This is a genomic window from Pseudomonas frigoris (assembly GCF_047758635.1).
GTDB classification, from domain to species: Bacteria; Pseudomonadota; Gammaproteobacteria; order Pseudomonadales; family Pseudomonadaceae; genus Aquipseudomonas; species Aquipseudomonas frigoris.
Genome location: NZ_CP180479.1, coordinates 6,416,927 through 6,474,597, shown reverse-complemented (window position 1 = coordinate 6,474,597; position 57,671 = coordinate 6,416,927). Strand labels below are relative to the sequence as shown.

The window sequence follows — 57,671 nt, the reverse complement described above, 5'->3', positions numbered from 1 at the left end:
GTGTGGCAGTGGGGCAGGATTACTCGCGCTGGAACGACGTTTTACTGACCCTGCGAGGCGAATACGGCGCTCGTTCCAGCCGCAGCGATCCGGACGATCCGAACTCCTCGGTGATGCACGTCGGCGCGCCGATCCGCGACAACGGCCAGATCATCGGCGTGGTTACCGTGGCCAAACCCAATAGCTCGTTGCAGCCTTACGTTGATCGCACCGAACGGCGATTGCTCGCCTGGGGTGCCGGGTTGATCGTCCTCGGTTTGCTATTCGGCGCGTTGTTGTCCTGGTGGCTGAGCGCGGCGCTGCGGCGGCTGACTGCTTACGCTCAGGCAGTCAGTGAAGGCCGGCGGGTCGAGGTTCCGCACTACCGTGGCGGCGAGCTGGAACAACTGGCGACGGCAGTGGAGCAGATGCGCACGCAGCTCGAAGGCAAAGCCTATGTCGAGCGTTACGTGCACACCTTGACCCACGAACTGAAAAGCCCGCTGGCGGCGATTCGCGGTGCGGCGGAGTTGCTGCAAGGCGAGATGCCGCTGGCTCAGCAGCAGCGTTTTGTCAGCAACATCGACAGCGAAAGCGCGCGGATGCAGCAGTTGATCGAACGCCTGTTGAATCTGGCCCTGGTCGAGCAACGCCAAGGGCTGGAGGAGCAGGTGGCGGTGCCGCTGGCGAAGTTGGTAAATGAATTGCTGAGCGCTCAGGCGGCGCGCATTGAAGGCAAGCAGTTGCGCGTGGAACAAAGCATTGCAGCGGACCTGGTGCTGACCGGTGAACCGTTCCTGTTGCGTCAGGCGTTGGGCAATCTGCTGGAGAACGCTATGGATTTCACCCCGGCTCAGGGTTTGTTGCGATTCAGCGCAGAGCGCATTGGGGAGCAGATCGAGTTCAGGTTGTTCAACCAGGCTGAGGCTATTCCCGACTATGCCTTGCCGCGACTGAGCGAGCGTTTCTATTCACTGCCGCGACCGGACAGCGGGCGCAAGAGTACGGGGTTGGGGCTCAACTTCGTTGAGGAAGTGATGAAGCTGCATGGCGGGGTGATGAGTATTGGTAACTTCGACGACGGCGTTGAAGTGACTTTGCGCCTGCCTTAAAACCGAGTCGCTTCCATCGCGAGCAAGCTCGCTCCCACATTGGGCTTCGGTTGTGAATTACATCTGTGAACTCACCCAGATCCCTGTGGGAGCGAGCTTGCTCGCGAAGGGGCCGGCCCAGTCTCCACACACTCTCCACATTCCTCCCATAAATCCCCCACACACCCCTCCCAGACTCGCCCCATCCAAACAGGGAGAGTCCCATGAACCGCAGCCTGACCCTAAAACTCGGGGCAATTGCCCTTCTGATTCTGTTGTTGCTGATCCCGCTCCTGATGATTAACGGCGTGATCCAGGACCGCCAGCAGCTGCGCGACGGTGTCCTCGAAGACATCGCCCGCAGTTCCAGTTACAGCCAGCAACTGAGCGGGCCGCTGATGGTGGTGCCCTATCGCAAAGTGGTGCGCACCTGGAAGCTCAACGAAAAAACCAACCAGCGTTACCAGGAAGTGGGTGAAGAACGCGGCCGTTTGTATTTCCTCCCGGAGCGCTTCGAACTCGACGGCAAGGTCCAGACGGAACTGCGTTCCCGGGGCATTTATGAGGCGCGACTGTTTCATGCGGACAACCGCATCAGCGGGCACTTTTCGGTCCCGGCTCAATTGGGTATCAAGGAGGATTTCGCCGATTACCAGTTCGATCAGCCATTTTTGGCGGTCGGGATCAGCGACATTCGCGGCATCGAGAATGCCCTGAAACTCGAGCTCAATGGCCAGACACTCGACTTCGTTCCCGGCAGTCAGGTGGGTTGGTTGGGGGAAGGCGTGCATGTCACCCTGCCGGCGCTCAACGCGAAGCAAGCCACGGAACTGGCCTTCGGTTTTGACCTGCGTTTGCAAGGCACTGGTCAGTTACAGATCCTCCCGGTAGGCAAGACCAGCAAAGTATCGCTGGCCGCCAATTGGCCGCATCCGAGTTTCATCGGCAACTACCTGCCGGCCCAACGTGAAGTCAGCGATCAGGGCTTCACCGCCCATTGGCAGACCTCGTTTTTCTCGACCAACCTGCAAGAGGCCTTGAGCAGCTGCGTGTCCGGCGGCGGTTGCGAAGCCTATACCGGCCGCAGTTTCGGGGTGAGCTTCATCGACCCGGTGGATCAGTACCTGAAGAGCGATCGGGCCATCAAATATGCATTGCTGTTTATCGTCCTGACCTTCGCCGGTTTCTTCCTCTTCGAAGTGCTGAAAAGCCTGGCGGTACACCCGGTGCAATACGCGCTGGTGGGCGTGGCCCTGGCGTTTTTCTACCTGCTGTTGCTGTCGCTGTCCGAGCACATCGGCTTTGCCCTGGCGTACCTGTTGTCGGCGGGCGGCTGTGTGTTGTTGATCGGTTTTTATGTCTGCCATGTGCTGCGCAGCGTGCGTCACGGCTTGAGTTTTTCGGCGGGATTGGCGGTGTTGTACGGCTTGCTCTACGGCTTGCTGAGTGCAGAGGATTACGCGTTGTTGATGGGTTCGCTGCTGTTGTTCGGGTTGTTGGGCGTATTTATGGTGCTGACCCGCAAGCTGGACTGGTATGGGGTTGGGCAGAAGTCGGCCAAGCCGCTGGCGTTTGATATCGGAGCGGTGGAATGAGCCGGTCGTTGGGGTTGCGCGAGGATCAGCGAGAAGGGGAATTACTGGCGACGCTGATATTCGGGTTATTTCCAGTCGATTCGGTGTGGTGCATTCGTCGGAACGCCGCCCGGAGCAAGCCCGTTCCCACAAGGGACCTCCAGTGAACACAAAATTCGTGCACACAACCGATCAACTGTGGGAGCGGGCTTGCTCGCGAAGAGGCCCGGACAACCAGTGAAAATCTAAACCTTGGGCATCGTCGCCACCATCGACGCCCGCTGACTCACCTCAAAGTACCAGTTCGCCAGCTTCGGATTCGTCGTGCGCCATTCCATATCCGGATGGCGCAAATCCAGGTAGCCCAACGCACAGGCAACACTGATCGCCGCCACATCGAAATGACTGGTCAGCTCGGCAATCGCGTCCACTTCCAGCAATGCCAGGCCGCGACGAATCTTCTCGCGCTGGCCATCGAGCCACGCGTCCCAGTGTTTTTCCGGGGCACGCAGGGCGACTTCATAACGAATCAGCACCGCAGCGTCCATGATCCCGTCGGCCAGGGAGGCCAGGGTCAGGCGCCGCCAGCGGGCCGAGCCGTCACGCGGTATCAGCGGGTTGCCGACGTGCTGGTGGTCGAGGTAATCGAGGATCACCCGGCTGTCATGGATGACGTTGCCATCGGCCAGGCGCAAGGCCGGAATTTTACCCAGCGGATTGTCTTCGTTGAGTATCAGGTCCGGGCTGACCGGTGTGAGCACGCAGTCTTGCAGCGCCACGCGGTCCTGTTGACCGGTTTCGTGCAGGAGCACCATGACTTTGCGAACGAAGGGCGACAACGGGTTGTGGAACAGGGTCATGCTGGGGGCGGACATGGCAGCGTCTCGGAGTGGGACAGTGCTGGGCAGCATAGCGCGTTGGTCCGATAGCTCAAGATCGAAGTAAATGCCTAACCCCTGTGGGAGCGGCGGTGCGGCGATCCGACTTGCTCGCGAAGGCGGTGTATCAGTCAACATTGATGCTGGCTGACACACCGCCTTCGCGAGCAAGCCCGCTCCCACAGGTTTTTAGCGGCGTTGCAGTAGGCCGCGCAGGGCGAGGATTGCGGGAACGCCCAGGCCAAGCCAGCTCAGGGCGTCCCACACGCCATCCCCCAGTAACGCAGCAAACAAACCCGCCGCGCTGAGGAGGGCGATGACTGTAGGGGTGGAGAAGACCTTCCAGAAATTCGACTGCCGCGGCCTCATGCTGGGCTCTCCGCGTTCTCGAACACAGGTTTGGCAGCCTTGCGCCGCACCACCCACAGATAAACCCCGCTACCGAGGACGATGATGGTCAGCCCATCCAGCGTCGCCCAGAGGATCTTCATCGGCAGGCCGCCGTAATCACCGAAGTGCAACGGTTGAGACATGCCCATGGCGTCCATGTACCACGGGCGCTCGGCCACGGCGGTGACTTGCAGGGTGCTGGCGTCGATCAGAACCGGTGTCAGCAGGTGCGAGGTCAGGTGAGTGCTGCCTTTCATGAACACCGCGTAATGGTGTTCGCTGGAAAATCGTGTGCCGGGGAAGGCGATGAAGTCCGGCTGCATACCCGGTGCGACTTCCTTGGCGATGTCGAGCAAGCGGGTCGCGGGTGCCAGTTGTGTCAGTGGCGGTGCGTCGCGGTACGGCGCGACCATCGCGCTCAGGCTGTCGTTGCGCCACGCGGCGATCAGCAGGTCGGCGCAGGCGCTGATGACGCCGGTGACACCGACCACCAAGGCCCAGGTCAGGGTTACCACGCCGATCAGGTTATGCAGATCGAGCCAGCGCAGACGGGTGGATTTGTCCTGGCGCACGGTGGCAAATGTCAAACGCCGCATGAACGGCAGGTACAGCACCGTCCCGGACACAATCGCCACCACGAACAGAAGGCCCATGAACGCCAGCAGCAACTTGCCCGGCAGACCGGCGAACATGTCCACATGCAGGCGCAACATGATCATCATGAAGCCGCCATTGGCCGACGGCATCTCCAGCGCTTCACCGGTGCGGGCGTCGAGCATGAAGGTGTGAGACGAGTTCGGTTCAGTGCCGGCGGTGGCTGCCATGATCGCAATCGCGGCGTTGGGCTCTTCTTCGTCAAAGCCGAAATACTGCATGACCTCGCCGGGACGATGCTTTTCAGCTGCCTGCACCAACTGCTGCAAATTCAGCAGCGGGGTGTCCGCCGGCATTGCCTTCAATTCAGCGGCATCGCCCAGCAAGTGGTCGATCTCGTGATGGAAGATCAATGGCAGGCCGGTCAGCGCGAGCATCAGCAGGAACACGGTGCAGATCAGGCTGGTCCAGGTATGGACGAAGGACCAGCGGCGGATTGTTTTGCTTTTCATTTCATAGCCTTCAGAAATACCAAAGCCGTCCATGTCGGACGGCTCGGGTCTTGGGCGTGTCAGGTCAGGCCATTACCACTTGTAAGTGGCACTGGCGACGACGCTGCGTTGGTCGCCGTAGTAGCAGTAGAAGCTGTCGCACGTGGAGATGTAGTCCTTGTCGAACAGGTTGGTGGCATTCAGTGCCAGGGAGGCGCCTTTCAGGCTGTTGTCCAGACGGCCCAGGTCGTAATGAACCGCGGCGTCGAACACGGTGTAGGCGTCAGCCTTGCCGAGCGAGGTATTGCCCTGGTCGCCGTAGGTATTGCCGGTGTAGCGAGCGCCGGCGCCGATGCCGAAACCGTCCAGCAAACCGTTGTGCCAGGTGTAATCGGCCCACAGCGAAGCCTGTTGGTTGGGCATCAGTTGCAGGCGATTGCCTTTGAAATCGCCTTTCTGCACTTCGGATTTGGCCAGGGTGTATGCGGCGATGACCTTGAGGTTCTCGGTCACGTCGGAGACGGCTTCCAGTTCCAGGCCTTTGACTTTTACTTCACCGGTCTGGCTGGTGATCGACACGCCGTTCGAGTTGGTCGTGGTGACGGAGACGTTTTTCTGGGTCAGGTCGTAGACCGCAGCAGTCAGCAGGGTGCTGCTGCCAGGCGGTTGGTACTTGATGCCCAGTTCCCACTGCTTGCCTTCAGTCGGTTTGAACGAATCGGTCGGCGATGCCGTGGCGTTGCTGTTCGGCTGGAACGACTCGGCGTAGGACAAGTAGGGGACGAAGCCCGAGTCGAAGACGTAGCTGATCGCCGCGTTGCCGCTGAAGTTCTTGTTCCGTTCGGTGTTGGTGGCATCGCCCTTGTTGAAGAACTTGGTGCTGGTGTGAACCCAGTCTTCACGACCACCCAGCGTCAGGCGCCATTGGTCGAGGGCCATTTGGTCCTGAACGTACAGGCCGGTCTGGTAGGTCTTCTGGTTGTAGTCGTAAAACGCCGCCGAACGCGGCGGACGAACGATGGGCTGGCCATAGATCGGATTGTTGACGTTGGTGGTCAGACCGTCGCCGAAGATCGAGGTGTAGTTGGTGTTGGTGCGCTGGTGATCGAGGCCGATCAACAGGGTGTGACGGATGTCGCCGGTCGCGAAGTCGCCCTGGAAATTGTTGTCCACGGCGAACTGGCTGATGTCCTCGTCGACACTGGTGCTCGAGCGGCCAACGTTGCCTTCGGCATCGACCTGGGTGAACGGGTAGGCGCCGGGGGTGAGGGCCTGGAAGGACAGGTCCGATTTGGTGTAGCGCAGGTTCTGCTTGAACTGCCAGACATCATTCAAGCGATGTTCAAAGGCGTAGCCCAGTGCGTAATAGGTGCGGTCGTAGAATTCCCAGTCCGGGTCGCCCAGGTTTTTGTGATGGGAAATCTTGCCGAGCGGTGAATGGATCCTGGTGCCCTGCACCGGCAGGAACTGGCTGGTGATGCCGGTATCGTCACGAGTGAACAGGGTGAGCAAGGTGAACTTGGTGTCTTCGTCGATGTTCCAGGTCAGGCTCGGCGCGATGTTGTAGCGCTTGTTGTCGACGTGGTCGATCTGCGTGCCGCTGTCGCGTACCACACCGCTCAAACCGTAGAGGAACTGGCCTTCGTCATCGATCTTGCCGGTGCTGGCGAAGTTGATCTGGCGATGGTTGTCACTGCCGTATTGCACCTGGATTTCATTGCTCGACTCGGCGCTGGGGCGACGGCTGACCATGTCCAGCAAGCCGCCTGGCGGGGTCTGGCCGTAAACCGACGAGGCCGGGCCGCGCAGCAGGGCGAGGCGGTCGAGGTTCCAGGTTTCCTGTTTCGGGTTGGCGTACACACCTTTTGGCAGTGGCAGGCCATCGAGGAATTGAGTCGGTTCGAAACCGCGCACACGCAACCAATCGGTTCGGGTGTCGCTGCCATAGCTGCTGGCGGTGATGCCCGGCATGTAGCGCACCGCGTCATCGAGGCTGTGCACATTGCGGTCGTCCATTTGCTCGCGGGTGGCGATCGAAATCGAGCGCGGTGCTTCGACCAGTGCGGTATCGGTTTTGGTGCCGGCGGCGGTGCGGGTCGCCAGGTAACCTTGCACCGGTCCCCAGGCACTTTCGGTGTTTTCCACGCCAATGACGGCGGTTTCCGGCAGGGCCATTACGCCTTCGGGCACGGCCACCAGGCTATAAGTGCCAGCGCTGCTTTGTTCCAGTTGCAAACCGGTGCCGCGCAAGGCTTCGCGCAGGGCGCCGGCTGCGTCGAACTGGCCTTTGACCGGCGCCGAGGTCTTGCCCGCTGCCAGTGAAGGATTCAACGACAGCGCCAGGCCGGCCTGGCTAGCGATCTGGTTCAGGGTGCTGGCCAATGGCGCGGCCGGCAGGTTGTAGGCGCGAACGCTGGATGCCTGTTCAGCGGCGATCAGCTGACTGCTGGCCAGAGGGGCGCAAAGGGCAATGGCAATCGCCAGCAAACTGGGGCGCAACAAGGTGTCTAGCGAACGGGACATACAGCGGCTCCTGAATGGAAATATTTCTCAATTGCCTAGGTGCCGAACGAGAATTCAAAAGTGATAGGGCTAATTGGAAATAATTTCGATTCAGTGATTGCCCGCCTTTGTAGGGGGCGTGTAGGAGCTGTCGAGTGAAACGAGGCTGCGATCTTTTGACTTTGTTTTTTTAGGAGCAGATCAAAAGATCGCAGCCTCGTTTCACTCGACAGCTCCTACGGATTTGGCTTCAGCCTTCGCCACCGTCACCCACCACGGCGTGTGCTGTTCGATCTGCACCGGCAGGGTCGGCAGCAGGGCGCGCAGGGCCAGATCGGTGTCGTGCAGGGGGAAGCTGCCGGTGATTCGCAGGTTGGCGATTTCTGGCGCAACGCCAAGATGCCCGCGTCGATAACGACCGAGTTCATGGACCAGGTCTTCCAGCCGTGTGTTGTCCACCACCAGCATGCCGCGGGTCCAGGCATCGGCGCCGAGGTTGAGCGCGACGATCGGCCCCAGGCCATTGCTGCGCATCAGGACTTGTTGGCCTTCACGCAGAATCTGCTCTTCAGGACTCGACTCGGGATGGGCGGCCACCGCCGATTTCAGCACGCTCAGGCGCGTACCTTCTTCTTCACGCTTGACCAGGAACCTTGTCCCCAGTGCCCGCATGCTGCCTTCGCGGGTTTCGACGATAAACGGCCGAGTGTCGCCATGGCCGGTTTCGACGAGGATTTCCCCTTCCTGAAGGATGATCAGCCGTTGTTTTTCATCGAAACGCACATCCACGGCACTGTGGGTGTTGAGGTTGATCAGCGTGCCGTCGGTCAGGCGCAGGGTGCGTTGCTCACCGGTGGCGGTGCGCTGGTCGGCCAGCCAATAGTCGATCGGCAGATAACGATCACCTGCGACCAACGCCAACCCGATCACCGCGACGATACTGGCCACGCCGCTGCCGAGTTTGCGCACGCGCCGGCGAATGCTTTCGCGCGATTGCAGTAACGCGGTGCGTGCCGGGCCGCTGGCAACGCTGAAGCGCTGGTCGAGCATGCCCAGTTGGCGCCAGGCCCGCGCATGTTCTTCGTGGGCGGCGTGCCATTTGGCGAACTCTTCGCGTTCCACCGGGTTGCCGGAGTCCAGGGACAACTGCCAGGCAATCGCAGCATCCAGCACCTGCGCCGAGACGGGTTTGGAGCTGACCGGACTCATACCGGCTCACCGTACAGCGCGATGTAGCACTGACGAATGCCTTGGGCCAGGTACTGACGCACCCGCGGCACTGACACGCCCAGACGCTGGGCAATGTCGGCGTGGCCGAGGCCGTCCAGACGGTTATAGAGAAACGCCGCCCGGGCTTTGCTTGAGAGCTTGCCGAGCAGGCGGTCGATGGCTTTGAGGTCTTCGAGGATCAGTTGCTGTTCCTCCACTGACGGTTGTTCACCTGCGGGGATCAGCATCAGTTCGGTGAGGTAGGCCTGTTCCAGCGCGGCGCGGCGGAAATAGTCGAACAGCAGACCCTTGGCAATCGCCACCAGAAACGCTCGCGGTTCGCGCGGCTCCTTCAGTTCTTCACGACCCAGCAAACGCACGAAAGTGTCCTGACTCAGGTCTTCGGCCCGTTGCGGACAGGCCACATTGCGTCGCAGCCAGGCCAATAGCCAACCGCGATGGTCGCGATACAACGCACCAACGAGCTCACTTTGAGGGCTTTGGACTGACGACACGCAGCATCACCGATTGGGAAGTGTTAACTAACGAGAATTGTTCGCGATTGTGGCAGAGGCGGGGGAGGTAAGCAATTGGCGCTGGTCGGGTGGGGGAAACCAGATTTTTGACCCGCACGGCACCTTGTAGCAGCTGCCGAAGGCTGCGTTCGGCTGCGCAGCAGTCGTAAAATCAGTCACCGCGGTGCATCAGGTGAACCTCGCGGGCAGGGTTGACGACTGCTTCGCAGCCGAACGCAGCCTTCGGCAGCTGCTACAAAGAGTTGCGGTGGCTGTCAGAAAGAAGGCGCTCGCTGCCGCCGCTTCCACTGACTCAACCGCTGCTGCAAATTCAACGGGCTATGAATCTGCATCTGCCGCGCCCGGCTGAACAGAATCAACGCCAGCTCAGCGGTGGCCAACGCATCGGCACTGGCATTGTGGCGCTCGAACACTTCCAGTTTGAACCAGTCGATCCACTGATCCAGCCCGGCATCGCGAATGTGCGCCTGAGGGCAAAGCAGCGGCGCGATATCGGCCACATCCAGAAACGGATGCTGCAACTTGTAGCCCAGATGATCTTTCAAGGCGCGCCCGAGCATGTGCTGATCGAATGGCGCGTGAAACGCCAGCACCGGGCTGTCGCCGACGAACTCCATCAATTCGACCAGGGCCTGAGCCGGATCACTGCCCGCGGCAATCGCACTCGGCCCCAGGCCATGGATCAACACACTGGGAGCCAACTTCATGTCGGCGCATTGCAACGTGCGTTCGAACTGCTGGCTGAAATCGATCGCGCCGTCCTCGATCACTACCGCGCCGATGGACAACACCCGATCTTTGTTCAGGTTCAGCCCGGTGGTTTCCAGGTCGAGCACCACCCAGCGCTGTTCGCGCAGGCTGCATTCGCCCAGCTCTGCCGCCGATGGCAAGCGTTGCAGACGTTGTTGAAGTTCGCCGGGAAGGCTCGGACCTGCCGGGCGCAGCCATGAAAACAGGCTCATAGCTGATACCGCAGGGCCAGGCTGCTTTGCAGGCGTTGTGCCTGGCGCAGGGATTCACGCAGGATCCGTCGATCCAGATGATTGAGGCTGTCTGGATCGACCCGGTTGGAGTAGGGCAAGTTCTCCCGAGTTTGTAGCTGATGTTGCTGCATGCGGGCTTGCTGGATGAAGTGATAGGCCTCTTCGTACGCGGCACCGTCCAGCCGTTCGATGACTTCTTTGTCCACCAATTGGCGAAAGCGCTCCAGCGTGTTGTTCGCCTCGACCCCATGGGCCAACGCGAGCAGTCGGGCACCGTCGACAAACGGCGTCAGCCCCTGGACTTTCAAGTCCAGAGTGGCTTTCTCGCCATTCTTGCGAGCCAGTACGAACTCACGGAAACGTCCCACGGGCGGACGATTGCGCAGGGCGTTCTCGGCCATCATCCGTTGGAACAGTCGGTTGTCATTCACCTGATCGAGAATGCCCTGACGCAGCTGCTCGCAGCCTTGCTCGTCGCCCCAGACCACCCGCAAGTCGAAATAAATGCTCGAACCCAACAGGTTCTCCGGCGTGGCTTCGCGGATAAACGCGGCAAAACGTCGTGACCACTCGGCCCGGGACAGACACAGCTCAGGGTTGCCGGCCATGATGTTGCCCTTGCACAGGGTGAAACCGCAGAGCGCCAGGCTCTGGTTGATCTGCTGGGCGATGGGCAGCAATTTGCCGCGAATCTCGGCGGCGTGGGCCGCGTCCCGGGCTTCGAACAGAATGCCGTTGTCCTGATCGGTGTGCAGCGTCTGTTCGCGGCGGCCTTCGCTACCGAAGCACAGCCAGCTGAACGCAATGCCGGGGCCGCCTTTCTCGGCGAGGGTCAGTTCGATCACCCGGCACACGGTGTGGTCGTTGAGCAGGGTAATGATGTGCGTGATCTGGGTTGAAGAGGCACCGTGGGCCAGCATGCGCTCCACCAGTTGGCCGATTTCGCCGCGCATCGCGACCAGATTTTCCACCTTCTGGGCGCTGCGAATGGTCCGCGCCAGGTGCACCAGATCGACCCGCTGCAGGGAAAACAGGTCACGTTCCGAGACCACGCCACACAGGCGATGATCCTTGACCAGGCAGACGTGGGCGATGTGCCGCTCGGTCATGGCAATCGCCGCATCGAAGGCGCTGTGGTCCGGCGACAGGTAAAACGGCGCCCGGGTCATGTGGCGTTCGATGGCTTCGTTGAAATCGTTAGTGCCGTCGGCCACCACATGGCGCAGGTCGCGCAGGGTGAAAATCCCCAGCGGCGCTTTATGTTCGTCGACCACCACAATGCTGCCGACCTGCTGCTCATGCATCAGGGTCACGGCTTCACGCAGTGGCGTGGCCGGGATGCAGGTGACCGGGTGGCGCATGGCCAATTCGCCCAGTCGGGTATTGAGCGAGTACTGGGTGCCGAGGGTTTCCACGGCTTTTTGCTGGACTTGCTGATTGACCTGATCCAGCAGGCTGCTCACGCCACGTAGGGAAAAGTCGCGAAACGCGTTGGAAAGCGCGAACAGTTTGATGAACGCCAGCTTGTTCAGCTGTAGGCAAAAGGTGTCTTCGGCCGCGAGGTGTTCGGTGCGGGTTGCACGCTCCCCCAGCAGCGCGGCGAGGGGGAAACACTCGCCGGTGGTGATTTCGAAGGTGGTTTCGGTCCCACCCTTAGCCGTGTGGGGACGCTCACCCACGACCCGGCCTTGTTTGACGATGTAGAAATGTTCAACCGGGCCGTCGGCGGGCTTGATGATGCTCTCGCCGGGCGCATAAAAACGCAGCTGACACTGCTCGACCAGGTACGCCAGGTGGGCGTGTTCCATTTGATTGAAGGGCGGGAAGCGCTGAAGGAATTGCAAAGTGCCCTGGATGTTCTGCAACACCGCGGTTTTCCCTGCCTGTGTGAAGGCGTCCGCTTTACTCATAACCATTACCGCAGTCTTTTTTGAATTGTTGTTGTCGGATGACTCAGCCATGGTCGGCCCCTGCGCGCAGGGTGCCCATTGGACGTAAGTCTAGGTAGGCAGTGAAGCTGGCGGCATTTGGGAAATGTCTGACGCAACTGTGGGAAAAACCTCCTGCATTGGCTATAGGAAAACTTTCCGACGAAGTGCACATTGAAGGTCTGCTTAGCGATGTCTGACGGATGAGCTAGGGAATAGAAATGAAAACGTAGAGTAAGCCATGTCCGACCACGATATTTTGAGCGACGCCGAGCGCGAGGCGCTGAGTGCCGTCATGCAGGAACCTGACCTGCCGCCGCAGCGGGTGCTGATCGTCGACGACGATAAAGACGCGCGTGAGCTGCTGTCTGAGATTCTTGCGCTGGACGGAGTGCGCTGCATGACTGCCGCCAGTGGCGAAACGGCACTCAAGATGTTGGAGACGATGCCATCGATTGGCCTGGTGATTACCGATCTGCGGATGGGGAATGTTGATGGCCTGGACCTGATCCGCCAGGTTCGTGAGTCGGTTCGGGCGGCATTGCCGATCATCATCGTTTCGGGTGACGCTGACGTAAAAGATGCGATCGCCGCGATGCATTTGAGCGTAGTCGACTTCCTGCTCAAGCCTGTCGATACCGGCAAGCTGTTGGCGCTGGTCAAGCATGAGTTGGGAATGGATGTGTAAATTGTTAAAGGATCAAAAGATCGCAGCCTTCGGCAGCTCCATGGGATTGCGTACATCTGTAGGAGCTGCCGAAGGCTGCGATCTTTTGACTTTGCTTTAAACAGAAAGGCCCTGATCTTTCGATCAGGGCCTTTTTTGTCCGGTGTCAGCGATTAGTTACAGGCCATTGGCAGCCTTGAACTCGCGGCGACGACGGTGCAGAACCGGCTCGGTGTAGCCGTTCGGCTGTTTGGTGCCTTCGACCACCAGTTCGACCGCCGCCTGAAAGGCGATGTTGCTGTCGAAGTTCGGTGCCAGTGGACGATACAGCGGGTCATTGGCGTTCTGACGGTCAACCACTGGCGCCATGCGCTTGAGGCTTTCCATGACCTGATCTTCGGTGACGATGCCGTGACGCAGCCAGTTGGCGATGTGCTGGCTGGAAATTCGCAGCGTCGCACGGTCTTCCATCAGGCCGACGTCGTTGATGTCCGGCACTTTCGAGCAACCGACGCCTTGGTCGATCCAGCGCACCACATAACCGAGAATGCCCTGGGCGTTGTTGTCCAGTTCGTTCTTGATCTGTTCTGCAGTCCAGTCTGGATTGACGGCCAGAGGGATGGTCAGGATGTCATCCACCGAAGCGCGTGCACGTTTGGCCAGTTCGGCCTGACGGGCGAACACATCGACCTTGTGGTAATGCAACGCATGCAGCGCAGCAGCGGTCGGCGATGGAACCCAGGCAGTATTGGCACCGGCCATCGGGTGAGCGATTTTCTGTTCGAGCATCGCTGCCATCAGGTCCGGCATGGCCCACATGCCTTTACCGATCTGGGCGCGACCTTGCAGGCCGGTGCTCAAACCGATATCGACGTTCCAGTTCTCGTAGGCGCCGATCCACTTCTCAGCCTTCATGTCCGCCTTGCGCACCATCGGGCCGGCTTCCATGGAGGTGTGGATTTCATCACCGGTACGGTCTAGGAAACCGGTGTTGATGAACACTACACGCTCGCTGGCAGCCTTGATGCAGGCCTTGAGGTTGACCGTGGTGCGGCGTTCCTCGTCCATGATCCCGACTTTCAGCGTGTTGCGCGGCAGACCGAGTACTTCTTCGATGCGCCCGAACAGCTCGTTGGTGAACGCCGCTTCTTCCGGGCCGTGCATCTTCGGCTTCACGATGTAGACCGAGCCAGTGCGGCTGTTCTTGCGCGAGTTGTTGCCGTTGAGGCTGTGGATGGCCGCGAGGCTGGTGACCAGACCGTCGAGGATGCCTTCCGGCACTTCGTTACCCTCTTTATCGAGGATCGCGTCGATGGTCATCAGGTGACCGACGTTACGCACGAACAACAGCGAGCGACCGTGCAGGCTCAATTCGCTGCCATCGAGGGCGGTGTAGGTGCGGTCGGCGTTCATGGTGCGGGTAAAAGTCTGACCGCCCTTGGAGACTTCTTCCGACAGATTGCCCTTCATCAGGCCGAGCCAGTTGCGGTAGATCACCACTTTGTCATCAGCATCGACGGCGGCGACGGAGTCTTCGCAGTCCATGATGGTGGTCAGCGCGGCTTCCATCAGGATGTCTTTGAGGCCGGCAGCATCGGTCTGGCCGACCGGGGTGCTGGCATCGACCTGGATTTCGAAGTGCAGGCCGTTGTTTTTCAGCAGGAGCGCGGTCGGTGCGGCTGCATCGCCGTGGAAACCGATCAGCTGTGCATCGTTGCGCAGGCCGGTATTGCTGCCGCCTTTAAGGGCGACCACCAGTTTGCCGTCAACGATCTTGTAGCCGGTGGAATCGACGTGAGTGCCGGCAGCCAATGGCGCCGCTTCGTCGAGGAAGGCACGGGCGAAGGCGATGACCTTGTCGCCGCGAACCTTGTTGTAGCCTTTGCCTTTTTCCGCGCCGCCAGCTTCGCTGATGGCGTCGGTGCCGTAGAGCGCGTCATACAGCGAACCCCAACGGGCGTTCGAGGCATTGAGCGCGAAACGGGCGTTCATCACCGGAACCACAAGCTGTGGACCGGCCATGCGGGCGATTTCGTCATCGACGTTTTGCGTCGTTGCCTGGAAATCGGCCGCTTCTGGCAGCAGATAACCGATGTCTTGCAAGAAGGCTTTATAAGCCACGGCGTCGTGTGGTTGACCGGCACGGGATTGGTGCCAGCCGTCGATACGAGCCTGGAAATCATCGCGTTTGGCGAGTAGGGCTTTGTTCTTCGGCGCCAGGTCATGAATGACCTTGTCGGCACCGGCCCAGAACTTATCGGCGGTGAGGCCGGTACCGGGAATGGCTTCGTTGTTCACGAAGTCGAACAGGACTTTGGCGACCTGCAGGCCACCGACTTGAACGTGTTCAGTCATTGCTTGCCTCACTCTGCTCAGCTATTTCGCTTTTCAGCTCTTCAATTTAACAATGAAGCCTCTGGCTATTTAAACCACAAACCCCTTCCACCAGTACATGCCATTTCGGGCGGCTGGGATGGAACCGATCAACGGCTTTGAGGCCTTGCTGATAGGGCTTTCAGGGCTGCGACTGTGCCTGTGGCAAACATCGATCCAACGTTATGTAGTGCGCGCTGCGGCATACTACATGATGAATTGCGCTTGTGAAAATTAGACTAATTACGTCGTACTGCGACCCCATGACGCATTGCGGTCACGTCGGGGAACGGGATGTTCTCAAAAAACTATTGGATTGTTCCAGTTAAATATAAAAACTTGTACACATAATCTTCATTGCGCTGCTATGGGGCTTTGGTTTTCTGAGACGCCGAGACGATTCCGGTCCCTTGCCTATACTTGGTCTTCTATAACAAAAGTCATGACAAGAGGGCTGCGCCATGGACCACCTCGTACTCACTGTTTTCGCTCCGGACAAGCCAGGGCAGGTCGAGCGCATTGCCCAATGCATCGCCGAGCATGGCGGCAACTGGCTGGAGAGCCGCATGTCACGCATGGCCGGGCAGTTCGCCGGGATTCTTCGTGTGGGCGTGCCGGCCGAGGCCTACCACGAATTGGTCGATGCCCTACAGGCGTTGTCCGCCCATGGCATTCGCGTGCTGATTGCCGAAAGCGGCATCGAGCAATCCTGCACCTGGAAACCGATAGCCATGGAATTGGTGGGCAATGACCGCCCGGGGATCGTACGCGACATCACGCGTCTGCTGAGTGAGCAGGGGGTGAACCTGGAGCGTCTGGTGACCGAAGTACGTCCGGCGCCGATGAGCAGCGAGCCTTTGTTTCACGCGGAAGCAATTCTGGCAGTGCCGCTGACGTTGTCCCTGGACGTGCTGCAATCGCGGCTGGAAACCCTGGCGGATGATTTGATGGTCGAATTGGTGCTGCGCAGTGAACCCTGAGCAGGTTATCCAAGTTATACGTGCACCTGCCTGTGGATAACCTGTAGAGACAGCCCGCCAGGCCACGTCGTTCGGGGTTCTTCAGGATTTGATCAAAAAATCAGCAGTTTCAGGGACTTGCGCACAAACGCCGGGGATCACGTTGTGGATAACCTTGGGAAGGATTGATGCAGGCCACGGTAGCCGTGGCCTGCAGAGGTTTGTGCGTTTTTTGATCAGCTGCGGCGACGCAGACTTATCCACGCGTCGATGCTGTAAACCGCCAGGCCCGCCCAGATAAAGATGAACGCTACCAGTGTGCTCGACGACAAATGTTCGCCAAACAGCAGAACGGCCTGCAACAGCACCAGCGTTGGCGCCAGGTACTGGAGGAATCCCAGCGTGGTGTAGGGCAAATGCCGCGCAGCGGCGTTGAAACACACCAGCGGCACCAGCGTCACCGGACCGGCGGCCACCAGCCACCAGGCTTCGGATGTGGTCCAGAACTCGGGCTGAGCGCTTGTGGCCGTCTGATTGAAAAGCAGCCAGGCAATGGCAATCGGCACCAGCATCCAGGTTTCCACCACCAGACCCGGCAGCGCCTTGACCGGTGCCTGCTTACGGATCAGTCCGTAGAAACCGAAGGTCAGCGCCAACACCAATGACACCCACGGCAGACTGCCGACTTGCCAGACCTGTTGCGCGACGCCGACCGCCGCCAGGCCAACCGCCAGCCATTGCATGCGCCGTAGCCGTTCGCCAAGGATCAGCATGCCCAACAGCACGTTCACCAGCGGGTTGATGTAGTAACCGAGACTGGCTTCGAGCATGCGCCCGTTGTTCACCGACCAAACGTAGGTCAGCCAGTTGGCTGCGATCAGCGTGCCGCTCAGGGCCAGGACCGCCAGGCGTTTCGGGTTATCACGCAACTCGCGCCACCAGCCCGGATGTTTCCACACCATCAGCAGCAAGGTGCCGAACAGCGCGGACCAGAGCACTCGGTGGATGATGATCTCCACGGCGGGCACGCTGGCGATGGCTTTGAAGTAGAGCGGGAAAAGTCCCCAGATGATGTAGGCACTCAGGCCCAGGATGTACCCGCGACGCGGGTTGGCGGCTTGCATGCAGAATCCTTGCTTAGGCAGCTAACAAAGAGGGGATTGTAAGGAGATTTGCAGGAATGGTCGCGGACCAATGTGGGAGCGGGCTTGCTCGCGAAGACGGTGCAACATTCAACATTGATGTCGACTGCCAGACCGCCTTCGCGAGCAAGCCCGCTCCCACAGGGGATCTGTGTTCGTCAGAAGAGCTTCAATGGCTCTTCGTTGAGCGCAGCCAACTGTTCACGCAACGCCAACACCTGATCGCCCCAATACCGCTCCGTACCGAACCACGGAAAACTGTGCGGGAACGCCGGGTCGTCCCAGCGGCGGGCGAGCCAGGCGCTGTAGTGCATCAGGCGCAAGGCGCGCAGCGGTTCGATCAACGCCAGTTCCCGCGGATCGAAGTCGTGGAACTCGCTGTAGCCGTCCATCAATTCCGACAACTGACCGAGACATTCCTGACGATCACCCGCCAGCATCATCCAGATGTCCTGCACCGCCGGGCCCATGCGGCAGTCGTCCAGGTCGACGATGTGGAACATCTCGTCGCGGCACATCATGTTGCCGGGATGGCAGTCGCCGTGCATGCGGATGTTCTTGTGCGGCGTAACGTTGTAGACCTCTTCCACACGCTTGAGCAGGTCGCGGGCCACGGACTCGTAGGCCGGCAGCAGGCTTTTGGGTACGAAATTGCCCTCGAGCAATGTCGTCAGCGAGTCATGACCGAAGTTCTTCACGCCCAGCGCTTCACGGTGTTCGAACGGTTTTGTAGTGCCGACGGCGTGCAGGCGACCGAGCAGTTGCCCCAGGCGATACAGCTGATCGAGATTGCCCGGCTCCGGCGCACGGCCGCCACGGCGGGGGAACAAGGTGAATCGGAAACCGTTGTGTTCGTGCAGGCTGGCACCGTTGTGAATCATCGGCGCGACCACCGGCACGTCGCACTCGGCGAGTTCGAAGGTGAATTGGTGCTCTTCGAGAATTGCTTCGTTGGTCCAGCGCTGCGGACGGTAGAACTTGGCGATCAGCGGTTCGGAGTCTTCGATACCGACCTGATAGACACGGTTCTCGTAGCTGTTGAGCGCCAGAATGCGCGCGTCGCTGAGAAAGCCGATGCTTTCGACGGCATCGAGCACGAGGTCTGGGGTGAGGGTTGCAAACGGGTGGGCCATGCTGACTCCTGCGCGCGGCAGGCTGCCGCGTCCGGCCAAGCATGGTAGCGCAGACGGGGCTTCTTTAGGGGGTGGGCTTGAGGTAAGTGTTGTCTGGGCTGACGCATTCGCGAGCAAGCCCGCTCCCACACTGGATCTCCTGTGTGTCACAAATAGTGTGAACGCCAACGATCCAGTGTGGGAGCGAGCTTGCTCGCGATGGCGGCCAATCAGGCGCCGACGACCCCACCGTCTTCACGGGAAATTGCCATCACCGAAGACCGCGGTTTGCCATTGGGCAGATGCTCAGGGAACGTCGACCCGCCGTTCTCCCCCGGATGCTGAATCCCGACAAACAAGGTCTTCTGATCCGGCGAGAAGCTGATCCCCGTCACCTCGCAGCCCACTGGCCCGACCATGAAACGACGAATCTCCCCGGTTACCGGGTCGGCACACAGCATCTGATTGTTGCCCATGCCCGCGAAATCACCGGCATTGCTCGAATCGCCATCGGTGAGAATCCACAACCGCCCAGCCTTGTCGAAACCCAAGCCGTCCGGGCTGTTGAACATGTTTTGCGGTGTGATGTTCGACGAACCGCCCTTCGGCGTGCCCGCGTGGACGCCCGGATTGCCGGCGACCACGAACAGGTCCCAGGCAAAGCTTTTCGAGCCGTGATCGTCCCGGTCAGTGCGCCAGCGCAGAATCTGCCCGTAGACGTTTTTCTCGCGCGGGTTCGGTCCGCCCACCGGCTGGCCATCCTCGCCACGCTTGGCGTTGTTGGTCAGCGTGCAATAGACCTGGCCATCCTTGGGGCTGACGACGATCCATTCCGGGCGGTCCATGCGCGTGGCCTTCACCACACTTGCGGCGAGGCGGGCGTGAATCAACACTTCGGCCTGATCGGCGAAACCGCTGCTGGCGTCGATGCCGTTTTTACCGTGGGTCAGTTCGATCCATTCGCCTTGGCCTTTCGGATGATCGGCATTGCCGTCGCCCGCGTCGAAGCGCGCCACGTACAAGGTGCCGTGGTCCAGCAGGTCGCGGTTGGCCTTGGGGTTCTTGTGGTTGATCTTGTCGCGACTGACGAATTTGTAGATGAACTCGCCGCGCTCATCATCGCCCATGTACACCACGGCGTGACCATCACTGGTTTCGGCCAGGGCGGCGTTTTCATGTTTGAAGCGGCCCAACGCGGTGCGTTTGACTGGCGTCGATTGCGGGTCGAACGGGTCGATTTCCACGACCCAACCGTGACGGTTGAGCTCGTTGGGGTTTTTCGCCAGGTCGAAGCGCTCGTCGTGTGGGTGCCAGTTGATCTCTTTGCTGGCCGCCACTGCGCCGTAGCGTTTCTGCGCGGCGTCGAATTTTTGCTCGGCATTGCTGCTGCCGAAGCAGTCAGTGAAGTTTTCTTCGCAGGTCAGATACGTGCCCCACGGCGTCTTGCCGTTGGCGCAGTTCTGGAAGGTGCCAAGGACGTTCTTGCCGTGAGGGTCGGCACTGGTTTTCAGCAGCGCGTGGCCGGCGGCCGGACCGCTCAGGTTGATCGGCGCGTTGCCGTGAATGCGCCGGTTGTAGCGCGAGCCCTGGACGAAATCCCACTGGCCGTTCTTGCGCTGCACTTCGATCACCGACACGCCTTCACAGGCCAATGCCTTGCGCACGTCAGCAGCCGATTGCGGCATGCCGCCGTGGGCGTAGAGGTAGCGATAGTTGGTGTATTCGTTGTTGATCGCCATCAGCGCCCGGTTGTTGTCACCGGGAAACTCGAACAGGCTCATGCCGTCGTTGTTGTCGCCGAACTGGAGTTCTTGATGCTCGGCCGTGCCGTTGCCACTCGGGTCGAACACCGGGCCGTTCTTCTGCAGGGGTTGGCCCCAACTGATCAATACCGAAGATTTATAGCCTGGCGGTAGAGTAATGGCGTCGCTGGTGGCGGCGGGAATACTGTCAAAACCCAACAGTTTGCTGGAGCCGGCGTTGACGCTGGCGGCCAGCACGCTGCGGCTCAGCAGGTTGCCGCCCATGAACATCGCTGCACCGCAAAGGGCGCCAGCGCTGATGAAGCCTCGGCGGCTGAGGCCGACCATGTTCTCGAGGTCGGTGGATTGGTTGTCTTCTAATAGGCTCACATCAGGCTCCCTGCGGGTTTTTGCAGTCACCTTAATGAGCGTTAATGACACTTGTGTTTCAAAGCGGTGTACCGAGTAAAACGTTGGATGGCGCGAACTGCACCAGCACCGGTTTGTCCGTCGTCAAACCGAGGGTTCTCAAGTGCAGCGGTTCGGCCAGCGCGCAGAGTGTCTGGCCGTTGGGCAGGCCGATTCGAACTTCACTGGGGCCGTCCTCGGCGTCGAGAATTTCTTCGATGATGCCCTTCAGGCAATTATTGCCGGGTGTTGCCACTTGATCGATGCCCAGCAACTCCAGCCAGCCGGCCTTGATCAGTGCGACCACTTCGGTGCCGGTTTCGAGGTCCAGACGCAGGGTGCTGTCGTGAGTGATCTGCGCATCGATGCTCAAGCCTTCGGCCAGCTCGAGACGAATTCGGTCGTTGTGCCCTTGGGTATCAATCGCCACAACCTTGCCATGCAGTTGATTGCGCGCGCTGGTTCTGAGCATCAGTCGGCCGAGCAGGTCGAGATCGCTGGCATCTTCGGCGGCTTCCAGCACCTGAGCCTGCAAGGCTTGCAGCTTTTGATACAGGCGCAATACACGCTCGCCTTCGCTGGAGAGTTTGGCGCCGCCGCCGCCCTTGCCGCCGACACTGCGCTCCACCAACGGTTTTTGCGCAAGGTTGTTCAGCTCGTCGATGGCGTCCCAGGCTGCTTTGTAACTCAGCCCCGCGCTTTTCGCGGCGCGGGTAATCGAGCCTTGTTCGGCGATGTGTTGCAGCAACGCGATGCGCTGCGGACGACGGACAATGTGCTGGGACAACAATGTAGGCAAGGACATGGCAAGACGCTTTGGGCTGTGGCGATGGGACCGACGTTGGCGGCTTGGGGCCCGGGAGTCAAGTCAGGTGTAACACTGTCCAGTGTGGGAGCGGGCTTGCTCGCGAAGGTGTCAGTTCAGTCGACATCTCTGTTGAATGTCAGTCCGTCTTCGTCGGAATACCGCCCGGAGCGAGCCCGCTCCCACAGGTTTTGTTCCCTGGGGTTAAACCGCATCGCCGGGCTTGGGTGTGCGAGCCAGACAATAGACGTCCACCCGCGCGGCGCCGGCGTCCATCAACAGACGAGCCAAGGCTTGCGCCGTGGCGCCGGTGGTCAACACATCGTCCACCAATGCTAAATGACGACCCTTGATGCACGCATCGGGTGTCAGAGCGAAGGCGTTGCGCAGGTTCTTTTTGCGGGCCTCGGCATTCAGGTCCTGTTGGGCGCTGGTGTCCTGAATCCTCAGCAACAGCGTTTCATCGCACGGAATGTCGAGGCTGGTGCTGAGCCAGCGGGCGAGCATCGCGGCCTGGTTGAAACCCCGTTTACGCAGTCGTTTGGAGGCCAGCGGAACCGGGATTAGCGCGTCGGGTCGATTCAGGTCTTCATCGAAGCGATGTTGCAGAAACTGAGCGAGAAGTTCGGCGAGCAGGAGACCAAACGGCCACTTCGCAGAGTGTTTGAAGCGTGTGATCAACGTGTCCACCGGAAAGCTGTAAGTCCAGGGCGTAGCGACCCGTTCAAAGGCTGGCGGTTGTTTCAGGCATTGGCCGCAGGTCAGGCCAGCGGTGGGCAACGGCAGGGCGCAGGTTTGGCATTGATCGCCAAGCCAGGGCAACTCTGTTTCACAGGCCATGCAGATGGGTGTGCATTCATCGGCGGGTTCTGAACAGAGCAAACAGAATTGGTCGTTTTTTAACCAGATGTAAACCGGTCCTTCGTATCGTGGTTGACAGCGCATGAGTCTTCCTTAAATATGCCGAACATCCGTGTCGCGTCTGTGGGTATTCCATTCCCCAGTCGCTTGCCAAGCATAAAACAAAGGAAACGCCCATGAGCGCCAGCACCACTGCAACCCTGCGTCATGACTGGTCTTTGGCCGAAGTCAAAGCACTCTTCGTTCAGCCATTCAATGACCTGTTGTTCCAGGCGCAGACGGTGCACCGCGCGCATTTCGACGCCAATCGGGTCCAGGTGTCGACGCTGCTGTCGATCAAAACCGGTGCCTGCCCGGAAGATTGCAAATATTGTCCGCAGTCCGGTCACTACAACACCGGCCTGGAAAAAGAAAAACTGATGGAAGTGCAGAAGGTCCTCGAAGAGGCCGCTCGCGCCAAGGCCATCGGTTCGACCCGTTTCTGCATGGGTGCGGCGTGGAAACATCCGTCGGCCAAAGACATGCCTTACGTGCTGGAAATGGTCAAAGGCGTGAAAGCCATGGGCCTGGAAACCTGCATGACCCTCGGTCGCCTTGATCAGGACCAGACCGTCGCTCTGGCTGACGCCGGTCTCGACTACTACAACCACAACCTGGATACCTCGCCTGAGTTCTACGGCAGCATCATCACCACCCGCACTTACAGCGAGCGCCTGCAAACGCTGGCCTACGTGCGTGAGTCCGGGATGAAGATCTGCTCCGGCGGCATTCTCGGCATGGGCGAGTCGCTTGATGATCGCGCCAATCTGCTGATCCAGCTGGCTAACCTGCCGGAGCACCCGGAGTCGGTGCCGATCAACATGCTGGTGAAAGTCGCCGGAACGCCGCTGGAAAATGCCGACGATATCGACCCGTTCGACTTCATCCGCATGCTGGCTGTCGCACGTATCCTGATGCCGCAATCCCACGTGCGCCTGTCCGCCGGCCGCGAAGCGATGAACGAGCAGATGCAGGCCCTGGCGTTCTTCGCCGGCGCGAACTCGATTTTCTACGGCGATAAGCTGCTGACCACCGCCAACCCGCAGGCCGACAAGGACATGCAACTGTTCGGGCGCTTAGGGATCCTGCCAGAAGCGCGTGAAGAGCACGCTGACGAAGTGCATCAGGCCGCGATCGAACAAGCGCTGGTTGAGCAGAAGAGCAGCGAGCAGTTCTATAACGCGGCTGTTTAATCGCCCTATCGATTCCCTGTAGGAGCTGCCGCAGGCTGCGATCTTTTGATCTTTTTTTTAAGGGCAAAATCAAAAGATCGCAGCCTGCGGCAGCTCCTACAGAGGCTCGTGCCAATTTCCCACTCGCGAGGCCTGCATGTCTTTCGATCTCAGCGCGCGCCTTGCTGCCCGTCGTGCCGAAAATCTCTACCGCCAACGCCCATTGCTCGAAAGCCCTCAAGGCCCGGAAGTGGTGGTCGATGGTCAGCCGTTGCTGGCGTTCTGTAACAACGACTATCTGGGCCTGGCCAATCACCCGCAAGTGATCGAGGCCTGGCGCACCGGTGCGGCCCGTTGGGGCGTCGGCGGCGGGGCGTCGCATTTGGTCATTGGGCACAGCAGCCCGCATCATGCGCTGGAAGAGGCCCTGGCCGATTTCACCGGTCGCCCGCGCGCGCTGTTGTTCACCACCGGTTACATGGCCAACCTTGGCGCGGTCACTGCGCTGGTCGGGCAGGGCGATACGGTGCTGGAAGACCGGCTCAATCACGCGTCCCTGCTGGATGCAGGTCTGTTGTCCGGTGCGCGCTTCAATCGCTATCTGCACAACGACGCGGCGAGTCTGGCCAAGCGTCTTGAGAAGGCGACCGGCAATACCCTGGTGGTCACCGACGGTGTGTTCAGCATGGACGGCGATATCGCCGACCTGCCAGCGTTGGCTCGGGAAGCCAAGGCCAAAGGTGCATGGTTGATGGTCGATGACGCTCACGGCTTTGGTCCGCTGGGCGCCAATGGTGGAGGGATCGTCGAGCATTTCGGTCTGAGTCAGGAAGATGTGCCGGTTTTGGTCGGCACTCTCGGCAAGGCATTCGGTACGGCCGGGGCTTTTGTCGCCGGCAGCGAGGAGCTGATCGAGAGCCTGATCCAGTTCGCCCGTCCCTACATTTACACCACCAGCCAGCCGCCGGCGCTGGCCTGCGCGACGCTGAAAAGCCTCGAATTGCTGCGCACTGAACACTGGCGTCGTGAGCATCTGAAGACGCTCATTGCCCAATTCCGCCACGGTGCCGAACAGATCGGCCTGGAGTTGATGGACAGCTTCACGCCGATCCAGCCGATCATGATCGGCGATGCCGGGCGCGCGGTTCGACTGTCGCAGATGCTGCGTGAGCGCGGTCTGATGGTCACTGCGATCCGTCCACCGACCGTGCCCGCCGGCAGCGCCCGACTGCGTGTGACCCTGACTGCCGCGCACAGCGAGGCGCAGGTACAGCTATTGTTAAATGGACTGGCCGATTGTTTTCAACAACTGGGACCGGAGCCAAGCCATGCGTAATCGTCTGATTCTGCTGCCCGGCTGGGGCCTCGGAATTTCTCCACTGGAGCCCTTGGCGGCGGCGTTACAAGGACTGGATGAACACTTGCGGGTCGAGATCGAGCCGTTGCCGGAACTGGAATCGAGCGATCTTGAAGAGTGGCTTGATGAGCTGGACTCGACGTTGCCTCAGGACGCCTGGCTCGGCGGCTGGTCGCTGGGCGGCATGCTCGCTTCAGCGTTGGCGGCCCGGCGCGGCGATCGCTGCTGCGGCTTGCTGACGCTGGCGAGCAATCCTTCTTTTGTCGCCCATGAGCAATGGCCAAGCGCGATGCCTGCCGAAACCTTCGATGCGTTTCTGGCCGGCTGCAAGGCTGATCCGCGCATGACGTTGAAACGTTTCTCGCTGCTCTGCGCTCAGGGTGCCGAAGACCCGCGCGGGTTGTCTCGGCTGTTGCTCGGTGGCGCGCCACACACTTCGGCAGAGGTGCTGATGAGCGGCCTGGAGTTGCTCGCACAACTGGATACCCGCCAGGCTTTGCAGGCGTTTCGCGGCCCGCAACTGCACTTGTTCGCCGGCCTCGATGGACTGGTTCCAGCCGAAGCGTCGGGCGACCTGCTGACATTGCTGCCGGATGTTGAAATTGGTCTGATCGAGCAGGCCAGTCACGCGTTTCTTCTGGAAGATCCCCACGGTGTGGCGGGGGCGATTCAGGCCTTTTTGCATGAGTCCGGTGATGACTGATTTATCCCTTCCCAACCTGCCCGGCGGTTTGCCCGACAAACGCCAGGTGGCGGCATCTTTTTCCCGTGCGGCGGCCAGCTACGACAGCGTGGCCGAATTTCAGCGCGATGTTGGCAGTGAATTGTCGAGTCGTTTGCCGGAGGACTTCGTTCCGGGTGTGTGGCTGGATCTGGGCTGCGGCACCGGGCATTTCAGCCGTGCATTGGGCGAGCGATTTCCTGCAAGTCACGGACTGGCACTGGACATCGCCGAAGGCATGCTCAATCACGCCCGGCCGTTGGGTGGTGCAACGCATTTCATCGCTGGCGATGCCGAGCGGTTGCCCTTGCAGGATTCGACCTGCGATCTGATCTTCTCCAGCCTGGCGGTGCAGTGGTGCGCGGACTTCGCTTCGGTGCTCAGTGAAGCCAATCGCGTATTAAAACCTGGCGGAATTTTCGCGTTTGCTAGTCTGTGCGTGGGCACACTGTTAGAGCTGCGTGACAGCTGGCGTCAGGTGGATGGCATGGTGCACGTCAATCGCTTCCGCGAGTTCGGGGTTTATCAACAGCTTTGCGCGGACAGTGGGTTGAGCGTCGTGAGTCTGGAAACCCGACCGCACGTGTTGCATTACCCGGATGTGCGCAGCCTGACCCATGAGCTGAAGGCGCTGGGTGCACACAACCTGAACCCCGGTCGGCCGGGTGGTTTGACCGGCAGGGCGCGGATCCTCGGATTGATCGAGGCTTATGAGCAGTTTCGTCAGGCCGAAGGATTGCCGGCGACTTATCAAGTGGTCTACGCCGTTTTGGAGAAACCCTTATGAGCGCAGCCTATTTCATCACCGGCACTGACACTGATGTCGGCAAGACCACCATTGCCGCAGGTTTACTGTATGCTGCGCGGTCGGCCGGTTTAAGCACGGCGGCGGGCAAGCCGGTCGCCTCCGGATGCGATGTGACGCCCAAGGGCTTGCGCAATGCCGATGCGTTGGCGTTGCTGGCGGAGTGCTCAGTGCCTTTGACTTATGCACAGGTCAACCCTGTGGCGTTCGAACCACCGATCGCACCGCATCTGGCAGCGCGGGAGGCCGGCGTGGCATTAACGGTGCAATCACTGTTGACGCCCATGCGGGAAATTCTCGAGATGCAGGCGGATTTCACCTTAATCGAAGGTGCTGGCGGCTGGCGGGTGCCTTTGGCAGGTCAGGACAATTTGTCGGACCTGGCGATGGCGCTGGATCTGCCGGTGATCCTGGTGGTGGGCGTGCGTCTGGGTTGCATCAACCATGCGCTGCTGACGGCCGAGGCGATTGCTCAGGACGGTTTGCAGTTGGCGGGGTGGGTGGCCAATATCATCGATCCGAAGACTTCGCGTCTGGAAGAAAACCTTGCGACACTCGCTGAGCGGATCCCGGCACCGTGTCTGGGGCGTGTGCCGAAACTCAAATTGGTGACGGCTGAAGCGGTGGCGGAGCATCTGCAACTGGATCTACTGGACTGAGTTTTCTGGCAGGGGTTTTAACTATGACAAGGCACTGTGCCATTAGTGTTTTTGTCGGGCCTTTTGTCAGTGGGTCTGGTTCAATGGCCGCTGTTGATCCTTTGTAGGACGAGTTCTCCCATGGAAATCTCAGGAAACACCGCTTTTTATGCCGGTCTGAGCACTATTCAGACAGGGCAGAACCGTGTCGATCAGGCCTCTGGCCAGATCGCCAACACGACGATCGAGCGTTCGGTGACCAGCCAGTCCTCCGAGGCTCAGGTTGATCGTCTGCGCTCGGTAGATCGCAGTCAGCAGTCGGACCTGGCCAGCAATATGGTCGAGATGTCCCAGGGCAAATTTCAGGTTGAACTGGGTGTCAAAGTCGCCAAGGCATCCGACGAAGTGCTCGGTACGCTGATTGATACCTACGCTTGAACCCTCGCTGAACCCGCCCCCTCAACGCCGCGACTATTCGCGGCGTTTTTCTGCGTGAATCCTTCTCCCTCAACTAATCTTTCCTCCACCGCGCATTGCTCAGGCGACGGTGTTGGGCTGCTGTGGATCTGGTATTTGCCTCGGGTGATGACGAACGGCAAAAGATCGGCGCTTGACAAGATTTAGGCGTAAACGTATGTTTCAAACAACTGTTTGACCGCCACAACAAAACAACGCGGTCGTTCATTCCCGGTTACATCAGCAGAGGTTTATCGCTATGCCTGACTACAAGGCCCCCTTGCGTGATATTCGCTTCGTTCGTGACGAACTGCTCGGCTACGAAGCGCACTATCAGAGCCTTCCGGCTTGTGCAGACGCAACTCCAGACATGGTTGACGCCATTCTCGAAGAAGGCGCCAAGTTTTGTGAGCAGGTGCTGGCTCCGCTGAACCGCGTGGGTGACACCGAAGGCTGCACCTGGAGCGAGTCCGGCGTTAAAACCCCGACGGGCTTCAAAGAAGCCTACAAACAATTCGTCGAAGGCGGCTGGCCAAGCCTGGCTCACGACGTAGAGCACGGCGGCCAAGGCCTGCCGGAATCTCTGGGTCTGGCTGTCAGCGAAATGGTTGGCGAAGCCAACTGGTCGTGGGGCATGTACCCAGGCCTGTCCCATGGCGCGATGAACACCATTTCCGAGCACGGCACGCCTGAGCAGCAAGAGGCTTACCTGACCAAGCTGGTTTCCGGCGAATGGACCGGCACCATGTGCCTGACCGAACCGCACTGCGGCACCGACCTGGGCATGCTGCGCACCAAGGCTGAACCTCAGGCCGACGGTACCTACAAAGTATCCGGCACCAAGATCTTCATCTCGGCCGGTGAACACGACATGGCCGACAACATCGTCCACATCGTGCTGGCACGTCTGCCGGATGCACCGGCTGGCACCAAAGGCATTTCGCTGTTCATCGTTCCCAAGTTCATGCCGAACGAAGACGGTTCGGTCGGCGCACGCAATGCTGTGACCTGTGGTTCCCTGGAACACAAGATGGGCATCCACGGCAACGCCACTTGCGTGATGAACTTCGACGCGGCCACCGGCTTCCTGATCGGCCCGGCGAACAAAGGCCTGAACTGCATGTTCACCTTTATGAACACCGCCCGTCTGGGTACTGCGCTGCAAGGTCTGGCTCACGCCGAAATCGGCTTCCAGGGCGGCCTGAAATACGCTCGCGATCGTCTGCAAATGCGCTCCCTGACTGGCCCGAAAGCGCCGGAAAAAGCCGCTGACCCGATCATCGTTCACCCTGACGTACGTCGCATGCTGTTGACCATGAAGGCCTTCGCCGAAGGTAACCGTGCGATGGTTTACTTCACCGCCAAGCAAGTCGACATCGTGAAATACGGCGTGGACGAAGAAGAGAAGAAGAAGGCCGACGCACTGCTGGCGTTCATGACTCCAATCGCCAAAGCTTTCATGACGGAAGTCGGCTTCGAATCCGCCAACCACGGCGTGCAAATCTACGGCGGCCACGGCTTCATCGCCGAGTGGGGCATGGAGCAGAACGTTCGCGACAGCCGTATTTCGATGCTGTACGAAGGCACCACCGGTATCCAGGCACTCGATCTGCTGGGCCGTAAAGTGCTGATGACCCAAGGCGAAGCCCTGAAAAGCTTCACCAAGATCGTCCACAAGTTCTGCCAGACCAACGAAGGCAACGAAGCGGTCAAAGAGTTCGTCGAGCCATTGGCTGCGCTGAACAAAGAGTGGGGCGAGCTGACCATGAAGGTCGGTATGGCTGCCATGAAAGACCGCGAAGAAGTTGGTGCGGCGTCGGTGGATTACCTGATGTACTCCGGTTACGCTTGCCTGGCTTACTTCTGGGCTGACATGGCGCGTCTGGCTGCCGAGAAACTGGCTGCCGGCACCACCGAAACGGCGTTCTACACCGCCAAGCTGCAGACTGCGCGCTTCTACTTCCAGCGCATCCTGCCGCGTACCCGCACTCACGTTGTCACCATGCTGTCGGGCGCTAACAATCTGATGGACATGAAAGAAGAAGACTTCGCGCTGGGTTACTAAGCCTCACGCCGCTCTTCAATAAACCGCCGCTTCTTTTGGGAGCGGCGGTTTTTTTATGGGCGCCAGACGCGCAACGCTGCAGCATCCATCAAGGCGTCGGGATAAAAGGCGTGCCGTCGCAATAGAAGTTCCCCGGCAAAATACCCCTGACCGGTATAGCCACCGGGGCTGACCGAATCGGTTGCCCGGCCGCATTGAGCGTTGTATGGAAGACGTACATTACCCCTCTGCCAATCAGGCCCATGGTCAATGGATACGGCACATTCAAGGTCTGACCCAGCGTCGCAGCGTCGGCTGACAGCAAGGCAGAGACGGTGACTGGCGGATTGATCAGCGTCGAGCCATCGTCCTGTCGACTGAGTGCACAGTTCACAGTAACCGTCGCATTGGCCCGCAAGAGCGCCGAGGGAGGGATAAACACCTCAATGAAACGGTTGGAATAGGGCAGGTCGCTGGGTTGCGGGGAGTTGCAGGTGAGATTGCCGTTGTTCAGGTTTCTCACCACTGGCGGCATCAACTGCATGAAGCTCGACAGATTGAAGATCAGATTCCTGGCGACCAACCCGTCGAAGTTTACCCCGCCACTGGTGATCCTGAACCTGACGGAGGCCGGCGTATCATTGGTGGTGGCTCCCGGAACAGCGGCTTGCACGCGTGCCACAGGTACCACCAACCGCATCGGCAACGACTGCCCCGCATACACAACAGTCACCGCCGCCAGCGTACCGACGATCACCGTGATGGAGTCGCCAATCTGCAAACCGTTGACACTGTCCAGCCACACCTCCATCCCGGCTGGGGTGATGTCAGCCAGGGTCACCGTGTTGTCTGGCGCAATAGCCTGCGTCACCCGCGGCACGGGAATATTTGAAGGCGCTATTTGAAGCGCGACCCTGACTTCAAGGATCAATGAGTCTCGAGCGCGATTGCCGGCCCTGTCCAGGCAACGGTAGGTCAGTTGCTGTACGCCATTGCCTCGGGCGCGAATAACTGCCGCTGGTACGGGGATAAATCGGTCAGCTGGAGTGTCGGGCAGCGTAATCACCGGTGGAACAGCGTAAGAAACCTGCATGTGGCTATCCGTATTGCCGTAGTAGGGCACGTAGCGCAGGGCAATCTGGTTATCGATTTCGGGGTGCGGTGGCATCCGGAACATGACGGGGTCGTTGGCGAGCAGATAAGCCTCGGTGATCAGCGCAGTGTCGAGGTTGAGCGGTAGCAGCGGGCGTGGCGGTGTAATGGTCAGGTAGCCAAAAGGTGCAGTCTTCTGAATCAGCAACCGGGTGCTGGCGGTGGCGCTCAGTAAATTGTCGCCGTCATCCAGAACGTACGTGAGCCGATACTCGCCTTCACTGCCTACCTTGCGGCGCGGTACAAGCACCTCGAAATCCCCGGCGGGATACGCCGCCATTTGATGGTGGGCAACGATTTCATACTCACCCGGAGACGGTAACTCTGCGTATATCCGGATAATGGGGCGCGACCCGGCGGGACCGGGCTGTGGCAATGCAGGGATGCCAATACGCAGGTCACGTGCCGTCGCCGTCAGGGGAATCAAGCCACCGGAATTGGGTATGGCTTCCACCACGCTCAGCGGTCGCAGCCTGGGTATCGCATCACCAATCAGAGCAAGTGAAGTAATGCTGACTGCCTCGATAATTAGGTCTTCCATACGTGTCACTCCTGTCAGGTTCGGACCACACTCTCCTATCCCGAAAGGGGTGGTCGGGCTCCGGTGAGTGGTGCAGGAATTAAACGCCGTTAAAACACCGGCCGATACTGTCACAAATGACAGTTGTAAGTGGCGCGCATATTGCTAGAAGCGTGGTGTTGCCAAGCGCCAAGCTCTGAAGGCTTTCCTGTTCCGGCGATCCAAAATCTGTAAGAAAGCCATGGTTGATCGACCTACTGGCTATCAGCCACTTTTTTTCTGAAATACCTGGCAAATCGCTCAGAAAAACTGAATTCCTGCCGTTATAGAGGGTGCGCTGTGATGCAGATCACATTGCGTGTGCTTAATTGCGCCTAGCGAAGGCACAATGCCATCTTTGATTTGCCCGGGCCGGAGCTCAACCCCTTGCCGCGTTCTTCTGCTGTTCATATCAACCATTTCCTGCCGCCGCTGGTCCTGTTACTGGCGGGGCTTGCCGCGGCCTACGTCAAAGATCTCAACGTATTCTTCACGTCATTGTTCAACGTCCTGCCGACCTTGGTCCTGCTGCTTGGCGGGTCGTATTGTGCGGTTTATCGGCGACAGCGCGAGCTGTTCCTGATGGTCACGGTGTACATCGCCTACTTTTTGCTCGACACCCAGACCGACTTTTACCGCGATAACGGCAAGGTTCGTGAAGACGCAGCCGTGGTGTTCCATTTGTGTTGCCTGCTGTTGCCACTGCTGTTCGGCATCTTCGCCGCGTGGCAGGAACGCACTCATTTGTTTCAAGACATGGTGGCGCGGTTCGCTGTGTTGCTGGCGTTCGGTAGTGTCGCGCTCGGTCTCGAACAAAGTTATCCACAAGCGCTGTTGATGTGGCTCTCGGAAATTCGCTGGCCGGCACTGCATGGCGCGTGGATGAGTCTGATCCAGCTGTCGTATCCGGTGTTCATCGCCTCTTTCGTGCTGCTCGCCTGGCAGTACTGGCGCAACCCGCGACCGCTGCATGCGGCGCAGTTGGTCGGTTTGCTCGGCTTGTTCTGGATGTTGCCGAAAACCTTCATCCTGCCGTTTACCCTGAACATCATGTGCAGCCAGGTCATGTTGATGATCGCGGCCGCCGTGGCGCACGAGGCATATCAGATGGCGTTCCGCGACGAACTCACCGGTTTGCCGGGACGTCGTGCGCTGAACGAACGCATGCAGCGGCTCGGCCGCAATTACGTGCTGGCGATGAGCGACGTCGATCACTTCAAGAAATTCAATGACACCCATGGTCACGATGTCGGCGACCAGGTGCTGCGACTGGTCGCCAGCAAGCTGTCGAAAATCGGTGGTGGCGGTAGGGCGTATCGCTACGGTGGTGAAGAATTCGCCCTGGTGTTCGCAGGCAAGACTCTCGAAGAGTGCATGCCGCACCTGGAAGTCATCCGGGAATCCATCGCCACCTACAACATTCAGCTGCGCAATCAAGACAGCCGTCCTCAGGACGACCAGCAAGGTCGTCAACGTCGCGCAGGCTCGGGCGCCTCAAGTGTGTCGGTCACCGTCAGCATCGGCGTCGCCGAACGCTTGGAGCAGCGCACCCCCGAAAAAGTGCTCAAGTCCGCGGACGAGGCGCTCTACAGTGCCAAAGGTGCCGGTCGAAACTGTGTCGTGGCTTTCGGTCAAAACCGTCGTGGCGCGGTGCGCATGGACGCCGCTACTGATTGAGTGATGATGGCGCATTCAGCGTCTGGACTGTGATTGTGAGGCCGGTTGCGCGGCAGTAGGTTTGGGGAATCTGCTGCCGGAGAAATGACCATGCCTGAGTACAAAGCTCCCCTGCGCGACATGCGCTTTCTGATCGACCATGTCTTCGATTTTCACAGCAACTACGCCGCGCTGGGCGCCACCGATGCCAGCCCGGACATGGTCAATGCGATCCTCGAAGAAGGTGCGAAATTCTGTGAGAACGTTCTCGCACCGCTGAACCGCAGCGGCGACGAAGAAGGCTGCCATTTCGACAATGGCGTGGTGACTACGCCTACAGGCTTCAAGCAGGCCTTCGCACAGTACGTTGAAGGCGGCTGGCATGGTCTGGCGGCTGATCCGGTTTACGGTGGCCAGGGTTTACCGAGTTCACTAGGGCTGGTCATCAGCGAAATGGTCGGCTCCAGCAACACCTCCTGGGGCATGTACCCCGGTCTGACTCACGGCGCGATGTCGGCAATCCACGCCCATGGCACCGAAGAACAGAAACAGACGTACCTGAGCAAGCTCACCGCAGGCCAATGGACCGGCACCATGTGCCTGACCGAAGCCCATTGCGGCACTGACCTGGGCATCATCAAAACCCGCGCCGTGCCTGCGCCCGACGGCAGCTATGCGATCTCTGGCAGCAAGATCTTCATCTCTGCCGGCGAGCACGACATGAGTGAAAACATCATTCACCTGGTGCTTGCCAAACTGCCGGACGCTCCGGCAGGCACCAAGGGCATTTCGCTGTTTATCGTTCCCAAATTCCTACCCAATGAGGAGGGTGAGGCGGGCGAACGAAATGGCGTTTCCTGTGGCTCGATCGAACACAAAATGGGCATCAAGGCCTCGGCCACCTGCGTGCTGAATTTCGATGAGGCCAAGGGCTTCTTGATCGGTGAGCCGAACAAGGGCCTGAACTGCATGTTCACCATGATGAACCACGCACGGCTGGGCACCGGCATGCAGGGTTTGTGTCTCGGCGAGGCGAGTTTTCAGGGTGCGATCAAGTACGCCAACGACCGTCTGCAGATGCGTGCGCTGACCGGCCCGAAAGCACCGGAAAAAGCCGCCGATCCGATCATTGTTCATCCTGATGTGCGCAGGATGTTACTGACCATGAAGGCCTTCAACGAAGGCAATCGGGCGCTGACTTATTTCACCGCGCAGTTGCTGGACGTGGCGCATCTGAGTCCGGATGAAACAGCGCGTCAGGATGCCGAAGACCTGTTGGCGTTCCTCACGCCGATCTGCAAAGCCTTCATGACCGATACCGGACTGGAAGTGACCAACCACGGCATGCAGGTGTTCGGTGGTCACGGTTTTATCCGCGAGTGGGGCATGGAGCAGCTGGTACGCGACTGCCGGATCGCACCGATCTACGAAGGCACCAACGGCATTCAGGCGCTGGACTTGCTCGGAAGAAAAGTCCTCGGCAGCCAAGGGAAATTGTTGCGCGGCTTCACCAAAATCGTCCACAAGTTCTGTACGGCAAACGCTGGACATCCGCAACTCGCCAGCTACGTGGCGCAGCTCAACGACCTGAATCAGCAATGGGGAGAGGTGACCACCAAGGTCGGGATGGCGGCGATGAAAAATCCGGATGAAGTCGGCGCGGCTTCGGTGGATTACCTGATGTACAGCGGTTACATCATCCTTGGCTATATGTGGCTGCGTATGGCGTTGGTCGCTCAGGCGCAGCTCGATTCGGGCAGTGGCGATGCCGCTTACTGCCAGGCAAAACTGGCGACCAGCGAGTTTTACTTCAAGCGATTGTTGCCGCGCACCGCCGCTCATCGGGCGGCCATCGAGGCCGGGAGCGATTGTCTGATGAAGCTGCCGGCGGAGTTATTTGCGCTTTAATCTTTTAAACCAGTAACAAAGGAGCCCGCCTTGTTGCGGGCTTTTTTATGACTGGTAAGTCTGTGACTAAAAATTACAAAACGGTCATTGTCTGACCCTATGTGTCGCAAAAGTTGTTGGGTTACACTCGGACCCAACGAAAAAACCATTCCTACGAATCACCAGTTTAGATCTTGCGAGGTTTGCCATGGCTGACTACAAAGCGCCCCTGCGCGATATGCGCTTCGTCCTCAACGAAGTTTTCGAGGTCGCCAAACTGTGGGCCGAACTACCTGCGCTGGCCGAGACTGTCGATGCTGAAACGGTCGAAGCCATTCTTGAAGAAGCCGGCAAGGTCACCAGCAAAAGCATCGCGCCCCTGAGTCGTGCGGCTGACGAAGAAGGTTGCCATTGGGCGGACGGTGCCGTCACCACGCCGGCAGGTTTCCCACAGGCTTATCAGACTTATGCTGAAGGCGGTTGGGTCGGTGTCGGCGGTGATCCGACCTACGGCGGCATGGGCATGCCCAAGGCTGTTTCGGCGCAGGTCGAAGAAATGGTCAACTCCGCCAGCCTGTCGTTCGGTCTGTACCCGATGCTGACCGCAGGCGCCTGCCTGTCGATCAACGCCCACGCCAGCGAAGCGCTGAAAGCTGCGTACCTGCCGAACATGTACGCCGGCGTCTGGGCCGGTTCCATGTGCCTGACCGAGCCGCATGCCGGTACAGACCTTGGGATCATCCGCACCAAGGCGGAACCTCAGGCTGACGGTTCCTACAAAGTCAGCGGCACCAAGATCTTCATCACCGGCGGTGAGCATGACCTGACCGAGAACATCATCCATCTGGTGCTGGCCAAGTTGCCGGACGCGCCGGCTGGGCCCAAGGGCATTTCGTTGTTCCTGGTGCCCAAGTTCATGGTCAACGCCGATGGCAGCCTGGGCGCACGCAACCCGGCGACCTGCGGTTCGATCGAACACAAGATGGGCATTCAGGCGTCCGCGACCTGTGTAATGAACTTCGATGAGGCCGTGGGTTATCTGGTCGGTGAGCCGAACAAAGGCCTGGCCGCGATGTTCACCATGATGAACTACGAACGTCTGGGTGTTGGTATTCAGGGCCTGGCCAGCGGCGAGCGCTCGTACCAGAACGCCGTCGAATACGCCCGCGACCGCCTGCAAAGCCGTTCGCCGACCGGCGCGCAAAACAAGGACAAGGCCGCTGACCCGATCATCGTCCACCCAGATGTGCGTCGCATGCTGCTGACCATGAAAGCGTCGAACGAAGGCGGTCGTGCTTTCTCGACCTACGTGGCCATGCAGCTGGACACCGCCAAGTTCAGCGAAGACGCGACCACCCGCAAACGCGCGGAAGATTTGGTGGCCTTGCTGACCCCGGTGGCCAAGGCGTTCCTCACCGACCTCGGGTTGGAAACCACGATTCACGGGCAGCAGGTTTTCGGTGGCCACGGTTACATCCGTGAGTGGGGCCAGGAGCAATTGGTCCGCGACGTGCGTATCACCCAGATCTACGAAGGCACCAACGGCATTCAGGCGCTGGACCTGGTAGGACGCAAGATCGTCGGTACCGGCGGGGCGTTCTACAACCTGTTCGCTGACGAGATCCGTCATTTCACCGCGACCGCCAGTACTGATCTGGCCGAGTTCACCAAGCCGCTGAACGATGCCGTGACCACCCTCGACGAACTGACCGCATGGCTGCTCGACCGGGCGAAAAGCAACCCGAACGAAATCGGTGCTGCCTCGGTCGAGTATCTGCACGCATTCGGTTACGTGTCGTATGCGTACATGTGGGCACTGATGGCCAAGGCCGCTTTTGGCAAAGAAGCGCAGGACGATTTCTACGCGAGCAAGATGGGCACGGCGCGCTTCTATTTCGCACGTCTGCTGCCGCGTATTCACTCGTTGAGCGCGTCGGTGAAGGCCGGAAGCGAGTCGTTGTTCCTGCTGGACGCAGGACAGTTCTGACAATGTAACGTCATGTAAGCATTCTCTTACATGACGTACTGCTCTTCTCCCATAGATGAAGATTGGATCCACAGCTAATCTACTTCACATGGACGTCGCGCAGGAAGCGCAAAGCAACAACACGGACACGTAGGATTCTGCCGGGACGGCGGAGTGAAATGGATGTCAGGGAAACAGTCTGCAAAACCCCGCTTCGGCGGGGTTTTCTTTTGACTGCAGAAAAGTGCTCAGCTCATTTCATCCAGTGTTGCCGGGCTGCTCAAACGCCCATCCGAGTCATTCATCACTTCTTCCAGCAACGTACGCAGTAAGGCCAGCGAGGCCTGTTGCCGCTGCACATCCCGACACACTAATCCAACTTTCAGCGGCACCCTCGGCTCGCTCAATGGTTTCCACAACAGTTCCTTATTGCCGTGTGCCTGTTGCGAGCGTCCGGGCAGCACCGTCGCCAGTCGCGTGTGCGGCAGGCTGTCGAGAATCCCCGCCATGTTGTTCAGTTCTGCCTGTACCTGCGGACGTCGTCCCAGATTCGCCAGTTGCGCCTGCCAGATCTGCCGCACTTGAAACTCTTCACCCAGCAGCAACATTGGCAATTCGGCGGCCTGACTCATCGAGACTTTCTTGAATTCGCGCAACGGGTGATCCGCCGGGATGACCAGGGTCAGTTCGTCTTCGTACAGCATCACGCCGTGTAACCCCGGCTGACGAGGCGGCAGATAGCTGATGCCGATGTCCAGTGAACCGTTGAGCAAGCGCCGCTCGATTTCCAGCCCCGTCAGTTCATAGATCTGCACCACCAAATGCGGCTGCGCCTTGCGCACGCGTTCGAGCATCTGCGGCACCAGGCTCGTATGGACGGTCTGCAATACACCGATGGCCAACGTGCGCAATGCTTGGCCCTTGAAGTTGCCCAAGGCTTCCCGTGCCCGCTGCAATCCATCCAGCAAGGGCAGGGCATGGTTGTACAAAGTATGAGCAGCCAGGGTTGGCAGCAGACGTTTGCTGCTGCGTTCGAACAGGCTCACATCGAGGTTTTGTTCGAGGTGGCGGATCTGCTGGGACAGCGCCGGTTGGGAGATTGAAAGCCGCTCGGCAGCCCGGCCCACATGACCTTCTTCGTAGACCGCGACGAAATAACGCAGTTGCTTGAAATCCATAAGGTGTGCTTATCGAAAATGCTGAGAAATCGAAATGGCTCAAGGCCTTGGCTGGGCCTAGTCTAACCGCATTCACAAGGCTTACAGGGCCACAGAACGCGATGAATACCGTTTGCTTCGATGGTGTTTACATAGGTAAGGCAAAAAACCTCGCACGAGGTTTGATCAGATGAACCTGTTTAATTTGCGGCGCAATCCTCCGAGTCTTGATGACCTGGCGGTGGGCACCTTCTTGCCGTCCAAAGGCGACAATTTTTCCAGCGAGTGCCTGATGCCCAGTGTCGAGCGACCGAAACAGATATTCCTGCGCGGCCAGGGCTCATGGTTGTGGGAGCACTCATCATGGCAATGCACTTTTGACGACGGCCGGTCTGGCGGTGCTCGACAGCGTTCAGGACAAGGGGTTTCTCGATCATGTCGGGGAAACCGGTCAGCACCTGAGCGAAGGTTTGCAGCGTTTATCCCATCGCTATGGTCACGGCGAGTTGCGCGGAAAAGGACTGTTCTGGGGTCTTACCTTGTCCGACGAATCGGCTGACGCCGTCGTTAAAGCTGCGTTGTACGAAGGCTTGCTGCTTAACGCTCCGCAGTCCGATTGCCTGCGCTTTACCCCGGCCCTGACCGTCAGCAAAGCCAATGTCGACGAAATGCTCCTGCGCCTGGCCCGCGCCTTCTCCCGTGTGCGCACTGCGCAACTGCAGTGCCGCAAAGGGATTGCCGTCTGATCAGACCTGCCCTACGCGAATTCCCGAACCGTCTCGCGGTATAACGCATCGCCCCATGCCTGATTCTTTTGGCGTGGGGCGTTTTTTTGTCTGTGGATTTCGCCGGAAAGGTTTCACTCTCGGACGTGATGGCACTGAACCCTGACGAACGGCAAAGGTCGATTAGCTGTAGGCTCGCACGAGCCAACTTTAATCAGGAGCTGACCCCATGGACTTTGTTCGCATCATCATCGCCATTCTGTTGCCGCCACTGGGCGTGTTTCTGCAAGTCGGTTTCGCTGGGGCGTTCTGGCTGAATATTCTGCTGACGCTGTGCGGTTACATCCCCGGGATCGTGCATGCGGTGTACATCATCGCCAAGCGTTGAGTTTTGTGGCGTCTGGTAGATCGCTTTCGCGAGCAAGTCGAATCGTCGCACCGCCGCTCCCACATTAGATCTTCACTGAACACAGCATTTGTGTACGACAAAGATCAAATGTGGGAGCGGCGGTGCGACGATTCGACTTGCTCGCGAAAGGGGCGCCGCAATTTTTGCACTAAGCGCCGACTTCAGCCCGCCAATTCCATCACCCGCCGATAAAACAACCACTCCTGCTCCAGCGCATGGGCCTGATTGCCGGCCTTGCGAAAGCCATGGCGTTCGTCAGCGTAGTAATGCGCTTCAACCAGAATGCCGTTGTCCTGTAACGCCGTGACCATGTCGCGGGTCTGTTGCGGCACCACCACTGCGTCAAGTTCACCCTGAAAGAAAATCACCGGAACACCGATGTTGCCCGCATGCAGCAACGGCGTTCGAGCGGCGTAGCGTTCAGCATCCTGCACCGGGTCGCCGATCAGCCAATCCAGATAATCGCCTTCGAACTTGTGAGTCGTCCGGCCCAGCGCCACAGGATCACTGACGCCATACAGGCTGGCGCCGGCGCGAAAGACGTTGTGGAAGGCCAATGCGCAAAGTGTGGTGTAACCACCGGCGCTGCCACCGCGAATAAATGCCTTGTCGCCGTCGATCAATCCGCGTTCGGCAAGATGAGCGACGACTGCGCAAGCGTCTTCCACATCTACTTCACCCCAGCTCAAATGCAGCGCTTGTCGATAAGCCCGGCCATAGCCACTGCTGCCGCGGTAGTTGAGGTCGGCCACGGCAAATCCACGTTGCGCCCAGTACTGGATACGCGGATCGAGCATGGGGTAGCAGGCCGAAGTCGGACCGCCGTGGATGAACACCACCAGAGGCGGTTTCGCATCACCGGTCATCGCTGGATAGAAGAAGCCGTGTGCCTCGCCCGAACCGCTCGGGTAGCGCAGGGTTTGCGGGACGCTGATCTGCTCGGCAGGCAACGGTGCAATACCGCCAGCCAGTGTTTTGACCTGCCGGGTCTGGCGGTCGATGGCAATGACTGACGACGAACTGACTGGCGAAGCGGCGATGCAGTAAATGAACTGCTCATCCAGTGCGAGATGGCGGAAGCGGCTGTAATCGCCCGTGAAATCTTCACCGGCGTCACCACAAAGCCCCAGTTTGCCAAACCCGTCTTCGGTCCAGCTCGCCAGATAGCGGCCTTCGCTCAGCGGCAACCAGGTGCTGCCACCCAGCTGCCACGGCGCTGGCCCATGATCAGCTGCGGCACTCGGTAGCGGACTCAAACCGTCTGCCGATTCCACCCAAGGCTGCCAGTAGCCACCGCGATCTGTCAGGCAAAACAGACGGCCGCTTGTATCGAACCTCGGTTGTTGCAGCGATTCCTCAGCGTCTTCGCCCGCTACGCAATGCGGCGGAGCAAAACGGCCATCGCTCTGGCGTTCGGCAACCATCAGGCGAGTCGAGGTCCATGGCTGATCCGGGCGACTCCACTCGATCCACGCCAGTCGTTGCGCGTCGGGACTCAACGTCGGTGCGGCATAGAAGTCGGCGCCTTCGGCCAGCAGATGACGTAGCCCGTCAGCCACATCGATAGCCACCAGGCGGTGTCGGTCGCGGTTCTCTTCAACCGCCAATACCTGCCCGTTAGCGAACTGCAGATCGCCGTATCGGCATTCGCCTGAGCTCAGTAACTCGGGTGTCTCGCCGGCCAGCGACTGCCGATACAGCTGTTGGTCCGCCTCGTTGACGAACACTATCCCGTCATCGGTCAGACAGAACGCGCCGCCGCCATATTCGTACACCCGACTGCGCACACTGAAGCCCGCAGGCGTCAGGCAGTGCGCCTGGCCGTCACGCCAATGCCAGATTCGGCAGGCGGCGTCCTCGGGCCGGTACTCGTTCCAGAACAAGCCACGTGGGCCGACCTGCAACTCGGCGAAATCGATGCCGGCCGCAACAGCCCTGGCAGCGCTGAAGGGTTCAGCTTTTAGCGATGAGTCGTGAATTTCGTTCATTGCGAAAGGCCAGTTGTTCGATGGTCTGGGTCGCGTGCTCGGCTTCTTCGCGAGCCTTGAGGATCACGCCGTGATGTTCCGACTTGCTGCACACCGGGTCGGCGTTGCTCGCGTCCCCCGTGAGCATGAATGCCTGGCAGCGACAGCCGCCGAAGTCTTTTTCTTTCTCGTCGCAGGAACGGCACGGCTCGGGCATCCAGTCGTAACCGCGGAAGCGGTTGAAGCCGAACGAGTCGTACCAGATGTGCTGCATGGTGTGGTCGCGTACGTTGGGAAATTGCACTGGCATCTGTCGGGCACCGTGACAGGGCAGGGCGGTTCCGTCCGGCGTGACCGTCAGAAAGATGCTGCCCCAGCCGTTCATGCAGGCTTTCGGGCGCTCTTCGTAATAGTCAGGGGTGACGAAAATCAGCTTGCACGGATGCCCTTCGGCTTCCAGTTTGGCGCGGTATTCGTTGGTGATGCGTTCGGCGCGGACCAGTTGTTCCTTGGTCGGCAACAGACCGACCCGGTTGAGCTGCGCCCAACCGTAGAACTGGCACGTGGCGAGTTCCACAAAGTCCGCCTCAAGGGCAATGCACAGCTCGATGATCCGGTCGATCTTGTCGATGTTGTGCCGATGGGTCACGAAGTTCAGCACCATCGGATAGCCGTGGGCTTTCACCGCGCGGGCCATTTCCAGCTTCTGGGCGAAGGCCTTTTTCGAGCCGGCCAGCAAGTTGTTCACCTGCTCGTCGCTGGCCTGAAAGCTGATCTGAATGTGATCCAGACCGGCCTTCTTGAAGTCGCTGATTTTCTGCTCGGTCAGGCCGATGCCGGAGGTGATCAGGTTGGTGTAGAAACCCAGCTTGCGCGCCTCGGCGATCAGCTCGGCGAGGTCCTGGCGCACCAGCGGTTCACCGCCGGAAAAGCCCAACTGCGCCGCGCCCATCTCCCGCGCTTCGCGGAACACTTTGATCCACTGTTCGGTACTCAGCTCTTTGCCTTGCTCGGCGAAGTCCAGCGGATTGGAACAGTACGGGCATTGCAGCGGGCAGCGATACGTCAGCTCGGCCAGCAGCCACAGCGGTAGGCCGATTTCGGGCTTGGGCGGTAACTTGTCTGACGCGCAATCAGGCAAGTTCGATCCAGTGCTGAGCACGGGCGACCTCCATGAATTGCTCGATGTCATCACCGAGCTCGGGCACGCCGGGGAACTGTGCGTCCAGTTCGGCGATGATCGCCGCGACGTCACGCTCGCCGTCGATCAAACCGCCGATCAGTGCGGCGCTTTCGTTGAGTTTGATCATGCCTTCCGGGTAGAGCAGCACATGACCTTTCTGCGCCGGTTCGTACTGGAAGCGGTAGCCGGTACGCCAGGTCGGGGTCTTGCTGCGATCAAAACTCATAAGGTGATTCCTTTGTGCCAGACCCGTTGCTCGGTCACGCTGTGATACGGCGGGCGATTCAGTTCATAGGCCATGCTCATGGCATCGAGCATGCTCCAAAGAATGTCCAGTTTGAACTGGAGAATTTCCAGCATGCGCTCTTGGCCGGCCCGCGTCGTGTAGTGCTGCAAAGTGATCGCCAAGCCGTGTTCCACGTCGCGACGTGCCTGACCCAGACGCGTGCGGAAATACTCGTAACCGGCCGGGTCGATCCACGGGTAATGCTGCGGCCAGCTGTCCAGGCGCGACTGGTGGATATGCGGCGCAAACAGTTCGGTCAGCGAGCTGCTGGCGGCTTCCTGCCAACTGGCACGGCGGGCGAAGTTGACGTAGGCATCGACGGCAAATCGCACGCCGGGCAGTACCAATTCCTGCGAGCGTAGCTGATCCGGGTCGAGGCCGACGGCCTGGCCCAGGCGCAGCCAGGCTTCGATGCCGCCGTCTTCGCCGGGGGCGCCGTCATGGTCGAGCAAACGCTGAATCCACTCACGACGAATCTCGCGGTCCGGGCAGTTGGCGAGGATCGCGGCATCCTTGAGCGGGATATTCACCTGATAATAGAAACGGTTGGCGACCCAGCCCTGGATCTGCTCGCGCGTTGCCCGGCCTTCGTACATCGCCACGTGATACGGGTGATAGATGTGGTAATAGGCGCCCTTGGCGCGCAGGGCTGCTTCGAACTCGGCGGGGGACATTGCTGTGTTCATTTCGGTTCTCCGGGCACAACCGTAGGTGTGTAGTGCTTGTGCCGGCCTCATCGCGAGCAAGCTCACTCCCACACTGGATTGGGTTACCACGCGGAACCCTGTGGGAGCGAGCTTGCTCGCGATAGACCGCGCAGCGGTCTCGGCTCTTAAAGCACAATACTCATGCCGTCGTAAGCCACTTCAACATTGCGCCGAACCAGTTCTGCACGCTCCGGCGAATCCTCATCGAGAATCGGGTTGGTATTGTTGATGTGGATAAGCACTTTGCGCTGCTTTGGCAATTGTTCCAGCACTTCCAGCATGCCGCCGGGGCCGTTCTGCGCCAGGTGGCCCATCTCCCGACCGGTGCGGGTGCCGACGCCACGGCGCTGCATTTCGTCGTCATCCCACATCGTGCCGTCCACCAGCAGGCAATCGCTGCCGGCCATGATCTCCAGCAGCGGTGCGTCGACCTTGCCCAGGCCCGGTGCGTAGAACAGTTTGCCGCCGGTGTTGAGGTCTTCAACGATCAGGCCGATGTTGTCTCCCGGGTGCGGGTCGAAACGGTGCGGCGAATACGGCGGTGCGGCGCTGCGCAGCGGCAACGGGGTGAAGCGCAGACTTGGGCAGGCCGGGATGGTGAAGCTGCGGTCGAACTCGATCTGGTTCCAGGTCAGCCCGCCGTTCCAGTGAGTCAGCATGGTGAACAGCGGAAAACCGGTGCTCAGGTCTTCATGGACCATGTCGGTGCACCAGACCTGGTGCGGGCAACCTTCGCGCAGGCTGAGCAGGCCGGTGGTGTGGTCGATCTGGCTGTCCATCAGGATGATCGCGTTGATGCCGGTATCGCGCAGGGCGCGGCCCGGTTGCATCGGGGCAAAGCTCTGGAGCTGGGCGCGGATGTCCGGCGATGCGTTGCACAACACCCAGTTCATACCGTTATCGGAAATCGCGATGGACGACTGGGTCCGCGCTTTGGCGTTCAGGCTGCCATCGCGAAAACCGGCGCAGTTCACGCAGTTGCAGTTCCACTGGGGGAAACCACCGCCGGCGGCGGAACCTAGAATCTGGACAAACATGGCCGCTCCATCATTCGAAAACTGAAAATAAAAACGCCTCGGCGAGCCGAGGCGTTGCACTGCGCTACAAAAAGATTAGCGGCTTGCGAAGTACATGGTGACTTCAAAGCCGATACGCAGGTCGGTGTAAGCAGGTTTGGACCAGGACATAGGAGCGCTCCTTCAGGTGATGGACAGTTGAGGTCTATACATATAGTCCACCTCCAGCCGGAGATGTTCAGATAGTTAGGTGGCTATGTTACTCAAAATTACAGGGCGATTGGCCGAGAATCTTTGAGAAAGCTAATTGCAGCACCGGTAATGATCATTTTGCCGCTTGCCAAGGCGAGCCCGGGCACGGTCCGCTGGCCAGACAGCGCCAACCGCCTTCGGCCTGATTCAGTCGTTGTGCGGCGGCCAGTAACGTTTCACGGTCGATCATCAGAATTGCCTGAGGCAGTTGAGTCAGATATTCCGACGAGTGGCCGGCCAGTTTGCCCTGCCAGAGCAGTTCGGCGGCCTGCGCATTGGGCAGTGCCGCGCTATCGAATTGATCGGCCAGTGCCTGGCGCTGGTCGATGAAGGTCTCGTCATTGATGTCTTCGATCATCCCGGCCAATCCGCTCAGGAAGTGTTCGATGTGTTCCAGCAGATCCAGAGGGGCGACGCTGGGTGATTGCACGCCGAACAGCAGCCCGGTCTGCCCATGGATCTGCCGCAGGGCGCTGAACACCGCATAGCCGAGCTGCAGTTCTACCCGCAGGCGTTGGTAAAACGGCGTCAGGCAGACGTGAGCCAGCAAGCGCCAGGCGGCTTCATCAGCGATGTTTGCAGTTGCGGTCGGACAGAAGAGTAGCAGCGCGTGTTCGCTGGATCCGGTGTCGACCGCGCTCCAGAAATGCTGCGCGTTTATCGGGGAGGGCGGCGTCAGTTGATTGTCCGCAGTGCCGGGTACACGACTCAAGGCAAGGCCCATCGCCGCTTGTGTCTGGGCGGACAGGCCGGTCGCCAGACCGTCCCAGCGTGCGCTCGACCAAAGCTGCATCAAATCGTCCGAGTCGGCGCTGCGCTCAAGGCAGTGATCAGGCAGCGCTTTAAGCAACTGTCGAATCGGCATCAATGCAACGCTCGGCAGCTCTTCTTGCGAGAAACTGGCATCAGGTGTTGTCAGTTCTTTCAGCGCATGTTCGAGGACGGTCGGCATCGGCTCCTGTAGCCCGGTCATTTTCAGCAGCCATTCATTGCCCGATGAGCTGAAGGAAAAATCGACACCTGCCTGACGTGCGTCTTCACGCAACGGCTGAAGGCGGTTTTCCAGGTTCGTCTGAACGTTGCTGCGAGGTGCCGAGTCCAGACGCCAGCGCAGGTAAACGGCGCCTTCGGCACTGCTATCGGGCAACGCCTGACTGAACTGCATGGGCGACCGTTCACGACGACCGCGTGAGCGATCCTGGGCAAAGGTCCGCAAGCCTCGGTGTTTGCTGGTCTGGCCGCGGATCAGTCCGGCACTCGGAACCGGAGCCTCGGCGCGTAAAAACGGATTAGGTGTTGGCAGTTGCCATTGGCCGGTGAAGTTATCCACAGCGCCGATTTGTTTCAGGATTTCGTTGAGGGCTGCAATGCCCGATTCGGATAACCCTGTTTCACGCTGTTCGCTGTCCAGTCGGGCCAGTTCCAGGGCGCCGCTGACTTGCTGCTGACGTTGCAGCAGGGCGGCGTATTCTTCGCGCAACCCGGTCCAGGGTTGCTGTGAGGCAAAGAATCCAAGCCAATCCAGTAGCTGCTCGCGGATCCCGTTGGGCGTCGCGTTGGCAGGTAGCGTGAGTTCGATGTGCAACAAAGCCTGGCCGGCGAACTGATACAACGGCGCAGCTTTCAGGCTGTCAGCCAGTCCGCGCTCGCGCAATTGCGTCAGCAGGCCACCGGGTTTCGCGGCGTTCAGCCAATGACACAGGAACGCCAGCGCCTCGGGCGATGAATCGGGCAACGCTTCGAAGGCAAACAGCAGACCCAGTCGACGCGCTCCAGCCTGTTGATAACTTTTGTCCGAAGAATCCATCAGCGATGTAGGCGCTTGTTGCGGGACTTTTTCCCCTACGGGAATCGCAGCGCTAAAGCGCTGAGCCATCGCCCTCAACTCATCGAGACTCTGCGGCCCTGCCAGGCTCAAGGTCATTTGCCCGGTCTGATAAAAACGCTGATAGAAACCCTGCAAGGCTTGCTGAAACTCAGGTTGCGGCACCGGCAGGCTGTAGCGGTTGCCGGCATGAAACGCCCGCAGTGGATGCGCCGCTGAAAGGCCGTCGAACAGCGCGAATTGCTGTTGAGCGGTCGTATCCCGAGACCATGCAACAAATTCTGCGTGCAGCACTTCCCGTTCCCGCCGCTGATCGTCCGGATTCATACGTGGATGAGCGAGCATGTCCGACAGGCGCTCCAGTCCCCCGGTAAACGCCTGAGGCGGTAACTCGAAAAAGTAGTCCGTGGTGCGTTCGCTCGTCCGCGCATTCACCTGACCGCCATGACCCTGGACGTAGGCCATCAGCCCTTGGCTTGCGGGAAAGCGCTCCGTACCGAGAAACAGCAAGTGTTCGAGAAAATGCGCGAGCCCGGGCCAGGCCGCCGGCACGTCATGGCTGCCCGCCGCGATGCGCAACGCCGCAGCACTGCGCTTCAAATCGGGAGCATGACGCAGCGTCACCCGCAGGCCGTTGGCCAGGGTTTCAGTGTGAGGGCGAGGGTGATTCAGCGCAGGCATGAGCACTTCCAGAACAGAGAAGTGCCAATGCTAGCGGATAACGATGGATCAGCGCTTGTTCAGCTCGCTGTAAAGCTCAGGGCGGCGATCAAGGAAGTAGCGATTGGCGGCGCGGGAATCGACCATCAACTGCCGATTCAGCTCGCCGACAATCAGCGCTTCATCGAGGCCTGCCTGGGCGATGCGATTGCCATCCGGTGCGGCAATGCTGCTCTGGCCGCAATACTGGATCTCGCCTTCGTTGCCGCAATAGTTGGCGTAAGCCACATAGCACTGGTTTTCGAAGGCCCGGGCGCGGACGGTGACGTCGGCGATGAAGTCGTAAGGAATCATGTTCGCCGTCGGCACCAGAATCAGCTCGGCGCCGGCCAAGGCCAGGCGTCGGGCGTTTTCCGGGAATTCCAGGTCGTAGCAGATCAGGAAGCCGAGCTTCCAGCCATTGAGTTCAACCAGCGGAAACTCATCCGGTCCGGCGCTGAACATCGAGTGATCGAGGTCGCCGAACAGGTGAGTCTTGCGGTAGTTGCACAGGCGTTCGCCATTGGCGTCGATCAACTGCACGGCGTTGTAGATCTGCCCATCCTCGGTGCGCTCGGGGTAGCCATACAAAATGGCGATCCCGGCCGTCTTGGCGATGCGCGCGATCTGCTGCGCCGACTCACCGTTGTGCACTTCCGCCAGCACGCTGACGGCATCGAGGCCGATGTTGTAGCCGGTCAAAAACATCTCCGGCAGCACCAGCAAATCTGCGCCCTTGGCCTCCAGCGCCAATTGATGCAGACGTTGCAGGTTGCCTGCGACATCCAGGGGCAGCGGTGGACATTGGTAAAGGGCTACGCGCATTTCGGATTCCTCTTACTCGGGCAGGGCGATCGGACCGATCTCGTTGAACACATCTCCTGGACCCGGGTTCTCGGCGTGAGTTTCACCGCCGAAGTGTTTCATGATGCCCCACACCGCATTGAGCGAGGTCTGCACCGCGCCTTCGACCCACGCAGGCGTCCACGAAACATCGTCGCCGGCGATGAAAATCCCGCGCTGCTCGGCCGGCATGTCGGCCTGCATGAAATGCGCGTACATGCGCTGGTTGTAGCGGTAGTGGCCGGGCAGGGCGCCTTTGAAAGCGCCGAGGAAATGCGGGTCGGCTTCCCAGGACACGGTGATCGGATCGCCGATGATCCGCGCCGCGATGTCGACTTTCGGGTAGATTTTCTTCAAGGCATCCAGCGCCAGTTTCACGCGTTTTTCCACGGGTTGCGGGAGCATTTTCAGTGCGTCGCTCATCCACGAGTACGACAGGCAAATCACGCCCGGCTTGTCGTCGCCGTTGTCGAACAGATAGGTGCCGCGGGTCAGGCGATCGGTGAGGGTCATGCTCATCAAGTCGCGGCCGGTTTCCGGATCCTTGTCTTTCCAGAATGGCCGATCGACCATCACGAAAGTTTTCGACGATTGCATGTAGCGGGTGCGGTCGAGGGCCATCCACATCTTTTGCGAGAACAGGGTTTCGTCGCATTCGATCTGGGTGGTCAGCAGCCAGCTCTGGCAAGTGGTCAGCACCGCTGCGTATTCGCGGGTGTCGCCCCAGTTATCGGTGACGGCAAAGCGCCCGTCTGCCGCGTGGGCAATTTTTTTCACGCCGGTACGCGGTGCGCCGTTGTGCAGGGAGCTGAGACTGGTGCCTTCCGGCCAGTGCACGCAACGTTCCGGCACATGACGCCAGATCCCCAACGGCACTTGTTCCACGCCGCCGACCACCAAGTGCTGGTGGTCGTCGCAGTTGGTCATGACCACACGGAAGATTTCCAGCATCGAGTTCGGGAAGTCCGAGTCCCAGCCGCCGGTGCCGAAACCGACCTGACCAAACACTTCGCGGTGATGGAACGAGAGTTTGGCGAAGGCTTTGGAGGTGGCAACGAAGTCGTAGAAGGTGCGGTCGTCCCACAGCGGAACGAGGGTGTTCCACAGCTCTTTGAGACGCGGCACATCCCGGTCGCGGATCGCTTGCTGGATGTCAGAGAACTGCGAACCTGCTTCCAGCGCGTCGGCCCAGGCGTCGGCGACTTCCTGGAACAGTGCAGGAAGATCCGCCAGTTTCTGTGCGTAATGGGTCTGGCCTTCGAGGTCGATCACCGTGCTGCCCGAGGCAGGTGTCAGCGGGTTCGGGAAAGGTTTGGTTTGCAGCCCAAGCTTGTCGACGTAGTGATAAAAGGCGGTGGACGACACCGGGAAGCGCATGCCGCCGAGCTCGGCGATGATGCCTTCAGCGCCGTTGAATGCCTGGGAGCGCAGACGGCCGCCCATTTTCGAGGCTTCGTAGACGACGGGTTTGAGGCCCAGTTTCATCAATTCGTACGCTGCCACTAAACCTGCGATACCGGCACCGACGATCGCTACCTCGGCGCCATGGTTGTGCGCAGGGATGCTGCCCAGGCCGGCCGGGTGCTCGATCCAGTCGTCAAAGGCGAAGGGAAAGTCCGGACCGAAAATGGTGACTGGTTTTTTACCGTCTGCAGGATGGCGATTGTTCTTGTTCATGGCTGACCTTGCTGGCGACCGGACGCGGCATGCGCGTCTGAGTATAGGAAAAGATGGCAGCCATTCTAGAGAGCGTAGAACACGTTAATAAGATGCAATGTGTCGTCGTTTTGCTAATTGTTTGATCAGAGTGACGATGGAATGCTACACACCGTCAATGTGGGAGCCGAGCTTGCTCGCGATTAGGCCCTCCCAGACACCAAGGAACTATCGGCAAAAACTCAAACCGGCTGCCCCCTATCAATCTTGCTACTCAAGATAATCGACGTAGTTGTCTTCTCCACGCCATCCACGCTGCCAATTTGGTCGAGCAACTGATCCAACTGCTCAGGTGAATCGGTGCGCAGCCACGCCACGTAATCAAATTCACCACTGACCGCGCACAACTGCTGCACTTGAGCCATCGCGCTGAGACGTCGCAACACTTCCTTGCCCGAGCGCGGTTGCACCGTGATTCCGACGTACGCCTGCAAGCCGCCATCCACGACACGCTGACCCAAACGCACGCCGTAACCGGTGATCACCTTGGCTTTTTCCAGCCGGGCCAGCCGCGAAGTCACGGTGGTGCGGGCGATGCCCAATTGTCGCGCGAGCATGGCCACGCTTTCGCGGGCATTGATCTGCAGGGCTGCAATCAATTGGCGATCGATTTCGTCCAGAACGGGCGGGCGAGTGTCAGGCAAGGGTCGTCTCCAGCGGCACAGATCAATGGGTTGGTATGTTACAGGCACATGTCGCACAGCGGATGGTTGATCTAGCCTCAGTACCGTTCATACCGTTTTCTACATCTCGGTTTTTTCTTGGGCTTGAGCAAGGCGCGATCGACAGGATGGACACCAACAGTCAGTCGTAGTCGAATGCGAAATCGAGGGATGCGAGGCCATGGCAATGACAAACAAGATGCCTCCCGCAATGCGGGACCATGCATTGCAGATTGCACATCACGAAATGGGGCACTACGTCGTAGCCCGCGCCTTGGGTTTTGCAACAGGCGGCGTGAGTCTGACAGTGACCATGGACTTGAGGCATCAAGGGGGAGCTTCCATCACCTTGGCGCGGTCCATTTCTTCGATGGACGCGATGAAGGCGTATTTGGAAGCCCGGATGGTGGTGCTCTTGGCTGGCGCTATGGGCCAGACATTAGCTTCAAAACATTCGCCAAAAAAAACCGTCGATAAGTCGAAAGCGACAGCCATCCTGAAAGGAGCGCTGGGGGCGGAACAGGATTACGCGAAAATAAGGGAGTTACGGCACTTGCTGCGCAACATCGCCTACCCCGATACGGATCACGCGTCGTCGGACGGCATAACGGCTGAGCTTAAAGCGATCACTGATCGTGTGTGGGGGCGGACTCAAAAAATCGTGGAGGAATTGGCCGATACGATTTCCGAATTAGCGGGGGCGCTGGTCGACGGCATGGTCATCGTGGAGCAGTGGGGTAGGGCGGCGGATACGTATGAGGTCGTGTTGACGGGTGAAATGCTTGAACGCCTGCGGCCCGTGCAGGCCATTCCGGCGTTAACTGTTGCTTCTGCAAGTTGAGGGCGATCTGCGTGTATGCCGAAAGCAGCAGCGCCCCTGGTCGAGTCGCCGTGGCCCAAATCAGTGGTGTACGCGCGACTTCAGCGATCCGCACGCACGCCAAAGATTGCCGCCATTAACAGCGATGGTGGATGTGATGGAGGTGGTTCGCAATCAGTGCGATTTGTTCCGGTCGCAGCAGCTCTTCATGACTAACGAATTAGCGTCGACGCATCATACGGTCACTATTACTCGTCATAATGACCAATAATTCGTCAAATTAATGCACTTTGCGTCTTATCGTCGCACTCGCTTGCTTCTAGACTCCTTTCCCCGCGAGCTCTGCCTCCTCGTTCACCAGGAGCGCGAGCTGTTGGGTGTTACTTCTTCCAAAGTGACATACGAGTTCCATAACAGTACTCATGTGTCACATGCGCTCATGTTGGTCTTTAGGAATAAAAATAATGAAAAAAACATTTCTGACCCTTTCCGCATTAGCTCTCTGCATGGCTGCCGGCTCCGCGCTGGCCAAGGAATACAAGGAATTGCGCTTTGGCGTCGATCCGTCCTACGCGCCGTTTGAGTCCAAAGCCGCCGATGGCAGCCTGGTGGGCTTCGATATTGACCTGGGCAACGCGATTTGCGCTGAGCTGAAAGTCAAGTGCAAGTGGGTCGAAAGCGATTTCGACGGCATGATTCCCGGCCTCAAGGCCAACAAGTTCGACGGCGTGATCTCTTCCATGACCGCCACACCAGCCCGCGAAAAAGTCATCGACTTCTCCAGCGAGTTGTTCTCTGGCCCAACCGGGCTGGTATTCAAAAAAGGCGCCGCCATCGACGCCGATCCGGCCACGCTAAAGGGCAAGAAAGTCGGCTACGAGCAAGGCACCATCCAGGAAGCCTACGCCAAGGCCGTGCTGGACAAGGCCGGAGTAGAGACACAGGCCTACGCCAATCAGGACCAGGTTTACGCGGACCTGATCTCCGGTCGCCTCGATGCTTCGATCCAGGACATGCTGCAAGCCGAACTGGGCTTCCTGAAGTCGCCACAAGGCGCCAACTTTGAAGTCAGCAAGCCGGTCGAGAGCGAACTGCTTCCATCGAAAACGGCCGTGGGCATCAACAAGGGCAACACTGAACTCAAGGCCCTTCTGGACAAAGGCATCAAGGCTCTGCACGACAATGGCACCTATGCCGCCGTCCAGCAGAAGCACTTCGCTGACCTGAACCTTTACAGCGGCAAGTAACGACCCTGCGCCCATCCCCGGATGGGCGCTTTCTTGATTGCCAAAGGGGTGCTCAATGTTCGAATACCTATTGCAGATTCTGGGGCTTTCCGGCTTCAGCCTGAAGGGCTTTGGCCCGCTGTTGCTGCAAGGCTCCTGGATGACTGTCAAATTATCCTTTCTGTCGCTGCTGGTGAGCGTGGTCCTCGGCCTGATCGGCGCCAGTGCCAAGCTTTCCAAGTCAGCTATGCTGCGCGTCCCGGCGCAGGCCTACACCACGCTGATCCGTGGCGTGCCGGACCTGGTGTTGATGCTGCTGATTTTCTACAGCCTGCAAACCTGGCTGACCAACCTGACCGAAGCGCTGGGCTGGGACTATATCGAGATCAACCCGTTCAGTGCCGGGGTCATTACCCTGGGCTTCATCTACGGTGCGTATTTCACCGAGACCTTTCGCGGCGCGATCCTCGCCGTACCCCGCGGCCAGATGGAGGCGGCTACCGCCTACGGACTGACACGTGCCCAGCGCTTTCGCTTCGTGGTGTTCCCGCAAATGATGCGCTTCGCCCTGCCAGGCATCGGCAATAACTGGATGGTGATCCTCAAGGCCACCGCGTTGGTCTCGATCATCGGTCTGGCCGATCTGGTCAAGGTGGCCCAGGATGCGGGCAAAAGTTCCTATCAGTTGTTCTTCTTCCTTGTGCTGGCGGCCTTGATCTATCTGGTGATTACCACCGCTTCGAATTACGTCTTGCACCGGCTGGATGTCTTCTACGCAGCAGGCACCCGGGAGGCCGTACGATGATCGAACTACTGCAGGAATACTGGCGACCCTTTCTTTACCAGGACGGCAGTCACATCACCGGGCTGGCCATGACCCTCTGGTTGCTCAGTGCCTCGATTTTCTTCGGCTTCGTGGTGTCGGTGCCGTTGTCGATTGCCCGGGTGTCGTCCAGTGTCTGGGTGCGCTGGCCGGTGCAGTTCTACACCTACCTGTTTCGCGGTACGCCGCTGTATATCCAGTTGCTGATTTGCTACACCGGCATCTACAGCTTCGCTGCGGTACGCGCCCAGCCGGTACTTGATGCGTTCTTCCGCGACGCCTTGAATTGCACCATTCTGGCCTTTGCCCTGAACACCTGCGCCTACACTACGGAAATCTTCGCGGGGGCGATCCGCAGCATGAACCACGGCGAAGTCGAGGCGGCCAAGGCCTATGGCCTGCGTGGCTGGAAGCTCTATGCCTACATCATCATGCCATCGGCACTGCGCCGCTCGTTGCCGTACTACAGCAACGAAGTGATCCTGATGCTGCACTCGACCACCGTGGCTTTTACCGCCACCGTGCCGGACATTCTCAAGGTCGCCAGAGACGCCAACTCGGCAACCTTCCTGACCTTCCAGTCGTTCGGTATCGCCGCAGTCATCTACCTGGCCGTCACGTTCATTCTGGTCGGCTTGTTCCGCCTGGCCGAACGCCGCTGGCTATCTTTCCTTGCCCCGGTTCACTGATTCCGTAGAGGACGTTTGCGCACATGTACAAACTGACCGTTGAAAACCTGCATAAAAGCTACGGCAACCACGAAGTGCTCAAGGGTGTCTCGCTGAACGCTAAAACCGGCGATGTGATCAGCCTGATCGGCGCTAGTGGTTCGGGCAAGAGCACCTTCCTGCGTTGCATCAACTTCCTGGAAACGCCCAATGACGGCGCAATGACCCTGGATAACCAGCCGATTCGCATGGTCCATGACCGCCACGGCATGCGCGTGGCCGACGCCGATGAACTGCAACGCCTGCGCACGCGCCTGGCGATGGTGTTCCAGCATTTCAACCTGTGGAGCCACATGACCGTGCTCGACAACATCACCATGGCCCCGCGCCGGGTGCTGGGTGTCAGCAAGAAGGATGCCGAGGAGCGCGCCCGACGCTATCTCGACAAGGTGGGGCTGGCGTCGCGCGTCGCCGATCAATACCCGGCGTTCCTCTCCGGTGGTCAGCAGCAACGCGTCGCCATCGCCCGGGCCCTGACCATGGAACCGGAGATCATGCTGTTCGACGAGCCGACCTCGGCCCTGGACCCGGAGCTGGTGGGCGAAGTGCTCAAGGTGATTCAGGGGCTGGCCGAAGAAGGCCGCACCATGATCATGGTTACCCACGAAATGAGCTTTGCCCGCAAAGTGTCGAACCAAGTGCTGTTCCTGCACCAGGGGCGGGTAGAAGAGCAGGGTGTGCCCGAAGAAGTACTGGGCAACCCGCAAAGCGAACGTCTGCAGCAGTTTCTCAGCGGCAACCTGAAGTAAGCCGCCATAATCCCATGCACCTTTGAGAGACTAGTAGGTCGATCAAAGGAGCATGGATATTGGGCGTCCAGCAATCAGGACGGGTCCAGAAAGTTGCAGTGTGTTAGCTTCGAGCGATCACGCAGGCATCAGTATTTATACTTGGCTGTCGTCCAGGCAGTCAGGCCGCTTGTCCACACCGGTGTAACCGGCATCGTCGCAGACGTACGTTTCCTCGCCATGCAAAATTCCGCCGGCTAGTTCATGTTTTTCCAGCAAGCGACGAAAATTGAGGATCGTGGTCTCGTCGGGAATCCGATCCAGATGCAGTCCCGAAAACTGGCGAAGAATCGTGGTCTCCTAAAGTGATTCTTCCATCGCCGGATCGCTGTAGCCGAACCAATTCTGCATCCGATGAACCTGCAACATCGCCAGCAACGGATAGGCAGCACGACCACCTTCGCCCTTCGGATAATGCGGCTCAATCAAGGCAACCAGTCCCTTCAAGGGCACCACCTGATCCATCTCGATCAGAAAACGCTCGCGGCGAGTCTGCTTACGTTTACCGGCATAATCCTGGATTCACGTATCGGTCGAACTGAACGGTGATGAGCTTGAGGGATGGGTTTACGCGCAATACACGCTGAAACTGTGATCTGGCGTGGCGGGAGGGTGGATACTTTTTGGACACTTTCCGTATTCATACAGAAGAAGCGGCTTCGAAAATCCAAGCCTCAAACACGAAAAAGCCGCGCATTGCGCGGCTTTCTTGTTTGGTGGGCCCACACGGACTTGAACCGTGGACCAAAGGATTATGAGTCCTCTGCTCTAACCAACTGAGCTATAGGCCCTCAGTAGGCCGCGGATTATAGCGACGGTTTCTCGGCTGTGCTATCCGAAAAGTCTGAAATGGCTATACGAAGAAACGTCGCGGCAAATTCTTCCGGTGGCAAGGGCAGGCTGACGATGTAGCCCTGGATCTGTTCACAGCCTTCGGCAGCGAGGAATTGCTGCTGTGCGAGGGTTTCCACGCCCTCGGCAATGATGGTGAATTGCATGCTGCGGCCCAGAGCGATAATGGCGCGAACGATGGCTGCGTCGTGGGGATCATCCGGCAGGCCGCGGACGAAAGACTGGTCGATCTTGAGAATGTCCAGTGGCAGACGTTTGAGGTAACTCAGGGACGAGTAACCGGTGCCGAAGTCGTCGATCGCCAGTTGCACGCCCAGGTGCTTGAGTTGATGCAGCACTGCCAGCGCTTCTTCAGCCTGGCTCATGATGAAGTTTTCAGTAATTTCCAGTTGCAGGAAACCGGGTTTGAGACGGTTGTCCTTGAGCAATTGTTCGATCCGGCCGAGCAGGTTCGGCTGGCGCAATTGAGCGCCCGCGAGGTTGACCGACAGCGGGCCGACGGGTTCGTAGGCCTGATTCCACTCGAACATCTGCCGGCAGGCGGTTTCGAGAACCCAATCGCCGATTTGCAGGATCATGCCGTTTTCTTCGGCCAGCGGAATGAAATGCTCCGGCGGCACATCGCCGAAGGTCGGGTGGCGCCAGCGAATGAGCGCTTCTGCGCCGACCAGGCGATGGTCGACCAGGCTGATCTTCGGCTGATAATGGAGGTGCAGTTCGTTGCGCTCGATAGCGCGTCGCAGCTCATGTTCCAGTGCGACACGCTCGCTGGCTTGAGCGGTGAGGTCGCGGGTGTAGCTTTCGACCCGGTTGCGACCCTTGGCCTTTGAGCGGTACATCGCCGCATCGGCGTTCTTGACCAGCGTGGCGACGTCGCAGCCATCCTTGGGATACAGGCTGGTGCCGATACTGGCGCTGATAAAAAACTCATGTTCGCCAGCCTGGAATGGTGCGCCGAAGCAATTGAGCAATTTGGTCGCGATATTGTCAGCGTCACTGGATTGCTGCAGCCCGGGCAGCAGGATGATGAATTCGTCGCCGCCCAGGCGCGCCACGGTGTCGATGTCGCGCAACTGCTCCTTGAGGCGCACGGCAATGCCCTTGAGCAGCAGGTCACCGACCGGGTGACCCAGGCTGTCGTTGATGTGTTTGAAACGGTCCAGGTCCAGGAACAGCACCGCGCCCTGGCCGCCGTTTTCCTGTTGGTTGTTGAGCGCAGTCAGCAATCGGCTCTCGAACAGCGTGCGATTTGGCAGCCCGGTCAGCGGGTCGTGGTGTGCCTGGTAATCGAGCTTGGCCTGGGCGTGTTTGAGGCTGGAAATGTCCGCGAACACCGCGACAAAATGGGTGACGAATCTGTCTCGGTTGCGCACCGCACTGATGGTCAGCCAGCTCGGATAGAGCTCGCCATTCTTGCGCCGGTTGGAAATTTCGCCCTGCCAATGACCTTCGGCGGTCAGTTGATGCCACATGGCGGCATAGAACGCGCTGTCGTGCAGGCCCGAGGCGAGCAGGCGAGGGGTGTGGCCCAATGCTTCGCTCTCGCTGTAGCCGGTGATTTCGGTAAACGCACGGTTGACCGCGCTGATGTGCTGTTGAGTGTCGGTGATCAATACACCTTCGGCGGTGCTCTCGAATACCGTGGCAGCCTGTTGCAGTTTCTCCTGCATCAGGTGTCGCTCGGTGATGTCCCGGGCGATGGTCAGCATGCAATCTTCATCGCCGATCGGTAGCGGACGGCTGGACACCTCGCAGAGGCGAATCTGTCCGTCGCTGCGGCGTATGTGGCAACTGAAGTCGCGGACGAATCCGTCCCGATGCAGCAGATCGAGCATCTGTTTGCGCTCGTTGAGATTGACCCAGATTCCCAGTTCGAGGACCGAGCGATCCACGGACATCGCGCTGTTGAAACCGGTAATGCGACTGAAACCTTCGTTGACCTCAATCAGTAGACCGTCGCTCTGCCGTGACAATAGCAAGCCGTCGGGTGAGGCATGGAAGGCCTTGGCGAATTTCTCTTCGGAGGTTTGCAGCTGTTGCTGGGTTTCCTTGAGCTGGCTGATGTCCCGCACGACCACTACCAGCGCCGGGGTTGTATCGAGGTCGAACGGTTCAGCGGAGATCAGGCCGGTAAACACTTGGCCATTGTTGCGGCGAAAGGGCATCTCCAGGTTACGGATGCTGCCGGCCTGCAACCGTTGCAACAAGCCTGGCCCGACGCCGGGTATGCCCCAGATGTTCAGGTCGGTGGCCGTCTGGCCGATGACGTCTTCGGCCTTGAGGCCGATCTGTTCTTCGAACGCTTCGTTGA

General features: G+C 59.4%; 47 protein-coding genes, 1 tRNA gene and 2 pseudogenes (2 of these 50 running past the window's edge). 21 read left to right on the top strand and 29 right to left on the bottom strand.

Annotated elements, in window-relative coordinates:
- A protein-coding gene (gene creC, locus ACMXYH_RS29905; protein WP_415765771.1) for a two-component system sensor histidine kinase CreC crosses the window boundary here: on the top strand, positions 1–1,091 show its 3' portion. The gene continues 328 nt to the left of window position 1, outside the view; only the last 1,091 of its 1,419 coding nucleotides appear in the window; its start codon lies off the left edge, out of view; the stop codon is at positions 1,089–1,091.
- Between the two features lie 203 nt (positions 1,092–1,294).
- Positions 1,295–2,665 carry a cell envelope integrity protein CreD gene (gene creD, locus ACMXYH_RS29900; RefSeq protein ID WP_415765770.1) on the top strand — a complete coding sequence of 457 codons (1,371 nt, stop codon included), beginning with the start codon at positions 1,295–1,297 and terminating at the stop codon, positions 2,663–2,665.
- Positions 2,666–2,889: 224 nt separating this feature from the next.
- Here creD and ACMXYH_RS29895 read toward each other — a convergent pair whose 3' ends face one another.
- The 8 genes from ACMXYH_RS29895 to ACMXYH_RS29860 all read right to left on the bottom strand — a co-directional run bounded on the left by ACMXYH_RS29895 (position 2,890) and on the right by ACMXYH_RS29860 (position 12,143).
- Entirely contained in the window at positions 2,890–3,519 is a 630-nt protein-coding gene (locus ACMXYH_RS29895; RefSeq protein WP_415765769.1) for a glutathione S-transferase, read from the bottom strand.
- Positions 3,520–3,711: 192 nt separating this feature from the next.
- Complete coding sequence (locus ACMXYH_RS29890) at positions 3,712–3,891, bottom strand: hypothetical protein (RefSeq protein WP_129440566.1); 180 nt, start codon at positions 3,889–3,891, stop codon at positions 3,712–3,714.
- Positions 3,888–5,018, bottom strand: a complete 1,131-nt coding sequence (locus ACMXYH_RS29885) for a PepSY-associated TM helix domain-containing protein (protein WP_415765767.1) — start codon at positions 5,016–5,018, stop codon at positions 3,888–3,890. Before ACMXYH_RS29885 ends, ACMXYH_RS29890 begins: the two co-directional genes overlap by 4 nt.
- Before the next feature lie 72 nt (positions 5,019–5,090).
- Entirely contained in the window at positions 5,091–7,520 is a 2,430-nt protein-coding gene (locus tag ACMXYH_RS29880) for a TonB-dependent siderophore receptor (RefSeq protein WP_415765766.1), read from the bottom strand.
- Between the two features lie 201 nt (positions 7,521–7,721).
- The gene (locus tag ACMXYH_RS29875) at positions 7,722–8,708 is read right to left on the bottom strand and encodes a FecR domain-containing protein (protein WP_415765765.1); all 987 of its coding nucleotides are present in this window, start codon (positions 8,706–8,708) and stop codon (positions 7,722–7,724) included.
- Positions 8,705–9,223 (bottom strand): RNA polymerase sigma factor, encoded by a 519-nt coding sequence (locus ACMXYH_RS29870; RefSeq protein WP_415765764.1) that lies wholly within the window; start codon positions 9,221–9,223, stop codon positions 8,705–8,707. The genes ACMXYH_RS29875 and ACMXYH_RS29870 overlap by 4 nt, the downstream gene beginning before the upstream one ends.
- A 275-nt stretch (positions 9,224–9,498) precedes the next feature.
- Complete coding sequence (locus ACMXYH_RS29865; RefSeq protein ID WP_415765763.1) at positions 9,499–10,206, bottom strand: 3'-5' exonuclease; 708 nt, start codon at positions 10,204–10,206, stop codon at positions 9,499–9,501.
- Positions 10,203–12,143, bottom strand: a complete 1,941-nt coding sequence (locus ACMXYH_RS29860) for a putative nucleotidyltransferase substrate binding domain-containing protein (RefSeq protein ID WP_415765762.1) — start codon at positions 12,141–12,143, stop codon at positions 10,203–10,205. The genes ACMXYH_RS29865 and ACMXYH_RS29860 overlap by 4 nt, the downstream gene beginning before the upstream one ends.
- A 253-nt stretch (positions 12,144–12,396) precedes the next feature.
- Between ACMXYH_RS29860 and ACMXYH_RS29855 the strand changes: the two genes are divergently transcribed.
- Positions 12,397–12,843 carry a response regulator gene (locus tag ACMXYH_RS29855; RefSeq protein WP_129440579.1) on the top strand — a complete coding sequence of 149 codons (447 nt, stop codon included), beginning with the start codon at positions 12,397–12,399 and terminating at the stop codon, positions 12,841–12,843.
- A gap of 156 nt (positions 12,844–12,999) precedes the next feature.
- Here the strand turns inward: ACMXYH_RS29855 and ACMXYH_RS29850 are convergent, their stop codons facing one another.
- Positions 13,000–15,177 (bottom strand): malate synthase G, encoded by a 2,178-nt coding sequence (locus ACMXYH_RS29850; RefSeq protein ID WP_415765761.1) that lies wholly within the window; start codon positions 15,175–15,177, stop codon positions 13,000–13,002.
- A 479-nt stretch (positions 15,178–15,656) separates the two neighbouring features.
- Here ACMXYH_RS29850 and ACMXYH_RS29845 point away from each other — a divergent pair, with 479 nt between their 5' ends.
- Positions 15,657–16,175, top strand: coding sequence for a glycine cleavage system protein R (locus ACMXYH_RS29845; RefSeq protein WP_415765760.1), 519 nt, complete (start codon positions 15,657–15,659; stop codon positions 16,173–16,175).
- 215 nt (positions 16,176–16,390) lie between these two features.
- On the opposite strand, the gene rarD is transcribed toward ACMXYH_RS29845, so the two are convergent.
- The 5 genes from rarD to ACMXYH_RS29820 all read right to left on the bottom strand — a co-directional run bounded on the left by rarD (position 16,391) and on the right by ACMXYH_RS29820 (position 22,308).
- On the bottom strand, positions 16,391–17,278 hold the full coding sequence (gene rarD, locus ACMXYH_RS29840; RefSeq protein ID WP_134420506.1) for an EamA family transporter RarD: 888 nt from the start codon (positions 17,276–17,278) through the stop codon (positions 16,391–16,393).
- A 176-nt stretch (positions 17,279–17,454) separates the two neighbouring features.
- A complete protein-coding gene (locus tag ACMXYH_RS29835; protein ID WP_129440587.1) occupies positions 17,455–18,429 on the bottom strand; it encodes a serine/threonine protein kinase in 975 nt (324 codons plus the stop codon).
- Between the two features lie 209 nt (positions 18,430–18,638).
- A complete protein-coding gene (locus tag ACMXYH_RS29830) occupies positions 18,639–20,540 on the bottom strand; it encodes a PhoX family protein (RefSeq protein ID WP_415765759.1) in 1,902 nt (633 codons plus the stop codon).
- 58 nt (positions 20,541–20,598) lie between these two features.
- Positions 20,599–21,363, bottom strand: a complete 765-nt coding sequence (locus ACMXYH_RS29825; RefSeq protein ID WP_134420502.1) for a TOBE domain-containing protein — start codon at positions 21,361–21,363, stop codon at positions 20,599–20,601.
- A 204-nt stretch (positions 21,364–21,567) separates the two neighbouring features.
- On the bottom strand, positions 21,568–22,308 hold the full coding sequence (locus ACMXYH_RS29820; RefSeq protein WP_415765758.1) for a ComF family protein: 741 nt from the start codon (positions 22,306–22,308) through the stop codon (positions 21,568–21,570).
- Between the two features lie 92 nt (positions 22,309–22,400).
- Between ACMXYH_RS29820 and bioB the strand changes: the two genes are divergently transcribed.
- The 7 genes from bioB (at position 22,401) to ACMXYH_RS29785 (ending at position 29,477) form a co-directional block, all read left to right on the top strand.
- Positions 22,401–23,456 (top strand): biotin synthase BioB, encoded by a 1,056-nt coding sequence (gene bioB / locus ACMXYH_RS29815; RefSeq protein ID WP_129440595.1) that lies wholly within the window; start codon positions 22,401–22,403, stop codon positions 23,454–23,456.
- Positions 23,457–23,592: 136 nt separating this feature from the next.
- Positions 23,593–24,771: an 8-amino-7-oxononanoate synthase gene (gene bioF, locus ACMXYH_RS29810; RefSeq protein WP_415765757.1), complete on the top strand. Its 1,179-nt coding sequence runs from the start codon at positions 23,593–23,595 to the stop codon at positions 24,769–24,771.
- The gene (locus tag ACMXYH_RS29805) at positions 24,764–25,495 is read left to right on the top strand and encodes an alpha/beta fold hydrolase (protein WP_415765756.1); all 732 of its coding nucleotides are present in this window, start codon (positions 24,764–24,766) and stop codon (positions 25,493–25,495) included. Before bioF ends, ACMXYH_RS29805 begins: the two co-directional genes overlap by 8 nt.
- Entirely contained in the window at positions 25,488–26,300 is an 813-nt protein-coding gene (bioC, locus tag ACMXYH_RS29800) for a malonyl-ACP O-methyltransferase BioC (RefSeq protein ID WP_415765755.1), read from the top strand. Before ACMXYH_RS29805 ends, bioC begins: the two co-directional genes overlap by 8 nt.
- A complete protein-coding gene (gene bioD, locus ACMXYH_RS29795) occupies positions 26,297–26,977 on the top strand; it encodes a dethiobiotin synthase (protein ID WP_415765753.1) in 681 nt (226 codons plus the stop codon). Before bioC ends, bioD begins: the two co-directional genes overlap by 4 nt.
- A 120-nt stretch (positions 26,978–27,097) precedes the next feature.
- Entirely contained in the window at positions 27,098–27,394 is a 297-nt protein-coding gene (locus ACMXYH_RS29790; RefSeq protein WP_129440603.1) for a pyrroloquinoline quinone biosynthesis protein PqqE, read from the top strand.
- A 277-nt stretch (positions 27,395–27,671) separates the two neighbouring features.
- Positions 27,672–29,477: a phenylacyl-CoA dehydrogenase gene (locus ACMXYH_RS29785; RefSeq protein WP_415765752.1), complete on the top strand. Its 1,806-nt coding sequence runs from the start codon at positions 27,672–27,674 to the stop codon at positions 29,475–29,477.
- Between the two features lie 88 nt (positions 29,478–29,565).
- Here ACMXYH_RS29785 and ACMXYH_RS29780 read toward each other — a convergent pair whose 3' ends face one another.
- Positions 29,566–31,149 (bottom strand): hypothetical protein, encoded by a 1,584-nt coding sequence (locus tag ACMXYH_RS29780; RefSeq protein WP_415765751.1) that lies wholly within the window; start codon positions 31,147–31,149, stop codon positions 29,566–29,568.
- Between the two features lie 405 nt (positions 31,150–31,554).
- Here ACMXYH_RS29780 and ACMXYH_RS29775 point away from each other — a divergent pair, with 405 nt between their 5' ends.
- The 3 genes from ACMXYH_RS29775 (at position 31,555) to ACMXYH_RS29765 (ending at position 36,697) form a co-directional block, all read left to right on the top strand.
- A complete protein-coding gene (locus tag ACMXYH_RS29775; protein ID WP_415765750.1) occupies positions 31,555–32,844 on the top strand; it encodes a GGDEF domain-containing protein in 1,290 nt (429 codons plus the stop codon).
- A 90-nt stretch (positions 32,845–32,934) separates the two neighbouring features.
- Positions 32,935–34,731, top strand: coding sequence for an acyl-CoA dehydrogenase C-terminal domain-containing protein (locus ACMXYH_RS29770; RefSeq protein WP_415765749.1), 1,797 nt, complete (start codon positions 32,935–32,937; stop codon positions 34,729–34,731).
- A gap of 187 nt (positions 34,732–34,918) precedes the next feature.
- On the top strand, positions 34,919–36,697 hold the full coding sequence (locus ACMXYH_RS29765) for an acyl-CoA dehydrogenase C-terminal domain-containing protein (RefSeq protein WP_415765748.1): 1,779 nt from the start codon (positions 34,919–34,921) through the stop codon (positions 36,695–36,697).
- Between the two features lie 227 nt (positions 36,698–36,924).
- Here the strand turns inward: ACMXYH_RS29765 and ACMXYH_RS29760 are convergent, their stop codons facing one another.
- A complete protein-coding gene (locus ACMXYH_RS29760; protein ID WP_134420480.1) occupies positions 36,925–37,854 on the bottom strand; it encodes a LysR family transcriptional regulator in 930 nt (309 codons plus the stop codon).
- Between the two features lie 329 nt (positions 37,855–38,183).
- Between ACMXYH_RS29760 and ACMXYH_RS29755 the strand changes: the two are divergent.
- Positions 38,184–38,579: pseudogene (locus ACMXYH_RS29755) on the top strand (aminotransferase class III-fold pyridoxal phosphate-dependent enzyme); the annotation flags it as partial.
- A gap of 208 nt (positions 38,580–38,787) precedes the next feature.
- Positions 38,788–38,946 carry a YqaE/Pmp3 family membrane protein gene (locus ACMXYH_RS29750; protein ID WP_129440621.1) on the top strand — a complete coding sequence of 53 codons (159 nt, stop codon included), beginning with the start codon at positions 38,788–38,790 and terminating at the stop codon, positions 38,944–38,946.
- Positions 38,947–39,128: 182 nt separating this feature from the next.
- Here ACMXYH_RS29750 and ACMXYH_RS29745 read toward each other — a convergent pair whose 3' ends face one another.
- The 10 genes from ACMXYH_RS29745 to ACMXYH_RS29700 form a co-directional block, all read right to left on the bottom strand.
- Positions 39,129–40,955: a S9 family peptidase gene (locus ACMXYH_RS29745; RefSeq protein ID WP_415765747.1), complete on the bottom strand. Its 1,827-nt coding sequence runs from the start codon at positions 40,953–40,955 to the stop codon at positions 39,129–39,131.
- Positions 40,921–42,096 (bottom strand): pyrroloquinoline quinone biosynthesis protein PqqE, encoded by a 1,176-nt coding sequence (gene pqqE, locus ACMXYH_RS29740; protein ID WP_134420474.1) that lies wholly within the window; start codon positions 42,094–42,096, stop codon positions 40,921–40,923. Before pqqE ends, ACMXYH_RS29745 begins: the two co-directional genes overlap by 35 nt.
- Positions 42,068–42,343 (bottom strand): pyrroloquinoline quinone biosynthesis peptide chaperone PqqD, encoded by a 276-nt coding sequence (gene pqqD / locus ACMXYH_RS29735; RefSeq protein WP_132834027.1) that lies wholly within the window; start codon positions 42,341–42,343, stop codon positions 42,068–42,070. Before pqqD ends, pqqE begins: the two co-directional genes overlap by 29 nt.
- Positions 42,340–43,089: a pyrroloquinoline-quinone synthase PqqC gene (gene pqqC, locus ACMXYH_RS29730; RefSeq protein ID WP_129440628.1), complete on the bottom strand. Its 750-nt coding sequence runs from the start codon at positions 43,087–43,089 to the stop codon at positions 42,340–42,342. Before pqqC ends, pqqD begins: the two co-directional genes overlap by 4 nt.
- Positions 43,090–43,235: 146 nt before the next feature.
- The gene (pqqB, locus tag ACMXYH_RS29725) at positions 43,236–44,147 is read right to left on the bottom strand and encodes a pyrroloquinoline quinone biosynthesis protein PqqB (RefSeq protein ID WP_134420468.1); all 912 of its coding nucleotides are present in this window, start codon (positions 44,145–44,147) and stop codon (positions 43,236–43,238) included.
- Positions 44,148–44,222: 75 nt separating this feature from the next.
- A complete protein-coding gene (gene pqqA / locus ACMXYH_RS29720; RefSeq protein WP_009045898.1) occupies positions 44,223–44,297 on the bottom strand; it encodes a pyrroloquinoline quinone precursor peptide PqqA in 75 nt (24 codons plus the stop codon).
- 154 nt (positions 44,298–44,451) lie between these two features.
- A complete protein-coding gene (gene pqqF, locus ACMXYH_RS29715; RefSeq protein ID WP_415765746.1) occupies positions 44,452–46,884 on the bottom strand; it encodes a pyrroloquinoline quinone biosynthesis protein PqqF in 2,433 nt (810 codons plus the stop codon).
- 48 nt (positions 46,885–46,932) lie between these two features.
- Positions 46,933–47,727, bottom strand: coding sequence for a carbon-nitrogen hydrolase family protein (locus ACMXYH_RS29710; protein ID WP_415765745.1), 795 nt, complete (start codon positions 47,725–47,727; stop codon positions 46,933–46,935).
- A 12-nt stretch (positions 47,728–47,739) separates the two neighbouring features.
- Positions 47,740–49,422 carry a flavin monoamine oxidase family protein gene (locus tag ACMXYH_RS29705; protein WP_415765744.1) on the bottom strand — a complete coding sequence of 561 codons (1,683 nt, stop codon included), beginning with the start codon at positions 49,420–49,422 and terminating at the stop codon, positions 47,740–47,742.
- 221 nt (positions 49,423–49,643) lie between these two features.
- Positions 49,644–50,105, bottom strand: coding sequence for an Lrp/AsnC family transcriptional regulator (locus ACMXYH_RS29700; protein ID WP_007980298.1), 462 nt, complete (start codon positions 50,103–50,105; stop codon positions 49,644–49,646).
- Positions 50,106–50,310: 205 nt separating this feature from the next.
- Between ACMXYH_RS29700 and ACMXYH_RS29695 the strand changes: the two genes are divergently transcribed.
- The 5 genes from ACMXYH_RS29695 to ACMXYH_RS29675 all read left to right on the top strand — a co-directional run bounded on the left by ACMXYH_RS29695 (position 50,311) and on the right by ACMXYH_RS29675 (position 54,469).
- Positions 50,311–50,964: a peptidase M41 gene (locus tag ACMXYH_RS29695; RefSeq protein WP_415767763.1), complete on the top strand. Its 654-nt coding sequence runs from the start codon at positions 50,311–50,313 to the stop codon at positions 50,962–50,964.
- 443 nt (positions 50,965–51,407) lie between these two features.
- Positions 51,408–52,190 (top strand): transporter substrate-binding domain-containing protein, encoded by a 783-nt coding sequence (locus tag ACMXYH_RS29690; protein WP_415765743.1) that lies wholly within the window; start codon positions 51,408–51,410, stop codon positions 52,188–52,190.
- 55 nt (positions 52,191–52,245) lie between these two features.
- Positions 52,246–52,974 carry an ABC transporter permease gene (locus ACMXYH_RS29685; RefSeq protein ID WP_129440638.1) on the top strand — a complete coding sequence of 243 codons (729 nt, stop codon included), beginning with the start codon at positions 52,246–52,248 and terminating at the stop codon, positions 52,972–52,974.
- Positions 52,971–53,681: an ABC transporter permease gene (locus ACMXYH_RS29680; protein ID WP_129440640.1), complete on the top strand. Its 711-nt coding sequence runs from the start codon at positions 52,971–52,973 to the stop codon at positions 53,679–53,681. The genes ACMXYH_RS29685 and ACMXYH_RS29680 overlap by 4 nt, the downstream gene beginning before the upstream one ends.
- Positions 53,682–53,704: 23 nt before the next feature.
- On the top strand, positions 53,705–54,469 hold the full coding sequence (locus ACMXYH_RS29675) for an ABC transporter ATP-binding protein (RefSeq protein WP_129440642.1): 765 nt from the start codon (positions 53,705–53,707) through the stop codon (positions 54,467–54,469).
- Between the two features lie 195 nt (positions 54,470–54,664).
- Here the strand turns inward: ACMXYH_RS29675 and ACMXYH_RS29670 are convergent.
- From ACMXYH_RS29670 to ACMXYH_RS29660, 3 genes and pseudogenes are all read right to left on the bottom strand, one after another.
- A pseudogene (locus tag ACMXYH_RS29670) lies at positions 54,665–55,030 on the bottom strand (transposase); the annotation flags it as partial.
- A 192-nt stretch (positions 55,031–55,222) separates the two neighbouring features.
- Positions 55,223–55,299, bottom strand: a tRNA-Ile gene (locus ACMXYH_RS29665).
- Positions 55,300–55,314: 15 nt separating this feature from the next.
- On the bottom strand, positions 55,315–57,671 hold the 3' portion of the coding sequence (locus tag ACMXYH_RS29660) for an EAL domain-containing protein (RefSeq protein WP_415765742.1). It continues 1,390 nt past the right edge of the window; 2,357 of the gene's 3,747 nt are visible here — the last part of the coding sequence; its start codon lies beyond the right edge, outside the window — the gene reads right to left on this strand; the stop codon is at positions 55,315–55,317.

What these genes read in the sequence shown, in the direction of transcription:
- ACMXYH_RS29710 (WP_415765745.1), bottom strand. Translation starts at nt 47,727, where the DNA reads ATGCGCGTAGCCCTTTACCAATGTCCACCGCTGCCCCTGGATGTCGCA.
- ACMXYH_RS29680 (WP_129440640.1), top strand. Translation starts at nt 52,971, where the DNA reads ATGATCGAACTACTGCAGGAATACTGGCGACCCTTTCTTTACCAGGAC.
- ACMXYH_RS29860 (WP_415765762.1), bottom strand. Translation starts at nt 12,143, where the DNA reads ATGGTTATGAGTAAAGCGGACGCCTTCACACAGGCAGGGAAAACCGCG.
- ACMXYH_RS29690 (WP_415765743.1), top strand. Translation starts at nt 51,408, where the DNA reads ATGAAAAAAACATTTCTGACCCTTTCCGCATTAGCTCTCTGCATGGCT.
- pqqC (WP_129440628.1), bottom strand. Translation starts at nt 43,089, where the DNA reads ATGAACACAGCAATGTCCCCCGCCGAGTTCGAAGCAGCCCTGCGCGCC.
- ACMXYH_RS29675 (WP_129440642.1), top strand. Translation starts at nt 53,705, where the DNA reads ATGTACAAACTGACCGTTGAAAACCTGCATAAAAGCTACGGCAACCAC.
- bioF (WP_415765757.1), top strand. Translation starts at nt 23,593, where the DNA reads ATGTCTTTCGATCTCAGCGCGCGCCTTGCTGCCCGTCGTGCCGAAAAT.
- ACMXYH_RS29705 (WP_415765744.1), bottom strand. Translation starts at nt 49,422, where the DNA reads ATGAACAAGAACAATCGCCATCCTGCAGACGGTAAAAAACCAGTCACC.
- bioC (WP_415765755.1), top strand. Translation starts at nt 25,488, where the DNA reads ATGACTGATTTATCCCTTCCCAACCTGCCCGGCGGTTTGCCCGACAAA.
- ACMXYH_RS29790 (WP_129440603.1), top strand. Translation starts at nt 27,098, where the DNA reads ATGGAAATCTCAGGAAACACCGCTTTTTATGCCGGTCTGAGCACTATT.
- ACMXYH_RS29875 (WP_415765765.1), bottom strand. Translation starts at nt 8,708, where the DNA reads ATGAGTCCGGTCAGCTCCAAACCCGTCTCGGCGCAGGTGCTGGATGCT.
- ACMXYH_RS29880 (WP_415765766.1), bottom strand. Translation starts at nt 7,520, where the DNA reads ATGTCCCGTTCGCTAGACACCTTGTTGCGCCCCAGTTTGCTGGCGATT.
- ACMXYH_RS29820 (WP_415765758.1), bottom strand. Translation starts at nt 22,308, where the DNA reads ATGCGCTGTCAACCACGATACGAAGGACCGGTTTACATCTGGTTAAAA.
- ACMXYH_RS29770 (WP_415765749.1), top strand. Translation starts at nt 32,935, where the DNA reads ATGCCTGAGTACAAAGCTCCCCTGCGCGACATGCGCTTTCTGATCGAC.
- pqqD (WP_132834027.1), bottom strand. Translation starts at nt 42,343, where the DNA reads ATGAGTTTTGATCGCAGCAAGACCCCGACCTGGCGTACCGGCTACCGC.
- ACMXYH_RS29780 (WP_415765751.1), bottom strand. Translation starts at nt 31,149, where the DNA reads ATGGAAGACCTAATTATCGAGGCAGTCAGCATTACTTCACTTGCTCTG.
- bioD (WP_415765753.1), top strand. Translation starts at nt 26,297, where the DNA reads ATGAGCGCAGCCTATTTCATCACCGGCACTGACACTGATGTCGGCAAG.
- ACMXYH_RS29845 (WP_415765760.1), top strand. Translation starts at nt 15,657, where the DNA reads ATGGACCACCTCGTACTCACTGTTTTCGCTCCGGACAAGCCAGGGCAG.
- creD (WP_415765770.1), top strand. Translation starts at nt 1,295, where the DNA reads ATGAACCGCAGCCTGACCCTAAAACTCGGGGCAATTGCCCTTCTGATT.
- bioB (WP_129440595.1), top strand. Translation starts at nt 22,401, where the DNA reads ATGAGCGCCAGCACCACTGCAACCCTGCGTCATGACTGGTCTTTGGCC.
- ACMXYH_RS29765 (WP_415765748.1), top strand. Translation starts at nt 34,919, where the DNA reads ATGGCTGACTACAAAGCGCCCCTGCGCGATATGCGCTTCGTCCTCAAC.
- ACMXYH_RS29855 (WP_129440579.1), top strand. Translation starts at nt 12,397, where the DNA reads ATGTCCGACCACGATATTTTGAGCGACGCCGAGCGCGAGGCGCTGAGT.
- ACMXYH_RS29785 (WP_415765752.1), top strand. Translation starts at nt 27,672, where the DNA reads ATGCCTGACTACAAGGCCCCCTTGCGTGATATTCGCTTCGTTCGTGAC.
- ACMXYH_RS29760 (WP_134420480.1), bottom strand. Translation starts at nt 37,854, where the DNA reads ATGGATTTCAAGCAACTGCGTTATTTCGTCGCGGTCTACGAAGAAGGT.
- ACMXYH_RS29825 (WP_134420502.1), bottom strand. Translation starts at nt 21,363, where the DNA reads ATGTCCTTGCCTACATTGTTGTCCCAGCACATTGTCCGTCGTCCGCAG.
- ACMXYH_RS29750 (WP_129440621.1), top strand. Translation starts at nt 38,788, where the DNA reads ATGGACTTTGTTCGCATCATCATCGCCATTCTGTTGCCGCCACTGGGC.
- ACMXYH_RS29745 (WP_415765747.1), bottom strand. Translation starts at nt 40,955, where the DNA reads ATGAACGAAATTCACGACTCATCGCTAAAAGCTGAACCCTTCAGCGCT.
- pqqB (WP_134420468.1), bottom strand. Translation starts at nt 44,147, where the DNA reads ATGTTTGTCCAGATTCTAGGTTCCGCCGCCGGCGGTGGTTTCCCCCAG.
- ACMXYH_RS29890 (WP_129440566.1), bottom strand. Translation starts at nt 3,891, where the DNA reads ATGAGGCCGCGGCAGTCGAATTTCTGGAAGGTCTTCTCCACCCCTACA.
- ACMXYH_RS29685 (WP_129440638.1), top strand. Translation starts at nt 52,246, where the DNA reads ATGTTCGAATACCTATTGCAGATTCTGGGGCTTTCCGGCTTCAGCCTG.
- ACMXYH_RS29695 (WP_415767763.1), top strand. Translation starts at nt 50,311, where the DNA reads ATGACAAACAAGATGCCTCCCGCAATGCGGGACCATGCATTGCAGATT.
- ACMXYH_RS29895 (WP_415765769.1), bottom strand. Translation starts at nt 3,519, where the DNA reads ATGTCCGCCCCCAGCATGACCCTGTTCCACAACCCGTTGTCGCCCTTC.
- ACMXYH_RS29885 (WP_415765767.1), bottom strand. Translation starts at nt 5,018, where the DNA reads ATGAAAAGCAAAACAATCCGCCGCTGGTCCTTCGTCCATACCTGGACC.
- ACMXYH_RS29850 (WP_415765761.1), bottom strand. Translation starts at nt 15,177, where the DNA reads ATGACTGAACACGTTCAAGTCGGTGGCCTGCAGGTCGCCAAAGTCCTG.
- rarD (WP_134420506.1), bottom strand. Translation starts at nt 17,278, where the DNA reads ATGCAAGCCGCCAACCCGCGTCGCGGGTACATCCTGGGCCTGAGTGCC.
- ACMXYH_RS29805 (WP_415765756.1), top strand. Translation starts at nt 24,764, where the DNA reads ATGCGTAATCGTCTGATTCTGCTGCCCGGCTGGGGCCTCGGAATTTCT.
- ACMXYH_RS29865 (WP_415765763.1), bottom strand. Translation starts at nt 10,206, where the DNA reads ATGAGCCTGTTTTCATGGCTGCGCCCGGCAGGTCCGAGCCTTCCCGGC.
- ACMXYH_RS29835 (WP_129440587.1), bottom strand. Translation starts at nt 18,429, where the DNA reads ATGGCCCACCCGTTTGCAACCCTCACCCCAGACCTCGTGCTCGATGCC.
- pqqF (WP_415765746.1), bottom strand. Translation starts at nt 46,884, where the DNA reads ATGCCTGCGCTGAATCACCCTCGCCCTCACACTGAAACCCTGGCCAAC.